37 protein-coding genes (1 of these 37 running past the window's edge) are annotated in these 57,671 nt (G+C 37.8%); 29 read left to right on the forward strand and 8 right to left on the reverse strand.

Annotated elements, in window-relative coordinates:
* Positions 1 to 705 precede the first annotated feature (705 nt).
* A complete protein-coding gene (locus tag FHT21_RS06350) occupies positions 706 to 1,494 on the reverse strand; it encodes an SDR family oxidoreductase (RefSeq protein WP_167293888.1) in 789 nt (262 codons plus the stop codon).
* 161 nt (positions 1,495 to 1,655) lie between these two features.
* On the opposite strand from FHT21_RS06350, the gene FHT21_RS06355 reads away from it, so the two are divergent.
* Positions 1,656 to 4,007, forward strand: a complete 2,352-nt coding sequence (locus tag FHT21_RS06355) for a TonB-dependent receptor (RefSeq protein ID WP_167293889.1) — start codon at positions 1,656 to 1,658, stop codon at positions 4,005 to 4,007.
* Positions 4,008 to 4,010: 3 nt separating this feature from the next.
* A complete protein-coding gene (locus tag FHT21_RS06360; RefSeq protein ID WP_167293890.1) occupies positions 4,011 to 5,099 on the forward strand; it encodes a PepSY-associated TM helix domain-containing protein in 1,089 nt (362 codons plus the stop codon).
* A 6-nt stretch (positions 5,100 to 5,105) separates the two neighbouring features.
* On the opposite strand, the gene FHT21_RS06365 is transcribed toward FHT21_RS06360, so the two are convergent.
* Positions 5,106 to 5,522 (reverse strand): SRPBCC domain-containing protein, encoded by a 417-nt coding sequence (locus FHT21_RS06365; RefSeq protein WP_167293891.1) that lies wholly within the window; start codon positions 5,520 to 5,522, stop codon positions 5,106 to 5,108.
* Positions 5,523 to 5,861: 339 nt separating this feature from the next.
* Here FHT21_RS06365 and FHT21_RS06370 point away from each other — a divergent pair, with 339 nt between their 5' ends.
* The 15 genes from FHT21_RS06370 to FHT21_RS06440 all read left to right on the forward strand — a co-directional run bounded on the left by FHT21_RS06370 (position 5,862) and on the right by FHT21_RS06440 (position 37,631).
* The gene (locus FHT21_RS06370; protein ID WP_167293892.1) at positions 5,862 to 7,391 is read left to right on the forward strand and encodes a GAF domain-containing protein; all 1,530 of its coding nucleotides are present in this window, start codon (positions 5,862 to 5,864) and stop codon (positions 7,389 to 7,391) included.
* A gap of 4 nt (positions 7,392 to 7,395) precedes the next feature.
* Positions 7,396 to 12,234, forward strand: a complete 4,839-nt coding sequence (locus FHT21_RS06375; RefSeq protein WP_167293893.1) for a chemotaxis protein CheB — start codon at positions 7,396 to 7,398, stop codon at positions 12,232 to 12,234.
* Between the two features lie 336 nt (positions 12,235 to 12,570).
* Entirely contained in the window at positions 12,571 to 12,852 is a 282-nt protein-coding gene (locus FHT21_RS06380) for a SelT/SelW/SelH family protein (RefSeq protein ID WP_167293894.1), read from the forward strand.
* Between the two features lie 458 nt (positions 12,853 to 13,310).
* On the forward strand, positions 13,311 to 17,306 hold the full coding sequence (locus FHT21_RS06385) for a hybrid sensor histidine kinase/response regulator (RefSeq protein WP_167293895.1): 3,996 nt from the start codon (positions 13,311 to 13,313) through the stop codon (positions 17,304 to 17,306).
* A gap of 142 nt (positions 17,307 to 17,448) precedes the next feature.
* Positions 17,449 to 18,774 carry a BNR repeat-containing protein gene (locus tag FHT21_RS06390; RefSeq protein ID WP_167293896.1) on the forward strand — a complete coding sequence of 442 codons (1,326 nt, stop codon included), beginning with the start codon at positions 17,449 to 17,451 and terminating at the stop codon, positions 18,772 to 18,774.
* A 15-nt stretch (positions 18,775 to 18,789) separates the two neighbouring features.
* Complete coding sequence (locus FHT21_RS06395) at positions 18,790 to 20,961, forward strand: family 43 glycosylhydrolase (protein WP_167293897.1); 2,172 nt, start codon at positions 18,790 to 18,792, stop codon at positions 20,959 to 20,961.
* Positions 20,961 to 22,094, forward strand: coding sequence for a glycoside hydrolase family 88 protein (locus FHT21_RS06400; protein ID WP_167293898.1), 1,134 nt, complete (start codon positions 20,961 to 20,963; stop codon positions 22,092 to 22,094). Before FHT21_RS06395 ends, FHT21_RS06400 begins: the two co-directional genes overlap by 1 nt.
* Positions 22,095 to 22,107: 13 nt before the next feature.
* A complete protein-coding gene (locus FHT21_RS06405; RefSeq protein ID WP_167293899.1) occupies positions 22,108 to 23,355 on the forward strand; it encodes a DUF2264 domain-containing protein in 1,248 nt (415 codons plus the stop codon).
* Positions 23,356 to 23,431: 76 nt separating this feature from the next.
* Positions 23,432 to 24,553, forward strand: a complete 1,122-nt coding sequence (locus tag FHT21_RS06410) for a glycoside hydrolase family 43 protein (RefSeq protein WP_208398880.1) — start codon at positions 23,432 to 23,434, stop codon at positions 24,551 to 24,553.
* Between the two features lie 111 nt (positions 24,554 to 24,664).
* Entirely contained in the window at positions 24,665 to 26,500 is a 1,836-nt protein-coding gene (locus FHT21_RS06415) for a beta-galactosidase (RefSeq protein WP_167293900.1), read from the forward strand.
* Positions 26,501 to 27,096: 596 nt separating this feature from the next.
* The gene (locus tag FHT21_RS06420; protein ID WP_167293901.1) at positions 27,097 to 29,976 is read left to right on the forward strand and encodes a SusC/RagA family TonB-linked outer membrane protein; all 2,880 of its coding nucleotides are present in this window, start codon (positions 27,097 to 27,099) and stop codon (positions 29,974 to 29,976) included.
* 11 nt (positions 29,977 to 29,987) lie between these two features.
* Positions 29,988 to 31,694: a RagB/SusD family nutrient uptake outer membrane protein gene (locus FHT21_RS06425; RefSeq protein WP_167293902.1), complete on the forward strand. Its 1,707-nt coding sequence runs from the start codon at positions 29,988 to 29,990 to the stop codon at positions 31,692 to 31,694.
* Positions 31,695 to 31,726: 32 nt separating this feature from the next.
* Complete coding sequence (locus FHT21_RS06430; RefSeq protein ID WP_167293903.1) at positions 31,727 to 34,807, forward strand: TonB-dependent receptor; 3,081 nt, start codon at positions 31,727 to 31,729, stop codon at positions 34,805 to 34,807.
* A gap of 9 nt (positions 34,808 to 34,816) precedes the next feature.
* Positions 34,817 to 36,559 carry a RagB/SusD family nutrient uptake outer membrane protein gene (locus tag FHT21_RS06435; protein ID WP_167293904.1) on the forward strand — a complete coding sequence of 581 codons (1,743 nt, stop codon included), beginning with the start codon at positions 34,817 to 34,819 and terminating at the stop codon, positions 36,557 to 36,559.
* 214 nt (positions 36,560 to 36,773) lie between these two features.
* The gene (locus FHT21_RS06440) at positions 36,774 to 37,631 is read left to right on the forward strand and encodes a glycoside hydrolase family 16 protein (RefSeq protein ID WP_167293905.1); all 858 of its coding nucleotides are present in this window, start codon (positions 36,774 to 36,776) and stop codon (positions 37,629 to 37,631) included.
* Positions 37,632 to 37,767: 136 nt separating this feature from the next.
* Here FHT21_RS06440 and FHT21_RS06445 read toward each other — a convergent pair whose 3' ends face one another.
* Positions 37,768 to 38,298, reverse strand: a complete 531-nt coding sequence (locus FHT21_RS06445; protein WP_167293906.1) for an OmpA family protein — start codon at positions 38,296 to 38,298, stop codon at positions 37,768 to 37,770.
* 250 nt (positions 38,299 to 38,548) lie between these two features.
* Positions 38,549 to 39,247 carry an NUDIX domain-containing protein gene (locus FHT21_RS06450; RefSeq protein ID WP_167293907.1) on the reverse strand — a complete coding sequence of 233 codons (699 nt, stop codon included), beginning with the start codon at positions 39,245 to 39,247 and terminating at the stop codon, positions 38,549 to 38,551.
* A 160-nt stretch (positions 39,248 to 39,407) separates the two neighbouring features.
* On the opposite strand from FHT21_RS06450, the gene FHT21_RS06455 reads away from it, so the two are divergent.
* Genes FHT21_RS06455 through FHT21_RS06465 form a run of 3 tightly spaced genes read left to right on the forward strand, consistent with a single transcriptional unit; the run spans position 39,408 to position 43,348 of the window.
* Entirely contained in the window at positions 39,408 to 40,469 is a 1,062-nt protein-coding gene (locus tag FHT21_RS06455) for a UDP-glucose--hexose-1-phosphate uridylyltransferase (protein WP_167293908.1), read from the forward strand.
* Positions 40,470 to 40,481: 12 nt separating this feature from the next.
* Positions 40,482 to 41,633 (forward strand): galactokinase, encoded by a 1,152-nt coding sequence (locus tag FHT21_RS06460; protein ID WP_167293909.1) that lies wholly within the window; start codon positions 40,482 to 40,484, stop codon positions 41,631 to 41,633.
* Positions 41,634 to 41,671: 38 nt separating this feature from the next.
* Positions 41,672 to 43,348 carry a sodium/sugar symporter gene (locus FHT21_RS06465; RefSeq protein ID WP_167293910.1) on the forward strand — a complete coding sequence of 559 codons (1,677 nt, stop codon included), beginning with the start codon at positions 41,672 to 41,674 and terminating at the stop codon, positions 43,346 to 43,348.
* Positions 43,349 to 43,591: 243 nt separating this feature from the next.
* Here FHT21_RS06465 and FHT21_RS06470 read toward each other — a convergent pair whose 3' ends face one another.
* Together FHT21_RS06470 and FHT21_RS06475 are read right to left on the reverse strand one after the other, a co-directional pair.
* Entirely contained in the window at positions 43,592 to 44,845 is a 1,254-nt protein-coding gene (locus FHT21_RS06470) for a Na+/H+ antiporter (protein WP_167293911.1), read from the reverse strand.
* A 188-nt stretch (positions 44,846 to 45,033) separates the two neighbouring features.
* Positions 45,034 to 45,348 (reverse strand): RNA-binding protein, encoded by a 315-nt coding sequence (locus FHT21_RS06475; RefSeq protein ID WP_243853885.1) that lies wholly within the window; start codon positions 45,346 to 45,348, stop codon positions 45,034 to 45,036.
* A 209-nt stretch (positions 45,349 to 45,557) separates the two neighbouring features.
* Here FHT21_RS06475 and FHT21_RS06480 point away from each other — a divergent pair, with 209 nt between their 5' ends.
* The 5 genes from FHT21_RS06480 (at position 45,558) to FHT21_RS24915 (ending at position 52,174) form a co-directional block, all read left to right on the forward strand.
* Positions 45,558 to 47,543, forward strand: coding sequence for a sialate O-acetylesterase (locus tag FHT21_RS06480; protein ID WP_167293913.1), 1,986 nt, complete (start codon positions 45,558 to 45,560; stop codon positions 47,541 to 47,543).
* A gap of 111 nt (positions 47,544 to 47,654) precedes the next feature.
* Positions 47,655 to 48,047, forward strand: coding sequence for a nuclear transport factor 2 family protein (locus FHT21_RS06485; protein ID WP_167293914.1), 393 nt, complete (start codon positions 47,655 to 47,657; stop codon positions 48,045 to 48,047).
* Between the two features lie 357 nt (positions 48,048 to 48,404).
* Positions 48,405 to 50,915 (forward strand): beta-L-arabinofuranosidase domain-containing protein, encoded by a 2,511-nt coding sequence (locus FHT21_RS06490; protein WP_167293915.1) that lies wholly within the window; start codon positions 48,405 to 48,407, stop codon positions 50,913 to 50,915.
* A gap of 74 nt (positions 50,916 to 50,989) precedes the next feature.
* Complete coding sequence (locus FHT21_RS06495) at positions 50,990 to 51,853, forward strand: OmpA family protein (RefSeq protein WP_167293916.1); 864 nt, start codon at positions 50,990 to 50,992, stop codon at positions 51,851 to 51,853.
* A gap of 252 nt (positions 51,854 to 52,105) precedes the next feature.
* Positions 52,106 to 52,174: an HPP family protein gene (locus FHT21_RS24915; protein WP_243854015.1), complete on the forward strand. Its 69-nt coding sequence runs from the start codon at positions 52,106 to 52,108 to the stop codon at positions 52,172 to 52,174.
* A gap of 193 nt (positions 52,175 to 52,367) precedes the next feature.
* Here the strand turns inward: FHT21_RS24915 and FHT21_RS06505 are convergent, their stop codons facing one another.
* Positions 52,368 to 52,568: a DUF3606 domain-containing protein gene (locus FHT21_RS06505; RefSeq protein ID WP_167293917.1), complete on the reverse strand. Its 201-nt coding sequence runs from the start codon at positions 52,566 to 52,568 to the stop codon at positions 52,368 to 52,370.
* A gap of 304 nt (positions 52,569 to 52,872) precedes the next feature.
* Between FHT21_RS06505 and FHT21_RS06510 the strand changes: the two genes are divergently transcribed.
* On the forward strand, positions 52,873 to 53,079 hold the full coding sequence (locus FHT21_RS06510) for a cold-shock protein (RefSeq protein ID WP_167293918.1): 207 nt from the start codon (positions 52,873 to 52,875) through the stop codon (positions 53,077 to 53,079).
* 25 nt (positions 53,080 to 53,104) lie between these two features.
* Here FHT21_RS06510 and FHT21_RS06515 read toward each other — a convergent pair whose 3' ends face one another.
* Positions 53,105 to 54,958: an ATP-binding protein gene (locus FHT21_RS06515; protein ID WP_167293919.1), complete on the reverse strand. Its 1,854-nt coding sequence runs from the start codon at positions 54,956 to 54,958 to the stop codon at positions 53,105 to 53,107.
* 603 nt (positions 54,959 to 55,561) lie between these two features.
* On the opposite strand from FHT21_RS06515, the gene FHT21_RS06520 reads away from it, so the two are divergent.
* The 3 genes from FHT21_RS06520 to mtaB form a co-directional block, all read left to right on the forward strand.
* Positions 55,562 to 56,134 carry a UbiX family flavin prenyltransferase gene (locus FHT21_RS06520; RefSeq protein ID WP_167293920.1) on the forward strand — a complete coding sequence of 191 codons (573 nt, stop codon included), beginning with the start codon at positions 55,562 to 55,564 and terminating at the stop codon, positions 56,132 to 56,134.
* Positions 56,135 to 56,178: 44 nt separating this feature from the next.
* On the forward strand, positions 56,179 to 56,730 hold the full coding sequence (locus tag FHT21_RS06525; RefSeq protein ID WP_167293921.1) for a hypothetical protein: 552 nt from the start codon (positions 56,179 to 56,181) through the stop codon (positions 56,728 to 56,730).
* A gap of 216 nt (positions 56,731 to 56,946) precedes the next feature.
* Positions 56,947 to 57,671, forward strand: partial view of a tRNA (N(6)-L-threonylcarbamoyladenosine(37)-C(2))-methylthiotransferase MtaB gene (gene mtaB, locus FHT21_RS06530; RefSeq protein WP_167293922.1) — the 5' portion only. 598 nt of this gene lie beyond the right edge of the window; 725 of the gene's 1,323 nt are visible here — the first part of the coding sequence; its start codon is at positions 56,947 to 56,949; its stop codon lies beyond the right edge, outside the window.

Consider the following 57,671-nt stretch of genomic DNA (forward strand, 5'->3'; position numbering starts at 1 on the left):
AGGACTGCAGACCGCCAAGAGTAACTGAATGTTCATTTCCTAATACCTATCGTATTTGCTGTTATCACCTGGCAGCTCATACTTAAACTTATTTCAAACCCGAATGTAATGAAAAGCCCGGATCCCGATTTTTTCAATCGGGAGAGGACTTGAAATGAAAAGCAGGACTGCAGACCGCCAAGAGTAACTGAATGTTCATTTCCTAATACCTATCGTATTTGCTGTTATCACCTGGCAGCTCATACTTAAACTTATTTCATTTTTGGGGTTGTATAGTGTACCCACCTTTGTTCCTAAACCCGAATGTAATGAAAAGCCCGTAAACGAAGAATGAGTGCGGACTTGAAATGAAAAGCGGGACTGCACACCGCCAAGAACAACTGAATGTTCATTTCCTAATACCTGTCGCATTTGCTGTTATCGCCTGGCAGCTCCTACTTAAACTTATTTCATTTTTGAAGTTGCGAGGTGCAGAATCTGCTGTTCTTAAACCCGATTGCAATGTAAAGCCCGGATCCCGATTTTTTCAATCGGGAGAGGACTTGAAATGAAAAGCGGGATTGCACACCGCCAAGAACAACTGAATGTTCATTTCCTAGTATCTGTCGTATTTGCTGTTATCACCTGGCACCCGATACATAAAATGAAACTAAGTCATATATGATCATTTGTATAGAAACACCTGACTGCGCCTAAACCGTAAACTTAAGTCTTATAAATGCCTGCGGCCATTTTTTCGATAAATCCTTTTGGTAAAATCCTGTTGGCGCATACACTGATAATATTGGTAAAACCCGGAATAATTTCAGATTTTTTGGCAAACATTCCTTTTATCGCAATTTCGGCCACTTCTTCAGGCCTCATGTTAAACTTTTTAGCCATTTTGTTAAATGCATCTAATCCGGCCCGGTGCGCAAAACCTGTATCAACAGGACCGGGGCTCAGACAGCTCACTGAAACCGGACCATCTTTAAGCTCGAATCTTAGTGCCCTCGTAAAAGATAAAATAAAGGCTTTAGTTGCCGAATAAATAGCCAAAGTTGGTACCGCCTGGTAGGCTGCAGTACTGCAAACGTTGAGTATATAAGCCTTTTTTTCTGTTGAAAGGATCGGAAGCAATAAATGGCACAATGAGGTTACGGTGGTCATATTTAATTGACACATTTCTAACTGAGCACTTAAATCCAGTTCTTCAAATTTCCCCCATAAGCCATAACCTGCATTGTTGATCAGGATATGGATGGCATAATTTTCTTCTGTTATCCAGTTATATACTGCTTTTGGCGCTTGTGCCTGGCTAAGATCAATCGCCAGGATATGCACTTCAACACCATATTCGTTTTTAATTGCTGTTTGTAAAACACTTAATTCATCAGCCGAGCGGGAAATAAGCAACAGGTTGATTTTTCTCTTGGCCAGTGCAATAGCCATCGATTTGCCAATACCTTTGCTGGCTCCCGTTATCATGGCGTAGGTAATCTTTGTTTCTGACATCTTTTTACTCAAAACGATTTACCACAAATATCAAATAAATTAAATCTTATGTCTCATTTATTTTAAAATAACGCATGACTAAACACCAGTTAGCCATCTTTTTTGATTTATTATTTTTAATGAGTCTAAATAATGTTAGCTTTGCCGAAATTTAAAACTGCATGAAGCATCCTTACATAAAATTTTTTGCCATAGCTCTTATTATACTATCTACAACCACTCTCTTTGCACAAACTGGAAAGGGAACAATTTGCGGAAAAGTTGTCGATTCGTTAGGGAACAGCATACCTTTCGCCAACATACAGGTTAAAAAGCAGAATCTTAAAACCACTTCTGATAAAACTGGAACATTTAAATTAACAGCTGTTTCTGTCGGAAACCAACAGGTTAAGGTTTCGATTACAGGTTACGATCAGCTTGAACAGGGTATATCAGTTACCGCAAATGATACAACCTGGGTAACATTAGTTTTAAAAGAACAGCGTTCAGATCTTAACGATGTTATTGTTTCGGCAAGCAGACGGCCAGAATCATTATCACAAACACCATCATCGGTAACTGTACTAACCGCAAAAGAATTAAATACACAATCTGCTATTAGTCCGAATCTAGCCAATATACTTTCTTACAGCGTACCTGGATTGGGCTTTTCTACCAATCAAACGGGTAACTCTGGTCAGACTTTGCGGGGTAGGAATGTTTTGGTATTAATTGATGGTATTCCACAATCTACCCCATTAAGAGCAGGAGGAAGGGATATCCGCAGTATAGATCCTTCCGTTATCGAGCGTGTTGAAGTGATTAAAGGTGCCACCGCCATTTATGGTAATGGTGCAGAAGGTGGTTTAATCAATTATATTACTAAAAAAGCCGATCAGGGAAGATCATTCGGAGGCTACACGCAGGCCGGAATTACAGGAAACCTAAAAGGTGATAGCACCATTGGCTACCGCTTTTCGCAACAGCTTTACGGTAAAGCAGGTAAGTTTGATTACCTGGTAAGTGGTATGTTCGAAAAAACTGGTGTTTTCCGCGATGCTGAGGGTTTGGTTATCTCACCAGAATATGGTTTAGGAGAAACCAAATCTTACAACGGTTTTATAAAGCTGGGTTATAAGTTTACCCCAAAACAACGTTTGCAGCTGATGTATAATTATTTCAGCTCGCGGCAGCATTCTAAGTATGTAACCAAAGATGGCATTTACGGTCAATCGCCGGCCATTGGTATTTACGGAACAAGATTGGGCGAAGAAGAAGGGACAAGGTTTAACCACAATGCCAATTTACAATACACCAATCAGCAGATTTTCGGTAAAACTGATTTAACAGCCAACCTATATTACCAGGATTTTTATACCATTTATTCGAACTCAGCATCATTTTTCGGAGGCGGCCAATCGGCCATTACCTCTACCAAAAAAGGGGCAAGGGTAAACCTGAATACCCCTTTCAACGTTGTACATCAGGTACCAATGCAATTAAATTATGGTTTGGATTTAATGAACGATAAAACTGCTCAAAGTTTAACTGATGGCCGTTTATGGGTGCCTAATATGAATATGGTAAACTTTGCGCCTTATTTACAGGCTTCTGCAATTTTAATTAATGATTTAACCATAAAAGGAGGTTTAAGGGTAGAAAATATTAACATTGATGTAGACGATTTTAATACCCTGGCTACCGGAGCAAACGGTGCGGGTAGCATAGCGGTGCAGGGCGGTAAATTAAATTACAACGCTTTGGTGTTTAATGCTGGTGCACGTTATTCTAAATTCAGGTTTTTTAATCCTTTTATCAGTTATGCACAATCGTTCTCCGTATTTGAGTTAGGCAGGGTGCTAAGGGCAGCAAAAAGTAACACTTTATCGCAATTAGAAACTAAACCTATTATTGTAAACAATTATGAAGCTGGTTTTAGCAGCAGCCTAGGCAAACTGAATTTCAGCGCAGCATATTACTACAGCACTTCTAAACTAGGCGCTAATCTTTTAGAAGTGAATGGTACCTACATCTCGCAACGTATTCCAGAGCGCGTATATGGATTCGAAATCCAGGCTGATTATCAAGTTTTAAAAGAGCTGAGTATCGGCGGTAACTATGCACAAGTAGAAGGAAAAGGAGATGTAGATAATGATGGTAATTTTAACGGAGAGAAAGATGTGTATTTAAATACAACGCGTATACCACCATCAAAAACTACAGTTTATCTTAAATATTCGGGCATTAAAAACTTAAGTTTGGATGTAAACTGGATGCGTGTAGGAAACCGTGATCGTTTTAAAACCAATGCTGCAGGTAAATATTTAATTGGCGAAGGTCCGGTAAAAGCCTTCAATTTATTTAATGTGGCGGCAGTATATCAGGTTACACAGCCTTTAAAACTATCGGTAGGCATAGAAAATTTATTGAATAAAGTTTATTACCCTGCTATTTCGCAGTTTTACGGCAGCAATGTAAATTATGTACGGGGTAATGGACGCAGATTTAACCTATCGTTAGGCTACGCTTTTTAGGTAATGAAGAACAGGGATTTTAAAAATACCATCAGGAACATTCACCTTTGGTTGGGCCTGGCAACCGGTCTGGTAGTCATCATCGTCAGTATTACCGGAGCGCTTTATGTTTTTGAAGAAGAAATCAGGGATTTTACACAAAAAGATTTCCGCTATGTAAATCTCCAACAGCAGCCTTTTGTAGGTTTAGATAAAGTTATTTCGGGATTCGAAAAACTTTCGCCTAAAGATGAATTAAGGCTGATCAGAATTGAAGATGTACGGCCAAATGCAACAGTCGAACTAACCAGTAAAAAGGGAATAGTATATTATTTTAACCCCTATGATGCCACTTTAATAAAAAGAGGAGGAGAAGATTGGCTTCAGGTTGTAGAGCATATCCATACCTCGCTATTGTTAGGTAAAACCGGAAAGTTTATCGTGCAGTGGTCGGTGGTTATTTTTGTATTGATGCTGATAACAGGATTAATACTTTGGTTTCCTGGCCAAATGCGGTTATTAAAACAATCGTTAACCATTAAGAGAAAAGCTTCATTTAAAAGACTAAATTACGATTTACACAACGTGTTGGGCTTTTATGCATCAGTTGTGCTACTGGTTACCGCTTTGAGCGGTTTGTACTTTGCTTTTAAAGAAGTAAAAAATGTAGCTAGCTTTTTTACGGGGAGTAAATTAGGACAAGGCAAAGCTATTGTTTTAGCCAAACCTACGCATATCGAGCCCTTACCTATACGCTATAATAAAATTTATACCGAAGCCAAAATTAAATATCCTGGTGCTATCTCCACTAGTTTTTCGTTGCGTGGTAAAGGCGAACTGCGGTTAAGAATGATTTACCCGTACCGTTGGGCGCGCAGGCAAAATACCTTTTTTTATGAGGAAGCCACTGGCAGAATGATTAGGGCCAAACTGTATAAAGATTTTAATGGCGCCGATTTAATAGAAGCCACCAATTACGATCTGCACACGGGCAGGCTTTTAGGGCTCCCAAATAAAATCCTTTCTTGTTTAGCGGCTTTGGTTGCGGCGAGTTTGCCGGTTACCGGTTTTATCATCTGGTGGAAAAAAAGAAAAAAGCGCAAAAAGAAATAATAAAAGCTATAAAGTTGATTCGGCATACGCTTTAAGCTGGTTCAACCCCGATTGGCAAAACTTCTGCTGCATGGCGAAATCAAGATCTGCAACAGGTTCAAAGATTTCGGTAAGCGTAACAGGGTTATTTCCTGTAAAGGTGATCAGGCTTTTCCGGCCATCGTTTAATGTATAGGCAATTCGCTCATGCTCAATAATTTCGGTGTAAGTTCCGCTAAAGTCAAAACTTTCTGTTCCATCTTTTCTGGCCATAACATATAAAAAACCACCGCCTTCGATTAGGTTATTTTCAATTTTCTCATTAATCCATTCGTCAGATGGAGCATTCCATTTAATGATGTGCTCGGGTTCATTCCAGATTTTCCAGATCAGGCTAATTGGCTGGTTTATTTCAACGCTGGCAGTTAAAGCATTCTTGTTCATATCGGCTAAATTATGTCCTAAATTAACTGTTCCAGGCCTACTTTTAGGTGGCCATTGAAGACAAATTCAGAGGTGGTTTGGGTAATTTGTTGATGTGCAATATTTTTCGATTAAGCCTTAATATAAAATAACATTCCTCTTGGTTGTATGGTCAGTATTATTTTTATTGTTTTTCTTTCAATAAAGTCCTTAATCTATATTTTAGTTGCACGATGTGCTTAATGGTCCAATTTGAGGAAATTGAAAATAAATGAGGATTTAATTGGCCTTATAATTGTTAAGAATGAAATCTTTTGCTTTTCCTAAGCATTAGGTTTTTCCAAAAATAAATATTCAGAAATGTCAGATAAACCAAATTATGATGCAGAATTCTGCGGAAACTTACCAATTCACCACATTAATTCCATTCAAGATTATGGATATTTAATCGTATTGGATAATAAAACCTTGGATATTATACAAATCAGCGAAAACTTAAGTACAATTACCAATGAAGCACCAGCACAGATGATAAATAAACATTTATCATTATGGTTTAGCCAACAAGACATAGATAATATTATTAAACTGATTAAAGGAGATGCGAAAGACAGAATTCCAGTTAATCTGACATTTAAAAATGATGATGAAAAATTGCATTTCAATGGTTTGGTCCACGTTAAGCATGACTATACCTTATTGGAAATAGAAACTGCTTTAACGGATGGCCAGAAAAGTTTTTCAGACGTTTTTCAGGAAGTAAGGCAGTTTATTTCGGCCATGGAGAGTGCCTCAACACTGGAGGAAGTGTGTAATGTTGCCATTAAGCAACTACGTCAGATTTCAGGTTTCGATGGAGTAAGAATGTATCAGTTCGATGCTGCCTGGAACGGGACAGTAATTGCCGAGGAAATTTCAGGGGCATTGGAAAGTTATCTTGGGCAAACTTTTCCGGCTTCTGACGTACCTAAACAAGCAAGGGCACTTTACCTTAAAAATCCTTTCAGGCTTATTTCTAACCGTGCATATAAACCTGTTAGATTGTATCCGGTTATCAATCCTTTAACCAACGCCTTTATCGATCTATCTGATTGTAATTTACGGGGTGTTGCAGCTGTACACCTGGAATACATGCAGAATATGAACGTCAGTGCATCAATGTCTATCAGGGTATTGCATCACGATAAACTCTGGGGGTTAATATCATGCCATCATATCGAACCAAAATATCCAAATGTAGATATGCGCTATATTTTCGAGTGGCTTTCGGTAGAGATTTCCAATCGCATTACCGCTATATTAAGTCAGGAAGACTATCAGCGATCGGCTTTCAGACTTGAAAAACGAACCATTATCACTGATCTTATTTACTCGAAAGATGATATTATCGAAGGCTTGCTTGAAGATGAAAACTTAAATATTCTTTCTTTGTTTAATGCAGGCGGAGTGGTGGTAAAAATAGGTAACAGAATCGAATCGCGCGGAAATGTACCTGATAAAGTTGAAGTATATAACCTGATGTTATGGCTTGAGGGAAAAGAAACTGATAAGGTGTATGCCAGCGATCATTTAAGTGGGGTATATGAGGAAGCGAAAGCATATGAAAAATTTGGAAGCGGGATTTTGGTTATCCCGATTGATGGTAGGAACGGCGATTATATAATCTGTTTCAGGCCTGAAGTAATACAGCAGATCAAATGGGGCGGCGATCCTGAGCAGGTGATCAAATTTGATAAAGATGGTAAAAACTATCACCCACGAAATTCGTTTAAGCTTTGGCTACAAACCGTTTATGGGCAGTCGTTGCCTTGGAGCAATAATGAACTGGAAATAGCCGAATCCTTAAGGAATTTTATATTTGAATTTAGAATAAAGCAACTTTACAATTAGCTTAATGGAAAAAAAGCAGGAATCGGTATTGAATAAGCGTTACGATAAATACATTGTTGCCATTGGTGCATCTGCAGGTGGCCTGGAAGCCATTCATGAGTTCTTTGACCACATGCCGGCAAACTCGAGTTTTTCTTTTGTTGTGATCCAGCATCTTTCTTCCGATTATAAAAGTTTATTGGTAGAGCTTGTAGGAAAGCACACCCATATGAAGGTGTTCGAAGCAGCAAATGATATGGCCATCCAACAAGATTGTGTATATATCATTCCTAATAATAAACTCATGACCTTGGTTAAGGGGAGACTTAAGCTCGCTGATAAATCGCAGATTAAGGCACCTAATACCGCAATCGATCATTTCTTACATACCCTGGCGAAAGATAAAAAAGAGAAAGCAATTGCGATTATCCTTTCAGGAACTGGTACCGACGGTACCAAAGGCATACAAAGCATAAAAGAAAACGGTGGAATGGTTATCGTTCAGGATCCGGGGTCTGCTAAATTTGATGGTATGCCCAATTCGGCCATTGCATCTGGCAATGCCGATCATATAATGGTTCCTTCTAAGATGCAGGAAGAACTTTTTAGCTATGTAAATGAAGAACCTGTTAAAGTGCTCGAAAATGGTAAAGTTAATGAAGAACTGCTCGACGAGGTGTTTAAATTGGTGCACAACATTAGTGGAAATGATTTTAACCTGTATAAAACCCCCACTATTATCAGGCGTATTGGCAGGAGGATGAACGAGAGAGGTATAAAAAAACTCGACCGTTATGTCGATTTTTTGCGTAACAATACAGATGAAGTAAAGATTTTAGCGCAGGATTTCCTGATTGGGGTAACTAAATTTTTTAGAGATGAGCAGGCTTTCGTAGAACTTAATGAGTTTGCCATCAAAGATATCGTTAACCGGAAAGAAAACGGCGATGTGATCAAAATTTGGGTTTGTGCCTGTAGTACCGGGCAAGAGGCATACTCCATTACGGCACTTGCGGATGATTGCGTAGAGCGATCGGGCAAAAAGATCGAGATAAAAATATTCGCTTCTGATATTGATGAAAAAAGTATTGAGATTGCCTCTCGTGGCGAATACCCAGTGTCGGTAAAAAAAGAAATACCCGCTAAACTTTTTAAGAAGTATTTTGTACAGGAGGGAAAGCACATTAAAGTTGTTGCAAGCCTACGTAAACAGGTTGTTTTTGCCAAACATGATGTAATTAAATCGCCTCCTTTTATTAAAAACGACCTGGTTACCTGTAGAAACATGCTTATTTATGTCAATAGCATCCTTCAGGAAAAAATTCTTTCCATATTTCACTTCTCCCTGCTGCCAAATGGATATCTGTTTCTGGGATCGAGCGAAACTGCTTCTTCCATGAAGGCTGGTTTAACTGAAGTTTCGGGTAAATCGAAAATCTATAAAAAAACTGGAAAAATCAATTATTCCTCTTACAATACCTATAATACAGGCGCTAAGGCTGCAATTGGCCAGGAACGTAAAAAAGTCGGTAACACTGAGGTGCTACAAAGTCCGTTAGAAAAACGTTTGGCCGATTTTCTTTCATCAGATCTGGGCTATGTTGCGGTATTTATTGATAAAGCGTACATTATGCAGGATGCCGTTGGCGATTACCGCCAATATTTATCGCTTCCTGAACAAAGTATCGAACTCAATATTTTAAAGATGGTACCGCGGGAGGTATCTATCGTGCTCAATACCGGGTTGCGGAAAGCCTGGAAAGAAAATAAAAAGATTGAATTAAAGAAGATCCGTTTTACACAGATTACTAAAGATACTTTTGTAGACATTTCCATTGTACCGGCATCCCCGCTTCATACCAATGGTTTTACCATGGTAGTTTTTGCAAAACATGTTTCAGAAGTTGTTGCCGATAAGGATGAATTTGTTCTTTCTGGCTTTCATGATGCTAACCAATCTGAATATGTATTTGAACTGGAGGCCGAACTGAACGAAACACGCTCGAACCTGCAGCTGGCCGTAGAAGAAATGGAAACCACCAATGAGGAACTCCAATCAAGCAACGAAGAACTACTTTCAGCCAATGAAGAGCTCCAATCCAGCAATGAGGAGCTTCAATCATTAAACGAAGAGTTGCACACCCTAAATACCGAACACCAGTTAAAAATCAAAGAACTGATCGAATTAAATGATGATTTGGATAATTATTTCAGGAGTACCGATATTGGTCAGATTTTTCTCGACGTGGGAATGTTTATCCGCAAATTTAATCCTGCGGCAGTAAGCATGGTGAATCTTATCGAATCAGATATTGGCAGGTCCATAGAACACATTTCGAACAATATTAAGGCAGAAAATCTAATCAGCGATATTAAGAAGGTGCTGCTGAATGGGCAGGTAATCGAAAAGGAAGTACAACTGAAAAATAATACCCGATGCCTGATGCGTGTAATGCCTTATTTAAGGAAAGATAAGCGGGCAGATGGTGTGGTGATCTCTTTTGTAGATATTTCCAGAATTACAGAATTGAACAATATCATAAGCGGTGTTTTTAATGCAAGCCTTAATGGGATTTTGGCATTTAAAGCAGTGAGAGATGCTAAACATTTTATTGTGGATTTTGAGTGCAGCACCTATAACGATTCGGCACTAAGTATTTTAAAGAAGAACAAATCGGAGCTCACTGGAGCCAGGTTGATGAAAATGATTCCTGAACTTACGGTAAGTAATCTTTTTAATAAATATGTTGGCGTGGTAGAAAACGGAAAGGTGCTCGAAACAGAGCTTCAGTTTTCTAAAGAACAGTGGTTACAGCTAATTGCGGTAAAAATGTCTGACGGTTTTGTAGCTACATTAACCGATATCAGTCAGCAAAAATTGGCTGAACACAAGTTGAAAAAGAATTATAATGAACTTTTAGGCACGCGCGAGAACCTACGTCAACTCAATACCGATCTCGAACTAAAAGTGAAAGAGCGTACCATGAAACTTTCAGAAAGTGAAGAACGTTTCAACCTGGTGTCGCATGCCACAAACGATACCATTTGGGATTGGAACCTGGCCAATAACACCATGTGGCGGAGCGACAATTTTACTTCTATGTTCGGTTATCAGAAAGATGCACACACCGAAAATATTGCATTTTGGTTCGATAAAATCCATCCCGATGATCGTGAGCGGGTTAAAGCGAGTGTTTATGAGGCCATTAATCACAACGAAACCCAATGGACGGCTCAGTATCGTTTAGAAAAAGCAGACGGTAGTTATGCAACACTGCTAGACCGGGGAAGTATCCTTTTGGATAATCTGCACACCCCTTACCGTATGGTTGGTTCTATGGTCGATATATCAAAACTGGTAGATACTGAGGTGAGATTGAACTCTACAGAACGTAAATTCAGAAAGATTTTCGAATCAAATGTAATCGGAATTTTGTTCAGCGATATTGAAACCGGGCGGATAGAAGATGCTAACGATATCTTTTTAAAACTTTTAGGTTATTCGCGATCTGATTTCGAAAATGGAAATATTAATTGGATGCAGATTACACCCGAAGCTTTTTTGCCGATCAGCAAAATATCGCATAAATTATTAAAAGAAAAAGGCTTCTGCCCACCGTTTGAAAAACAGTACCTTACCAAAGCAGGCATTCCGGTAGATGTTTTAGTTGGTTCGGCATTGTTAGACGAAGATGTTCAGAACGGGGCAATTACCTATGTTATCGATATCAGCAAGCAGAAACATACCGAGAAAAAACGTAACGAACTTCAAAAGCTGATTAAGAAACAGCAAGACGAGTTTTATAGCATTTTTAAAAATGCACCAGCTTTAATCACCATCCGTAGAGGTAAAGCCCTCAAATACGAATTTGTTAACGAAGCTTTTAAAACTTTTGATGGCGGAACCGATTATATAGGCCGATCAAGGATTGGAAATGGTTCTAAGTTCGAATCACCTGAATTGCTCGAAATAGAGAAAAATGTGCTGAAAACAGGCGAAACTTATATAGCCAGCGCCTATAAGATCGAGCAGCTAAACCGTGCTACAGGAAATTCGGTTGAAAAGTGGTTCGATATTATCCTAAATCCAGTTTTTTCTGATCAGGGGCTAATTGATGGCATTGCTTTTTTTGGTTTCGAAGTAACCGATTTAATGAAAGCACAACAGGCTACTAAAGAGCTTATGCACCGAAAAGATGAGTTTATGAGTATTGCCAGTCACGAGTTAAAAACGCCGATAACCAGTATTAAAGGATTTTTACAGTTTGCATTGAGGATGGCCGAACAGCGAAAGTTTGAGAAAATTTATGAGTTTGTAGATAAGGCGAACCGTCAGATTGGTAAATTGACTGCACTTGTTGAAGATTTATTGGATGTAACCAAGATACAAGCTGGTAAAATGACTTTCAATTTTTCTGAATTCAATATTGCCGGCGTTATTGAAGATGCTATTGATGGTTTACAGGAAAGCATGAGTGAACACCGGATTGAACAGGATATTACTGATGTTCAGGTGTATGCCGATCGTAACCGGATTGAACAGGTTTTAAGCAACTTTATTTCCAACGCAATCAAATATTCTCCTCATGCAGATAAAATTATAGTACAGTCTAAAGCAGAGGGCGATTACCTGTTGGTTTCTGTACAGGATTTCGGAATTGGAATACCTAACGATAAAGCGCAATTTGTTTTCGACAGGTTTTTCCGTGTAGAAGCTTCTTCATACAGCTTTTCGGGGCTTGGGCTTGGCTTATATATTTCGGCCGAAATTGTTGAACGCCATGGAGGCGAAATCGGTGTAAACAGTAAAGAAGGAGAAGGTTCGGTATTCTGGTTTAAAATTCCGTTAAAAGATAAACCGTAGAATCAGTACGTGTTTTAAGACTGGTATTGTATGATTATCTAGATAAAGCAAACAAAAAATGCTTCACTGGTGTAATTATAGTTCCTCTAACACGGGAGTAATTGGAAAGGGGTAAACATGGATGTGGCTACCCTTTTCTCTTTTAACAACATTTTAAGCAGCGAACTTGTTTAGTTCATTTTGTTCAGTGTGGTTTGGCAGAATTTGAAATTAAAAGAAGTGTTTTTGCAAAGAACAAAAGAGAAGCTCTATGTGCTTAACTTTAGCCCCGTTACTATATAACATTTTCTATTTTTCATCACTTTATAATTTTTTGTACCCTTGTAAAAAAATACAATGGAAAAACCACTGATATGCATAACCTATTGCCCCAAATGTGGCTGGATGTTACGATCGGCTTACATGGCGCAAGAAATTTTAACCACTTTTGTAGATGAGGTAAAGGGGGTAACGTTAATCCCCAGTGAAACATCAGGCGTTTTTACTGTTCACGTTAGCGATAAACTAATTTTCGATAGGAGGCAGATGCAACGTTTCCCTGAAATTAAAGAATTAAAACAGCTTATTCGAGATGAAGTGAATCCAAGCATGAACCTTGGACACTCTGATATAAAATAATCCATTGATGATAATAAGCCAATAGAATTGCGGAGTATAGCTTTATTGAGCAAGAAGCTGATTATTGGCATGACAATCCGTTAGTGGCAGGTTTTGTTAACGAGGCCTGGCATTGGGAATATAGCAGCGCAATAGATTATAGTGGGGGTAAGGGGGCTGATAGATTTAGATGAACTGTAGAGGAGATATAGAAATGCACACGCGGCACGCGTGCGCCAGCGAGGGGGGGAACTGCCCTTCAACCGGTAAATTCTTTGCATAAAAAGCAGATTCATGTTTTGAACAGGCTTAAGCGTATGAGAAGTTATACTGTTTTTGCTATTTAATCCTAAGCAATAGTGCTTAGCTGAGTTTTAGGAAAATATGTATATTCGTTTCGTACCAAGTAATACTACGGTACTGTTTTCTCTATGTTCCTTATTCAAAAAAAAACGGCCTGCTTCATACTTTTTTTATGTATGGGCGCAGGTATTTGTTTTGCCCAGTCTCCAGCTGTTCCCCTTAAATACTTGGGGGTAGAAAGTGGTCTGTCTAACAATGTGGTAAATTCCTTGTATCTAGATCATTTCGGGTTTATGTGGATGGGTACCTATGACGGATTAAACCGTTACGATGGCTATCACTTTAAGGTTTTCAGGAATGGATGGGGAGATGAACATTCATTGGTAAATAACCATATTACCGTACTGAATGGAGATGCGAATAACAGGGTTTGGGTAGGCACACAAAAGGGGATCTCATATTATGATTATGCTGATTCCAAGTTTCATCAATTGATTTATCTGGATAAAGGCAGAAAAAATGAGGTAAGCTATGCTATTAATTCCATTGCAATAAGTCAAGCTTTAGTTGTTTATGTGGCTACTGAAGAAAAAGGCCTGTTCATGCTCAAAAAGAATAGCGGTGCAGCAGAACGGATACCATATGGGAAAAATTTCGATTTTACTGTAAAAGCTTTATATATAGATGAAGATCAAAACCTTTGGCTTTTTATAAAAGATGTAGGGCTTTGTAGGTATGACAGTGATAAAAATACACTCCGTTTAGTAACCACTGCGGTACGTTCGGTAACTAGCATTACAAAAGGCACTAACCAAATGCTTTGGGTTGGAACAGAGCGCGGACTTTTTAAGTTTGATAAAGCAAAAAGTATTCTTACCAAATTTGACCAGCATTTAAGTAATGAGAATATTATGAGTTTGCTGTTTGATCGGAAACAAAAGCTCTGGATTTCGACTGATGGGGGAGGGATTACCGTTTATGACACAAAAAATCAAAAAACAGATTACCTGTCTGCAGGAAAAGAAAAAGGTTTATTGAGCAGTAATTCTATTGCACAGGTTTACGAAGACCGCGAATCCAGAAAGTGGATTGCGACCTTACGAGGTGGGGTTAATATCATTGATCCTGAAAACGAGCAGTTTACCACCATTAAACATGATCCATTAAAAAGTAATTCCTTAATTAACAACTTTGTACTCTCCTTTAGTGAAGATGAGAATAAAAACATTTGGATTGGGACTGATGGGGGTGGTTTAAGTGTTTGGAACCGAAAGCAGAACACTTTTGCTAATTACGCTAAAACAAGCGATCCAAACTCTTTAACCAGTAATTTTGTGACCAGTATTTTAAACGATGCAGATCACAACGTTTGGGTGGCCAGTTTTAGCGGAGGGATAGATCGTTTTAATAAAACAACCGGAAAATTTGTTCACTATAACTGTTATAATACTTTTAAAGGTATCGATGACATTAATATTTGGAAGCTTTATCAAGATAAACAACAAAATATTTGGGTAGGCACCACAAAAGGCGGTGCATTGTATCGTTATAATAAAAGCGCTGATAAATTTGAACTTTTCGACCATAAATTAAAGGATATTCATAGCTTGTTCCAGGATTCGAAAGGCAGACTTTGGGCAGGTAATTATACTGAACTGATTGAAATAGATCCAATAAACAAGAGACATCGTTATACGAAGATCAACTTTGCCATTAGGGCCATTCAGGAAGATTTTAATCATCAAATATGGATCGGCACAGAGGGTGGAGGTTTATTGCTTTTTGACCCCGAAACCAAAAAAATAAAGCGATATATCCAGAGTGATGGATTACCCAGTAATTCGGTACTTAATATCCTTCAGGATACAAAAGGTAATTTGTGGTGCAGTACCTACAATGGCTTATCGAAATTTGATGTTACGCACCATAATTTTAAAAACTATTTTGCTACTGATGGTTTACAGAGCAATCAATTCAATTATAATGCAGCATTAAAGCTTACCAATGGTGATTTTTTATTTGGTGGAATTGGTGGTTTTAACTTGTTTTCGCCCGATAGCATCAAGAAAAATAAAAGGATACCTAAAATGGTGCTGACTGATTTTAGGATCAATAATATTCCGCTCGATCAGGATTCGAGTTATAACGATATTTCTATTGTTAATTTATCACGTATCGAAATCCCATTTAATGCTGCAGTGATTTCTATTGATTATGCAGCTATAGAATTCTCTTTTCAGGATCAGATTTCTTACGCCTATTACCTGGAAGGTTGGGACAGAGACTGGAATTATGTAAACAAATTAAGTACAGCCTATTACTCAAGGTTAAATGAGGGCGAGTATAAACTGCACATTAAAAGTACCGATACCGAAGGTGCCTGGAGCAACAATGAAAAAATAGTAATCATTAAGATTTTACCGCCTTGGTACCGTACCTGGTGGGCTTATACCATTTACCTTATTCTAGGATCGTCATTGTTTTATCTTTTTCAAACTTATCGTAACCGCCAGAGAAGGTTAAAACACGAGGTGGAGATTACCAACCTTAAAATGGAGCGTGAAAAAGACCTGAATGAGAAAAAATTAAGTTTCTTTACCAATATTTCGCACGAGCTGAGAACGCCGTTAACCTTAATCGTTAACCCGATTAAAGATATTATCCATAAAAAAGACCCAGGACCTGAAAAAAACGATTTAAATATAGTTTATCGCAATTCGAGGCGTTTATTAAGCCTGGTAGATCAGTTATTGCTATTTAGAAAGACTGAAAGTGAGAATGATACCTTAAAAATTGTAAGGATCAACCTGTACAGATTTACCAACGAGATTTTTCTCTGCTTTAATTATTTGGCAAAGCAGAACCACATCGAGTATACTTTTGAGTGCGAAGAAGAAGACCTGGATATTTATGCCGATAAAGATAAACTCGAAATTGTTTTTTTTAACCTGCTCTCTAATGCACTTAAGTTTACTCCAAAAGGTGGTTTTGTGAAATTTAGTGTTAAAACCATCGGTATGCGGGTGCATATTGAGGTGAGTGATAGTGGTCCGGGCATACCTGTAGATGTGGGGGAAAAATTGTTCGATAAGTTTTATAAGGTGATGTCAAACGAATCGTTAAAGATGGGGTTTGGCATTGGGCTTTATCTGGCCAAAAACTTTGTAGAATTGCACAAGGGTAAAATTTCGTTCCGCTCCAATCAGGGGATGGGCACCATATTTTTGATCGACATTCCGGTTGGGGAACCAAACTTGCAACAAAGCGGTGTTTTCCAGAATGAGTTAACCTACGTAAACGAGCTCATTGCACAAGAGGAAGAAGCAGAAAATAACGATGCCGAGAATGTGGGCAACCTCGAATTGCTCATCTCAGATTTACACTCGATTTTGGTTATTGATGATAACCCCGAAATTATCGATTACATCAAGCACATTTTTCAGGATAATTTCAAAATTTACAAGGCCGAAAATGGTACAGATGGACTAAAACTCTGTAAAGAATGTTTGCCTGATATCGTTATATCTGATGTAAATATGGATGGCCTCAACGGTATCGAACTCTGTAAAGCGATTAAAGACGATTCTGCCCTAAGCCATATTCCGGTAATTCTGTTAACTGGCGACCCTAGTCCGGAGATAAAACTTAAAGGAATTGAAGTTGGTGCCTACGATTTTATAGGTAAACCATTCGATAAAGAACTCTTTACAGCCAAAATTAATAGCATTATTAAAAACAGGACCAATCTTCAGTCTTATTTCTACAATGAAATAACCTTAAAAAGTGATGCCCATAAAGTATCACAAGAGGATAAGGGCTTTCTTCAAAAATGCATCATGATTATTGAAGAAAATCTGATGGAAGACAGCTTTAATGTAAAAACACTGGCATCTGACCTTGGAATGAGTCATTCTAATCTCTACAAAAGGATCAAAGCCACTTCAGGCCAATCGATAAATGGTTTTATCCGTTTCATCAGGTTAAGAAAGGCTGCCGAGTTGTTAATTAATACCAATTTAAATATTAACGAAGCTGCTTTTAGAGTGGGAATAAATGATAGTAAATATTTTAGGGAGCAGTTTCAAAAGCTGTTTAAACTAACACCTTCTGAGTTTATTAAGAAACACAGGAAAAGTTTTCATAAATACTATAATATTAATGCTACAACATAAAAGTTACCCTAATTTAGGCTTTTAAAGGCATTTATCTTAAAACGCCCCCTGCAAAGTGTGATTTAGCCCCCTGTATAAAGTTTAAAAATTTCGGTACTTCGGCTTTACCAAGTGTAAGCGACTGAGCAGCCTAAACCATATAATGTATCAATCACTAAATAAAAGTATATTTCTAATCTGCACATTCATCGGCATCACCCTGATGAGTGTTGCGCAAGAAACGCAACTGAGTACCATTGCCAGTAATGGCTGGGCTAATAACTCTGTAAATACTGTTATTTTCCGTAAAAATTCTTTAATCAGTTTTAAAGGTAGCCAGTACGCCGCTTATTATGATGATGAACAAAATGTGGTATTAGCCAAACGTAAAATTGGGTCAAGCCGCTGGACATTAGTTACTACGGCCTATAAAGGTGATGCAACCGACGCCCATAAATCGATTAGCATCATGATAGATGGCGATGGTTTCCTCCATATTGTTTGGGGCCAGCATAACAACAATTTAAATTATGCTAAATCGGTTTCAGCAGGTTCGTTAACCTTAGGAGATAAGGCCGTTATGCTTTCTGCAAAGGAAAATAAAGTCAGTTACCCTGAATTTTATAAGTTGACAAATGGCGATTTATTGTTTTTTTACCGCGATGGTGGCTCTGGAAATGGAAACCTGATGATAAACCGTTATAGCCTGAAGACCAAAAAGTGGACACGTGTGCAGGATGGAATGATTAATGGCGAAGGTGAACGAAATGCATATTGGCAGGTTGCAGTAGATCAGGCTGGAACCATCCATTTATCGTGGGTGTGGCGCGAAAGCCCTGATGTAGCCAGTAACCATGATTTATGTTATGCTAAATCTACTGATGGAGGTTTAACCTGGTTAAAATCTACCAATGAAAAATATAGCCTTCCTATTACTGCCGATAATGCAGAATATGCACTTAAAATTCAGCAAAAAAGTGAGCTGATCAACCAAACATCAATGTTTGCTGACGCCAAGGGTAATGTATTTATTGCTGGTTATTGGCGAGATATGAACGAAACCATACCGCAATATCACTTGGTTTTTAAAACAGATAACCATTGGGAAGTAAGCAACCTTAATTTTAGAAAAACAGCTTTTAGTTTAAGTGGAGGAGGTACCAAACAGATTCCGATTTCGCGGCCACAGATTATCGTTTGGCCAAATGGGAAACATTATGCCGCAGGATTGTTGTTTAGAGATGCTGAACGAGGTAACAAAGTTTCAATTGCGTTGAACGATCAGCTTGGAGCAGGAAATTGGAAGATTAAAGACCTTACTCAAAAAAGCGTTGGCGATTGGGAGCCTAGTTACGATACTGAGCTTTGGAAAAGCAAAGGAATTTTAAGCCTTTTTCTACAGCATGTTACTCAGGTAGACGGAGAAGGAAAGGCTAACCAGGCACCAACAATTGTGCAAGCCTTAGACTGGAAACCAAAAAATAAATAGCGAATTAACCTTAAAATGAAACATCCCATTATAAAATATAGCCTTTCTTTACTTGCTGTTTTGTTCCTGTTATCAATAAATATGGTAAAAGCGCAAAGCAAAAAAACAGCTAAGATCGCTCAAGAAAATACAGCTTATTTATTTGCTTATTTTACCGGAAACAGTAAAGCAGAAGAGGCGATACGTTTTGCGGTGAGCACCGATGGCTACCATTACAAAGCATTAAACAATAATAATCCAATTATTTCTTCAGAAAAGATCAGCAGTACTGGTGGTATACGCGATCCACATATTTTGCGTGGCGAAGATGGCAAAACTTTTTACATGGTAGCAACAGATATGGTTTCGGCCAATGGCTGGAACTCGAACAGGGCAATGGTATTGCTTAAATCAAATGATCTGATCCATTGGACATCAGCAGTTGTTAATATTCAAAAACGTTTTCCAAATAACGAAAATCTGTTACGCGTTTGGGCGCCGCAGACCATTTACGATAAAACGGTCAAAAAATATATGGTTTATTGGTCGATGAAGCATGGCGATGACCCTGATAAAATCTATTATGCTTATGCAAACGCTGATTTTACCGACTTAGAGACTACCCCGAAGCAACTCTTTTTTAGTCCTACCAATGGCTCTTGTATTGATGGCGACATTATTTACGATAAAGGGAAATACAATCTGTTCTTTAAAACAGAAGGTAATGGCAATGGTATTAAAAAAGCAATTTCTAATCAACTAACAGAAGGTTATGTACTACAGAATAAATACCTGCAGCAGACCAAAGAAGCGGTAGAAGGTGCGGGCGTTTTTAAGTTGAATCATAGTGATGAGTATATTCTGATGTATGATGTATATATGAAAGGCCGTTACCAGTTTACCAAAAGCAAAGACCTGGCAAATTTCAGTGTAGTAGATCAAGATGTTACAATGGATTTTCATCCTAGGCATGGAACTATTTTGCCGATTAATCAGCAAGAGTTAAGCCGGCTGCTTAAACAGTGGTATACAGTCGAGTCTGTTCTACACACCGCAAAAAATAAGGCAATCAACCAAAATAACGTTGTTCTGGATAGTGTGAAACAGAAACTTTATCTACCTGTAAATTATGGTACAGATCTAAAGGCTTTTGATCCGCAGTTTAATACCTTTAATCAAATCAGTATCGCACCAAAAGGAAAATTGGATTTTACTAAAGGCCCTGTAAAAATTAAGGTGAACATTCCCGGTAAGCAAGTTAAAACCTACGAGGTTAGCGTTGAAGTAGCCAATAACCCAGTGCTAAAAGGCTATTATGCCGACCCTGAAATTTTATATTCCAATAAAACTTCAAAGTATTATATCTATCCAACCAGTGATGGTTTTAATAACTGGAGCGGTACATATTTTAAGAGTTTTTCTTCAACCGACCTGGTTAGCTGGAAAGATGAAGGGAAAATATTAGACCTTGAAAAAGATGTTTCATGGGGAAAAAGGAATGCCTGGGCACCTACCATTATCGAAAAGAAAGTAAATGGAGTATATCAGTATTACTATTATTTTACCGCTGCACAGAAAATTGGCGTTGCTATTGCCGATAATCCGGCCGGACCGTTTGAGGATAGTGGAAGGGCTTTAATTGCGAGCAAACCAAAAGGAATAAAAGATGGTCAGGAGATTGATCCAGATGTATTTAACGATCCTAAAACCAACAAAAGTTATTTGTACTGGGGTAATGGCTACATGGTTGTTGCACCACTAAATGATGATATGATTTCGATTGATACCAATGCGATTAAGATGATAACTCCAGATAAAAGTTTTAGAGAAGGCACCGAAGTTTTTTACCGTAATGGAAAGTATTATTTCTTATGGTCGGAAGATGATACCCGAAGCGAGAATTACAGAGTAAGATATGGTTTTTCTGACTCACCTACAGGAAAAATAACTATTCCAGAAAATAATCTGATTCTGGCAAAAGATGTAGCGCAAGGTATTTATGGAACTGGACACAACAGCGTAATTAAAGTTAACGGAAAAGATGAATGGTATATGGTTTACCATCGTTTTACCCGACCAAAAGGAATCTCAATGGGAAGTGCTGCAGGCTACAACCGTGAAGTTTGCATCGATAAGATGGAATTTAATACTGATGGAACCATTAAACCTGTAATACCAACTGTAAAAGGCATTAAACCGATACACTAATGAATTTAAAATTATATCAAGCGCTTTTCTTATTGTTGTTTTTTAGCTGCACAGCTGTAAATGCACAAACTTCAACTTCAAAAGAGGAAGTGCTCGAAATGATCGACCGTACAAATACCTACTGGCAAAGCAACAATAAACCCGAAGTACGTGCTTTTTGGGATCATGCTGCTTACCATACCGGAAATATGGAAGTTTACAGCATTACCAAAAACGAAGCTTACCGTAAATATTCAGAAGATTGGGCCGTTCATAACCAATGGATGGGTGCAAAATCAACTGATAAATCCAACTGGAAATATAAATATGGCGAAACGGATGAACATGTGCTATTTGGCGATTGGCAGATCTGCTTTCAGACTTATATCGATTTATACCACTTAAAACCTGAAGAATATAAAATTGCAAGGGCAAAAGAGGTAATGCAATACGAAATGAGTACACCCAATAATGATTATTGGTGGTGGGCCGATGGTTTGTACATGGTAATGCCTGTTATGACCAAACTTTATAAAGTAAGTGGCGATCAAAAATACCTGGATAAACTATACGAATATTTTATGTATGCCAACAGCATTATGTACGATAAAAAGGAAAAACTTTATTACCGAGATGCTAAATACGTTTATCCTAAACACAAGAGTGTAAATGGCAAAAAAGATTTTTGGGCAAGGGGAGATGGTTGGGTGTTTGCAGGTTTGGCGAAAGTGCTAAAAGATTTGCCACTTTCAGACCCACACCGTAACGAATACCTAACAAAATATCGGAATATGGCCAAAGCAATTGTTAAAAGCCAGCAGGCAGAAGGATATTGGACGAGAAGTATCCTCGATCCGCAACACGCGCCAGGACCTGAAACAAGCGGGACAGCCTTTTTTACTTATGGTTTGTTATGGGGGATAAACAATGGTTATTTAAAAGAAAAAAGCTATTTATCAGCAGCACAAAACGCATGGGCATATTTAACTAAAACAGCATTACAACCTAATGGTAAACTGGGGTATGTACAGCCGATAGGTGAGAAAGCTATCCCTGGCCAGGTGGTTGATGCAAATTCTACCGCGAATTTTGGTGTAGGCGCATTTTTATTGGCTGGATGTGAGATGTATCGCCATTTATCAAACGAAAATTAAATTTTAACACTAAATGAAATTAAGAAATATCTACATTACAACTTTACTCATTACATTGATTGGAGGAACTGCTTTTGCTCAAAAAAAGAGCAAAGCCCCAAAAAATGTAGTGTTAAACGATCGGCAGTTTTGGTTGCAGCAGATGGACAAGATGGTAAAACCAGTTTTGTATAATCTGGCTAAAGACAGCCTACGTATTGCAATGCCAAAAGTCACTTCTATCCATATTGATAATAAAGAACATCGCATTAAAGTACAGTATGTTGAGGTTTTGGGTAGAGTTTTAAGCGGTATTGCACCGTGGTTACAGCTAGAGGGAGGTTCGGCAGAAGAAGTGGCTTTAAGGAAACAATACCGCGAGTGGGCTATTAAAGGATTAAAAAATGCATTGGATTCTAATGCCAAAGATTTTATGACTTTCGATATCGGTGGGCAGCAACTGGTAGATGCTTCTTATATCGCGTTGGCTTTGGTACGCGCACCGTGGCTTTGGGAAAACCTGGATAAGAAAAACCAGGAACTGATGATGCAATCTATTGTGACAACCAGGAGATTCAAACCTGTTTTTTCTAACTGGTTATTATTTTCAGCCATGAACGAAGCCTTTCTGGCCAGGTTTGGATATAATTGGGATCCTATGCGTGTTGATTACGCCCTGCAACAAATGGAACAATGGTACACAGGTGATGGAATGTATACTGATGGAACATCTTTCGCCTTCGATTATTACAATAGTTATGTTATCCATCCTTACCTGGCTACCTTGGCCAATATTATTGGTACTAAAACGAACAGTTATAAAGAAATGTTCGAAAAGGTTAAAAAGCGTAATGAACGATATGCCATTATTCAGGAAAGATTAATCAATGCTGATGGTACTTATCCTGCAACTGGTCGTTCGATTATTTACCGTGGTGCTGCATTTCATCATTTAGCCGATATGGCCTGGAGAAAAGCATTACCAAAACAGTTAAGTCCGGCTCAGGTACGTTGCGCATTAACCGCTGTAATCAAAAAAACTTTAGAGAGTCCAAGCACTTATAAAAACGGTTGGTTAACCATTGGTTTGTATGGTGATCAGCCAAATCTTGGCGATTTCTATAACAACCAGGGTAGTCCATACATTGCATCGAATATCTTTTTGCCTTTAGGTTTGCCAGAAGGTGATCCTTTTTGGGCCAATCCTGCTGAAAAATGGAGTGCGCAAAAGATCTGGAGCGGTGAGAATTTTGAAAACGATCATAGTGCCAGTTTAAAATAAATAGCAGCTAGCTATACAATTAAAAAAGATGTAAGTAAATTATCTTCTTTATAACGTTAAAAAATTATTTGATTAAATGATGAATAAGAGAATCAGTTTTGTTTTAGGATTTATCGCCTTTAGTTTGAGCTTAACCAGTTATGTTTCTGCACAGCAAACTTATACTTCTTTTACCCCGGGTAAAATCTGGAAGGACGATAAAGGTGTTCACATCAATGCTCATGGTGGCGGAATCGTTGAATATAAAGGAGTTTATTATTGGTTTGGTGAGCATAAAATTGAAGGTGAAAAAGGAAACACGGCGCAGGTAGGCGTGCATTGCTATTCATCGAAAGATTTATACAATTGGAAAGATGAAGGCATTGCGCTTCCGGTTTCCGAAGATCTGAAAAGTGATATTGCCAAAGGTGCTATTCTAGAGCGTCCGAAAGTGGCGTACAACAAGAAAACCAAAAAGTTTGTAATGTGGTTTCACTTAGAGCTTTTAGGCAAGGGTTATGCGGCAGCAAGATCGGGTGTTGCAGTGGCCGACCGTCCAACCGGACCATATACTTTTATCAGAAGTTATCGTCCAAATCCAGAGAAAATGCCTTTCTATCCGGCCGGAACAGCAGAAAAGGATATGGTAAACTGCCAGCAACCAGCCAATAAAAGTGATGGCTTTTTCTGTAGGGATTTACCTGGTGGGCAAATGGCAAGAGATATGACCGTTTTTGTAGATGATGATGGAAAAGCCTATCATGTATTCTCTTCAGAAGAGAATTTTACGCTGCATTTGGCTGAGTTAACCCCCGATTATTTAGGGCATACCGGAAAATTTATCAGAATTTATGTGGGGCAACAAACAGAAGCACCAGCTTTGTTTAAGAAAAACGGAATTTACTACATGATTGGTTCGGGCTGTACAGGCTGGGCGCCAAATCCGGCAAGATGGTTCAAAGCAAACTCCATTTGGGGGCCTTGGACTTACATGGGGAATCCCTGCCAGGGTGAAGGAGCTAAGCTAACCTATGGCGGGCAGAGTACACATGTATTACCTGTACCAGGTAAAAAAGGAGAGTTTATTTTTATGGCAGATAAATGGGAACCAAAAAACGCCATTGATGGCCGTTATTTATGGCTGCCAATCAAATTTGAGAACGATAAAATTTCGATAAACTGGGCAGACGAATGGGATCTGAGCGTGTTTAAAAAGTAGGAAAAAAAAGCAAAATTTTTATATAAACCTGGATGATGGATTGCGTAAAAATACGCAAAATGGGGATTTTTTGCCCAAAATTTCAATCGTCTTCAAAACAACTTTTAAAAGATGAAAGTAAAATTACTATGGTTAGTGGCGATATGTTTCTCCTTATCGGCTTTTGGCCAGCAAGCTAAACATACGTTTAAATTGGGAGAAACAAACTTTTTATTAGATGACAAACCTTTTCAGATTATCTCTGGTGAGCTGCATTATCCACGTGTGCCCAAAGAGGCCTGGAGGGCGCGTATGAAGATGGCTAAAGCAATGGGCCTAAACACCATCGGTACCTACGTATTCTGGAACCTGCACGAACCACAAAAAGGAAAATTCGATTTTTCGGGGAACAACAACATTGCCGAATTTGTTAAAATTGCCCAGCAAGAAGGCCTTTGGGTTATCTTAAGACCAAGCCCTTACGTTTGTGCGGAGTGGGAGTTCGGTGGTTATCCATATTGGCTTCAGAATGAAAAAGGTCTTGTGGTAAGAAGTACCGAAAAACAATATTTGGAAGAGTATAAAAAGTATATTGTTGAAGTAGGGAAACAGTTGGCCCCATTGCAGATTAATCATGGTGGTAACATCATTATGGTACAGGTAGAGAACGAATATGGTTCTTACGCTGCTGATAAAAACTATTTAGATATCAATCGAAAAATGTTTATTGAGGCTGGATTTGATGGATTGCTTTATACCTGCGATCCTGCAGCAGATGTAAAGGACGGACATTTAGATGGATTACTACCAGCACTAAACGGGATTGATAATCCGGCAAAAATTAGGCAGTTGGTAAATGAGAATCATAAGGGCAAAGGACCGTATTTTATAGCAGAATGGTACCCTGCATGGTTCGATTGGTGGGGAACGGCACACCACACTGTTCCGGCAGAACAATATACAAACAGGTTAGATTCGGTTCTGGCAGCAGGTATTTCGATTAATATGTACATGTTTCATGGAGGTACCACCCGCGGTTTTATGAATGGAGCTAACTACAAGGATATTTCACCTTACGAGCCACAAACCAGTAGCTATGATTATGATGCACCTTTAAACGAAGCGGGTAATGCTACCGATAAATTTATGCAGTTTAGGGCGGTAATCGAAAAACACCTTCCAGAAGGGCAAAACTTACCAGTAGTAGCAGCTGCCAAACCTAGCATAGCAATTGCACCTTTTAAACTCGGGAGTAAAGTAGCTTTGTTTAATGCACTGCCAAAAGCTGTGAAAAATATTACGCCCTTAACTTTCGAAGATCTTAAACAAGATTATGGTTACGTATTGTACCGCACTATCATTAAGGGGGGGAAAAAAGGCGAACTGCAGATTAAACAATTGCGCGATTATGCCCTCATTTTTATCAATCAAAAAAGGGTAGGGATTTTAGACCGCAGGCTAAACCAAAATACATTAACATTAGATCTTCCGGCAGGAGAGGTACAGCTTGATATTTTTGTTGAGAATATGGGGCGGGTAAATTTTGGAAAGTATTTGTTAGAAAATAAAAAAGGAATTACCGAGCAAGTAACTTTTGATGGTACCGAGGTTAAAAACTGGTCAATGTATGGTTTCCCTTTTAACAACGATAGTATTACCATTACTAATCCTTCAAAAGCAAATGGAAACGGACCGTCATTACAGAAAGGATCCTTTCAGATTTCAACCGTTGCTGATACTTATTTAGACATGACTGATTGGGGAAAAGGAGTAGTATGGGTTAACGGACATAACTTAGGGAAGTACTGGGCAATTGGTCCACAGCAAACACTTTATATCCCTCAAGAGTGGTTAAAAAAAGGTAAAAATGATATTGCCGTTTTAGAACTGATTAAACCTGATCAAAATATTTTGAAAGCAATTGATCAACCAATTTTAAATACGCTTAAAAAATTAAACGTAGATTAAACGTTTAAAAAATCAAAAAATAGGGGTTAAAGGCAGAAATTTAACAAAAAGTAACAATTTAACCCCTATTTATTACTGTATTACCCCTCACTCTAGCAGCATAATAAAAGGTTACTTTGTTACAACCAAACTTTATCGCATGAGTAATTTTTATAGCAGATCAGATTAATGGCTTTGAGCACATTTTTTAAAATCTATCCTAAAAATATCCATCCCTATTCAATATTCAACTAACTATTAACAATATGAAAAAATATTTACTACTAATCTAGTTCAATTGTATCCTTATTGAGCCTCCAAGCCTAAAATAATTTAGGATAATACGATACATACTTTAGCGAAAATGTGATAGCCAAGGCTTTGTCGTACCCTTAATTTATAAATCAACATCATATTGCCCAATAGCCACTTGCTAAAAAACAGTACGTGTGTTGTGCAATGCAATTAACTAATATAAAATCATGAGTGGAGAAAAAACACTTAAAAATCTAGGGTTCATGTTTATATCATGGGCCTTTCTGAGTTTAGGTACTCAGAGTTATGCAAACCCAGGAAATTTAATAATCCGGCAAGATACCACCCAACTTAAGAGCGTGATGTTTACAATTCTAGATGGGAACGATTTTCCATTACTAGGTGCAGACGTTTCAAACATAAGCTTTAAGAACAATACTAAAACAGACAGTACCGGAACAGCAAAACTAAATTCGAAAAAGAATGACATTATACGCGTTGAGTACAACGGTAAATTACTGAAAGAGTATGTTGCCAATGGAAATCTAAATCAGATTATCCGTATTGATGGTAATAATATCATGGTAATGCAGCAAAAAAAAGTGGTACTAACCAATGATATTAAAATATCGACAAGCTTAACAACATCATCTACGCAGGCAGTATACAATAACGATCTTGTTAAATCAACCGTAACAAGTGTTAAGAATGCCTTAACCGGTAGGTTAGCAGGTTTATATACCAATCAAACCAGTGGCCGTCCGGGGCTCGAAGAGGTATCGGTATCTTTAAGGGGCCAAAATCCGATTGTTTTGGTTGATGGAATACCAAGAGACCTTACCATGATCGATCTTGAAGAAATAGAATCGGTTACTGTACTTAAAGATGCGGTTTCTACGGCCATGCTGGGGCTGAGATCATCAGGTGGTGCAATTGCAATAACTACAAAAAGAGGTTTTATTGGTGCACAACAAATTTCATTAACCGCTCAAACTGGTTTTCAGAGCCCGTTAAAAATGCCAAAAACCTTAAATGCCTTTGATTATGCAACCTTGTACAATGAGGCCAGGGTAAATAGTGGCGATTTGCCTGTTTACTCGCAATCCGATCTTGATGCATTTAGAACAGGATCAGATCCTATTGGTCATCCGGATGTGAACTGGCAGGACCAGGTATTGAAAAACAGGTCAGCATTTAGCCGTTATGATCTTAATTTCCGCGGAGGAGGAAATACAGCAAGATATTATGTTGGTTTAGAATATCAGAATCAAAAAGGTCAGTTTAAAGAGAGCGATCTGAATGAGTATTCTACCAACACCAGCTTTAGCAATTATACGGTACGTTCTAATGTAGACATTAACCTTACCTCAAAAATGACTTTGGGTCTGCATCTTTTTGGTAGGATTGGGAATTACACCCAACCTGGAAGTTCTGCTGCCAATATTTTTAGCTCTATACTCAATACGCCAAACAATGCTTATCCGGTATTCAATAGCGATGGCAGTTATGGAGGCAATACACAGTTCCAGAATAATATTTATGCCCAAACTGTTAGCTCTGGTTACCGCTTAAATTACAGAAGGGATATTATTACGGATTTAACTTTAAGAAGAAGTTTGGATGATGTGATACCTGGCTTATGGGCACAGGCATTGGTTTCATTTTATTCGGGTATATCAGAAAATACAGACAGAAGTAAATCTTTTGCGGTTTCGAAGCAAACTGGTACAGGTTCAACAGCAACTTATCAGGTTTTCGGTACAAATGGCACACAGAATAATAGTACTTCAATAGATTATCAAAACAGGCAATCATATCTGGAAGCGGCAATCGGTTACAAAAGAAATTTTGGTTTGCACCAAATTGATGCTCAGATTAGAGCAACCAGCGATAATGTAAACAGTGGTCCAGACCTTGGCTTGAATTATTATGGAGGTTCAGGTAGGGCAGCCTACAGTTTCGATGAGCGTTATACAGCAGAAGTAGCATTTGGTCTTAACCGTACCAATAGGTATCCGAAAGGATCGCCGATGGGATTTTTTCCGGCAGCAGGTTTAAGCTGGACAATTACCAAAGAAAAGTTCATGCCTAAGTTATCTTGGTTAAACGACCTTAAGTTATTTACCAGCTACGGTCGTACAGGTAACGATGCTGCTGGTTATTTTGTTTTCCAACAATTTTACGTAGGTAGCCCAAGTTCGTATTACTTTGGTACCAGCGCTTCGAGTAGTTCTGCACTACGCCAGGATGTATTGGCAAATCCAAATGTAACCTGGGAAAAAGGAGATAAGTTAAATTTAGGGCTAAAAAGTACTTTATTTAACAACCATTTGTTTTTACAGGCCGAATACTTCAACAACAAATATTCAGATCTGCTTACTTCACCGAATTTATCAACCATTGTTGGTACAGCTGTTAGAAACTTAAATATTGGTATAAACCGATATAGCGGTTTTGAACTTCAGTTAAACTGGCAGCAATCTTTAGGCAAATTCAGTTATTTCGTTTCTGGTAATGCCAGTACTTTAAAATCAAAAGTAATTTATCAGAACGAAGTATTTAGGGAATACAGTTATCAAAGCCGTACCGGTCAGCCTGTTGGACAGCCGTTTGGTTATATTGCTGATGGGCTTTTTCAATCACAGGCAGAAATTAACGCTTCAGCCAAAATTGCGGGTTATGCCCCGGTTCCGGGAGATATTAAATATAAAGATTTAAATAACGATGGAGTAATCGATCAGTTCGATCAAGCAAAGATAGGTACCGATAAACCATTAATTTATTATGGAGCGAATATAGGTTTCTCTTACTCAGGTTTCGATTTTAGTGTATTGCTACAGGGGGTTGCCAATAGAAACTTATTGTTAACAGGCAATAGTGAATGGGAATTTCAGAATGGTGGCTTTGGACAAGCATATGAACATAATTTAGATCGCTGGACTCCGGCCACTGCAGCAACTGCAACCTATCCGCGGGTTACAGTTGGTAACAACTTTAACAACAACATCGTGTCTTCTTTCTGGATGCATAGTGGTAATTACCTGCGATTAAAAAATATTGAACTGGGTTATACCATTTCATCCCGATTTACTAATAAAGTAAAAGTTTCGGGTATCAGATTTTTTGTGAATGGTACAAACCTCTTTACAAGTGCTTCATTTGATCGGGTAGACCCAGAAACTAATGGAGGCGTATACCCCATTCAAAGGGTTATCAATGGTGGTTTAAGTGTTAAATTTTAATCTTTAAATAGATGAATACTAGAATAATGGCTTTGGTAGTGATCCTGATAGGGATGGCATCATGCAAAAAATATGAACAAACACCTTTACAGGGAATTAATAAAAATAACGTTTACGATCCGCTTGATAAAAATGGCGATTTTGCCAGACAAGTGCTTTCAGATTTATATACTTCGCTACCTGACGGTTTTAATAGGGTAAGGGCAGATGGAGACAATACTGTAGGTGATTTTCTTGATGCCGGAAGTGATGATGCCATTCCATCGACACAAAATAAGGCAGTAGAATATTACAAAAATGGAAGATTAAATTCGACTAATAATCCAGATGATAACTGGGCAAATGCATACCGTGCAATTCGTGCCGTTAATGATTTCCTGGCCAATGTAGATGTGGTTCCTGTAGATGCCAACGCACCAAAAACAATTCAGTACTGGAAAGCTGAAGCACGTTTTATCAGGGCGATGAATTATTTTGAGATGATCAAAAGATATGGAGGCGTACCATTAATAGGCGATAAAGTATTAACGCCCGATGATAATTTACAAATTCCACGAAATACTTTCGAGCAATGTATCAACTATCTGGTAAGCGAATGTGATGCCATTAAAGGTTTATTGCGTGTTGAACCTGTTGTCGATTCAGACCTGGGCAGAATTACAAGAGGTGCCGCTTACGCACTAAAAGCAAGAGTGCTGCTTTATGCTGCTAGTCCACTTTTTAATGGCGGCGGGACAGCTGGCGATCCGGTAAAGAAAGCCTTGGCAGGTTACCCTACTTTTGATGCCGGACGATGGACATTGGCATTGAATGCGGTACAAGATCTCATCAATTTAAATGCGTACCAGCTTACCACCACGTTTAATGCTGCTTTTATCGGTAGAAAAAATACAGAGGTAATATTGGCGAAACAAAGGGCAAAAACTTTCGATTTAGAAACAAACAATGCTCCGATGGGTTTTACTACACCATTAAGCAATGGTTTAACCAGCCCTACGCAAGAACTTGTAGATGCATTCCCGATGTTGAATGGATTAAGTATCACAGATCCTGCTTCTGGTTATGTGGCAAGCAACCCTTATGTGGGCAGAGATAAAAGATTAGACAATACCGTTTTCTATAATGGCATAAAATGGCTGAGCCGTAATGTAGAAACATTTGAAGGTGGCAAAGATAAACCAGGTGGTGTAGCGGTACAAACCAGAACGGGCTACTACTTAAAAAAATACATGGCCGATTTTTCTAATGCAACAGCCTATGGCACTCAAGATCACAACTATATTATTTTTCGCTATGGCGGGGTATTGCTTGATTACGCAGAATGTTTAAACGAAGTGGGTAGAACTGCCGATGCTTATGCTCCTTTAAGGGCCCTTCGCTTAAGGGCAGGTATTACTGCCGGTACCGGTGCAAATGCCTATGGCGTTAAAGATGGGATGTCTCAGGGTGATATGCGCACTTTCATTCAAAATGAAAGAAGGATTGAAATGGCTTTTGAAGAACAACGTTTCTGGGATATCAGGCGCTGGAAAATAGCAGGCCAGGTTTTAAACGGCTCACTCCATGGTACTATAATTACCAAATCGGCAACAGGTGCCTTAACCTATGCAACATCAACAGTAAGCAATACAACATTTAATCAGCGGTTTTACCTTATGCCTATTCCTTATTCAGAAGTGATCAGGAATAGAAGCCTGATACAGAATGAAGGTTGGTAACGATTAAAAATAAGTTAGAAATGAAAGTATTTATGAGAAAATATATATTCCTTTTAGCCTTCACCATTTTGTCTAAATTACTCTTTGCACAAAATGTTAATGTACAGGGCCAGGTTAATGACAAAGATGGGGGCATTCCGGGGGCAACTATTATTGAGAAAGATGTTCCAGGTAATGGGGCATCTACCGGTATTGATGGTAAATTTCGGATTACCTTGAGAGGTAAAAGTCACGTTTTGGTGATTAATGCTATTGGTTACTTATCCAAAGAAGTTACGGTTGGCCAATCGACCACCATTAACGTAAGTTTAGAAGCTGATGTTAAAGGCTTGGAAGAAGTAGTGGTTGTAGGTTACGGTACCACTAAAAAAGCTACCTTAACTGGTGCCTTAAGCTCGGTATCAGGTCAGGAAATCAGAAGAAACCCTTCAGCAAGTTTACAGAACACTTTGGCCGGTCGGTTGCCGGGTTTCAGCTCGCAGCAAACCAGTGGCCAGCCTGGATCTGATGGAGCAACATTTTTTATCCGCGGAACAGGTTCTTACACAGGGTCTAACCAACCCCTTATTATCGTAGATGATATTGAGTTTACCTATGCGCAATTTGCCCGTTTAGATGCGAATGAGATTGAAAGCTTAAGTATCCTGAAAGATGCATCAACAACCGCCGTGTATGGTATAAAAGGAGCTAATGGTGTGGTTTTGGTTACCACCAGACGAGGTGTTGTAGGTCCTCCAAGTATTACTTTCCGTAGCGAATATGCCCTCTCGCAACCGACAAGATTACCCAAATTTCTTGATGCTTACGAATCGGCGAAGCTCGTAAACCAGGCTAGAATAAATGATGGGCTACCTATTCTATATACCGATGCTGATCTGGAACATTGGAGAACTGGTGATGACCCTTACGGACACCCCAATGTAAACTGGAAAGATGTTTTATTCCGTAAGTTTAGCTACCAATGGCGTAACAACTTTGACATTAGTGGTGGTAACGATATCGTGAAATATTTCGCTTCAGTGGGGATGATTAACCAGAATGGTCTTTTGAATGATTTTAGTTCGGGTGAAGATGTAAACAATAACTTTTACTACAAAAGATACAACTACCGTTCTAATATTGATATTAAAGCCACTAAGACATTAAATGTTAAACTTGATTTATTTGGAAACATTGGAGAGAGAAATAGTCCGGTAATTCCAAACATTAACGGTATCCAGAATATATTTTATTTTTATAACAGTTACCTAACACTGGCACCTTTTGCTTACCCTATTTATAACCCTAATGGAAGTTATGGTTACAGTTATGCGCAACCTGGCCGTTACTCTTCACCAAACATTGTGCAGGCATTAACGCTTGGCGGGTACAGCAGAGATTTCGAAAACAATATGAATATTAATGCGGCTGCCACTCAAAAGCTCGATTTTATTACTCAGGGACTTTCTTTGAGAGGAGCAATTGCTTATGGTAGTACTTACTCTTACACTCGAGGGCTGTCAAGAGGAACTTATCCTGCTTTTATTTACAATCCAGCCGATGGAAGTTATACCCCTAAAGATCCAAATGTATTTAGGGTAGGTTTTTATTCATTAAACTATAGCCCAGGTTCTACTACGCGTACTATTAATCCGCAGGCTTCATTAAACTACGATCGTACTTTTGGTTCACATCACCTATCTGGTTTGGTGTTATATAACAACAGAAGTTATTTTGGATATTATGATGCTAACAATACCAACCGGGTATTAAATTTTATACCGGTTCCAACCAGTGGTTTTTCTGGTCGGGTAGGGTACGATTATAAAGGAAAATACCTGGCCGAATTTAATGTGGGTTACAATAAAACAGAAGTTTTTGCCTCAGGTAAAAAATATGGCTTTTTCCCTGCCGGATCAATTGGATATAACATTTCGGAAGAAAAATTCTTTAAAGAAAACATTAAGTTTATTGATCGTTTAAAATTCAGGGCATCTTATGGCCTTGTTGGGACAGATGATATTGGTAACTACGCTTACGCTTATTTACAAACTTATAACAATAGTGGTACCGTATCATTCGGAACTTCTCATAACGGCTATAATGCCATATTTGAAGGCCGCCTGGCCAATGCCGATGTAACCTGGGAAAAGGTTAAGAAACTCAATGTCGGTATGGATTTAAGTATGTTTAAGGGGCATATTACATCCACACTAGATGTATTTAATGATGATCGATACGATATCTTAACCAACAGGGGAACTGTCTCTTATGTATTCGGTCAGGCATTGCCACCTGTTAACCTTGGGAAAACAAATAATAGGGGCTTTGAGCTGGAGCTTGCCTATAACGATAAAATCGGTAAAGATTTTAATTATCGTGTTGGCGGTAACGTATCGGTGGCTAAAAATAAAATTGTTTTCCAGGATGAAGCTTTGCCACTTTTCTCTTACCAACGGTATACTGGTAATCCGATTAATACGCCAAAACAGTTTAAATTTTTAGGTTTTTACCAGGATGCTACCGATGTGGCAAATAGTGCCAAACCGCTTACGGGTGCAAAACCCGGCGACCTTAAATATGCCGATTTAAATGGCGATGGTGTTATTACTGATGCAGATCAATCTTATTTCGGTTACTCCAATACACCTAATACCATTGTGGGTTTTAATTTAAGTGCAAATTATAAAACGTTAAGTTTAAATGTATTGTTCCAAGGCGCATTGAATTTTAATGTGGCAGGCGTTAGGGAGTCTATTCAGGCTTTTGGATCAAACTTTCAGGCTATCCACCAACAAAGCTGGACTCCGGAGCTTGGTCAGAATGCTAAATATCCTATATTATCAACCTCGCCAAATTCGATTTCCATTCCTACCGCACCTTCCGATTTTTGGAATGTTAGGGGAGATTATTTGCGTTTAAAATCGATTGAACTAAGTTATGGTCTTCCACAGAGCTGGGTAAATAAAGTGCATTTAAAAGGAGCAAGAATATATGTAAATGGTACCAACTTAGTTACTTGGACCAAACTTGGCTCGTTGTATGAATACGATCCGGAAATATCAAGCTACAATACAAACACCAACTATCCACCGCAAAGGCTTTACAATATGGGTTTATCGGTAACATTTTAAGTTTAAGTTATGAAAAGATATATTTTAATTGTTTTAATGTTAGCAGGGTTAATGTCCTGCAAAAAAGCAACCAGTTACCTCGATCAGCAAAATGTCGGACAGGATGCAACTGTGGTATTTAGCGATAGTGTAAGAACATTGGGCTTTTTAAACGGGATTTATCAGGGGCGTGGTTTTTCATTTAACAAAGGCCGTTGGGATAGTCATGGAAACCTTGAAGAAGCTACTGATGATGCAGAGTATCGCTATAGCGGATCAGGGCAGTATGCCGTAATTCTATATTCGGGTAACGTAAACCCATTAAATGTGGTAAAAGGTACTACAACCGATTTTTATGTTCAGCCCTATTTACAGATCCGGGCCGTAAACCTGTTTTTGTCGAAATTGCCAACAACACCATTGGCGCCTGTAACACAAAAGCGCGTTGCTGCTGAAGCCAGATTTTTACGCGCCTGGTATTATCATTATCTAGTAAAGTCCTTTGGGGGGATAGCACTCTTGGGCGATAAGTTGTTTGATAAAGATGATATCATTGATATCCCAAGAAATACTTATGAAGATTGTATAAATTACATTGTAAGTGAATGTGATGCTGCTGCAGCAAACCTTCCACTAGATCAGTTGGATCAGGATTATGGAAGAATTACCAAAGGGATGTGCCTTGCATTAAAATCGAGGGTATTGCTTAGTGCTGCAAGTCCGCTGTTTAATGGAGGTGGTATTGTTAAAACGGGTGCAATTGCGAGTATAATTGCTTATCCTACTTATGATGCAGCACGTTGGGCAAAAGCTGCACAAGCTGCTAAAGATGTAATTGATATGAACAAATACGACCTCGTGCTAGACAATACTACTGCCCCTGGTTATGGCTTTTATAAAGCCTTCATTAGCAGGGCAAACAGCGAGTTGATATTTACTTATACACAAGCACCAAACAGGGATTTTGAAGGTCATTTTCTTCCACCTTCGCGGAGTGGTGGGTATTATTCAACGCCAACCCAAAACCTGGTCGATCAGTTCGATATGCGTAACGGCAAGCAGATTACAGACCCAACTTCAGGGTATAATGCTGCCAATCCATACGTTAACCGCGATCCAAGGTTTGGTTACACTGTAATCTACAATGGTTCATCGTATGCAAATAATAGTGGGGCTCAGGCACCTGTTTTTACCTACGTAAATGCACCTAGTGATGGTACTGGCATTGGAACAACTTCTGGTTATTATGGTCGTAAAATGTGCGATGTAAACGTATCATGGGGTGGAAGTGCAACTGCTGATAGGGGATATCCTTTAATGAGGTATGCCGAGATATTATTAAATTACGCTGAAGCACTTAACGAATTAGGGCAGGTTAATGATGCGCTTACCTATATTTTCAAGATCAGGGAACGTGCAGGTATTTTGCCTGGTGCCGATGCCAGGTTTGGTATAAAAGCAGGCATTAGTCAGGCTGAACTCAGAGATGTAATTATTAAAGAACGCCGTACTGAAATGGCTTTTGAAGATATGCGTTTTTATGACGAAAGAAGATGGAAAATTGCTGAGGTAACTGAAAATGCTTTCAATAAAGTGATGATGATTACACCAAAAACTGGTACAACATCTACTTCCACTGATGGTACCTCATACAATTATCAAATTACTAATTCCATTAGAAGACATAATTTTCGCCCTGCAAATTACCTATTACCAATTCCACAGAGTGAAATTTTAAAACTCCCTTCGTTTTTGCAAAACCCGGGGTATTAGTTATTTTGGTTAGCATGGTTAATCCTAGTCCTCTCCAGGTCTTAAAAGGTCTGGAGAGTGCATTAACCAGATCTTTACAGATTTATTTGAAACATTTGCATAAAAAAAAACATTTTTTAGCCTCAAATAGACTGTTTTAGCTCGTTTTTATTGCTATAAGATTACTCATTTAACCCAAGTTTATATCATTAATTAGCTAACCCATAAATTACCCATGCAAAATAGAATCCTGTTTAGTTTTGTTTTATTGCTAGCTATTTTTATTCAATCCTGTGCATTAAAAAAAGAACAGAATTTTTCCAACAGCTACTCATCCGAAGGTTATAAACTGGTTTGGAGTGATGAATTTAACAAAAATGGTGCTCCCGATCCAGCCAATTGGGATTATGAGAAAGGTTTTGTCCGTAACGAAGAGCTGCAATGGTATCAACCAGAAAATGCTTTCTGCAAAGATGGTAAATTGATTATTGAAGCTAGAAAAGAAGTAAAACCTAATCCGCTATATGTAGAAGGGAGTAGAGATTGGAGTAAAAAAACTCAAAATATCGAATATACCTCGGCATGTATCATCACTAAAGGTTTACAGAGCTGGCAATATGGGCGATTTGAGATGAGAGGAAAGATTGATATCTCGGATGGACTCTGGCCTGCATTTTGGACACTGGGTGTAAATGGCCGCTGGCCTGCTAATGGCGAAATCGATATTATGGAATACTACCAGGGAAAATTATTGGCTAACATTGCAAGTTTAGGACCCGATAAAAAGGCAAAATGGTTTAGTAATACAAAACCTGTAGCCGGATTGGGCGGTAAAAAATGGGCAGCTGAATTTCATGTATGGCGCATGGATTGGGATGAGAAAGCTATTAGTCTGTTTGTTGATGGAATGCTCTTGAATAAAACCAATTTAAGCGACCTTAAAAATGATGATGGATCAGATTTTCATCCTTTTAAACAAAAACATTATATTTTGTTCGATCTGGCTATGGGTGGTATGAACGGTGGACCATTAAATAATACTAAATTCCCTAATAGGATGGAGATAGATTACGTTAGAGTATACCAGAAATAGATTTTGGATTTCACAGGTTTTTAAACAGCAGCCCACAATGAGGCCCATTAAAAACAATATTGACACCTGTGAGGTCTTGAAAATAGGAAGAGCCATGGTTTAATTTCCATGGCTCTTCCTATTGTATTTTTAAGCATTAATTCTGAACTTTTATTTCAGTTCTTCTGTTCAGTATTCTACCTTCTTCGCTGGCATTGCTGCTAATAGGTTCTTTCTCGCCATGGCCAACAACTGTGAAATTATTTCCGTTTAAGCCAGCATTTATAAAGTACGATTTTACCGCGTTTGCACGATCAACAGAAAGTTGCATGTTGTGCTCTGGTGTACCTTCGGCAGATGAGTGGCCATTAAGAATAAATTTTGTGTTTGGCGATTTTTTCATTTCTGTAACGGCCTTATCCAGAATAGAGAATGATGATGTTTTAAGTACAAATGAATTAAACTCGAATTGAATATTATCTAAGTTAAAATTGGGCTTTTCTGCTGGAGCAGGAGCTTCTTCTTTCTCTGGCGCTGGCGCTGGTTTTTTCTCTTCTACCGGTGGCGCTGGTTTTTCAACAGGTGCTGGAGTAGGTTTTGCTACCAGTTTTTTTGTTTTACAAGAGTACATTGTAAGGGTAAACAAAGCTAGGAACGTAGTAAATAAAAGGTTTTTGATAATGTTCATGTTTAAGATTAATTTAAGTTTATCGTGTGTTTGTTGCCCAAACATACTAATAAATGATTCACAGCTATAACGATGTTTTTTTTAAGAACTTATGTTTATCCTCTTAATCCCCAAAATTTAATAAACATTTTCTGATGCGGTTTTACCTTATGGTAATGATGAACAGTATTCTTTTCCATAAGTCTGGACATAGAAATTTAATCAGTTTACGATACAAACTGATTAAATAAATTGATCCGGAAAAAAATGATTAGGCCTTTAAATTTGGCATTAAGTTTAAGAATGCCTGCGAATTAGCATTGTATTTCTTTTTATCTAATTTAAAATAGAATGCTCCCTTTTTAGAGCCTGTTCTATCTTTTTCGGCCAGTTTAATTAATAATCCCGTTGAAGTAATTTTGCGACTGAAATTTCTGGTATCGATTTTAGTATCGTTTACCTCCTCAAAAAGAATATGCAACTGTGGAATTGTAAATTTTTTAGGCAGCATCTCGAACAAAATAGGGTGAAGGGCAGCTTTATATCTTAGTTTTTTTCGTGCATCAGCAACCATTTGGTTATGGTCGAAAATAAGTTTTGGCCTGTCATTGATCAAAAACCATTCGGCCTTATAGTCGTCGTTTAACTGTGCCTCGTATTTGTGTATGTCAATGAGGGCAAAATATCCAACAGAAAGTGTTCTTTCAATTGGGTCGCGGCCAGGTTCTCCATAAATTTGCATCTGCTCCAGGTAAACGCCCTCTAAACCTGTCATTTTTTTGAGCACCCTATTTGCCGCATCATCAGGGCTTTCATCGGCGCCTACAAAGCCTCCCATTAAACTCCATTTGTTTATTTCGGGTTCTAAACCCCGCTTAACCAATAGAATTTTAAGGTGTTCACCATCAAATCCAAACACTATACAATCAACAGCAACAAGATAATGCGGTTGCCTGGAATATTCAATCATTTTTTATCAAGATTTTAAAGGGCTTAATATGTTCAAATTTTCACGAAAATAAAAATTATTATTAATTGTCGTTTTGACAATTAATAATAATTTTATAATTTGGCGCATTGGATAGGTTAAGCCATGTGGCTTCCTTTTTCTAACCAATTGAAAACATAAAATGAACCAAACATTCGAATTAGACAGTAACCCACATACCAGGCTTAACATATTAACCGGCGAGTGGGTTTTGGTATCACCACACCGCACTAAAAGGCCATGGCAAGGTAAGGTTGAAGACATCACACCAGATAACCGCCCCGAATATGATCCTAAATGTTATTTATGCCCTGGAAATGGTAGGGCAGATGGCGACAGTAACCCGGAATATACCGATAGCTTTGTTTTTAACAACGATTTTGCTGCTTTGTTGCAAGATACACCAGCTGGTGAAATGAATGAAGGTGATTTATTGGTAGCCAACAACCAGCGTGGTCTTTGTAGAGTAATCAGCTTTAGTCCTAAACATAATCTAACTCTTCCCGAAATGAGTGTAGAGGCCATAACAGCTGTGGTTAACGTTTGGCAGAATGAATTTAATAGCCTGGCGGAAAACGACTGGATCAAATACATTCAGATTTTCGAGAATAAGGGCGAAATAATGGGCTGTAGCAACCCGCATCCGCATGGACAAATCTGGTCGCAGGGCGATATTCCTTTAGAAATTGCCAAAGAAACTGAACGCCAGAAAACTTACTATGCCATTCATAGAAGAAGTTTACTTGCCGATTATTTAAAGCTGGAGCAAAAGAAAAATGAGCGCATTATATTTGAAAACGATCATTTTGCAGTGCTTGTGCCTTTTTGGGCAGTTTGGCCATACGAAACCATGATTATCAGCAAACGCCATGTAAATAGCATTAAATTGTTTACAGCGGCGGAAAAGAAATCGCTGGCAGAAGCCATTAAAATACTCACCACAAAATACGATAACCTGTTCGAAACCTCATTCCCATACTCTGCAGGTATGCATCAGGCACCGGTAAACAATGGTTATTACCCTGAATGGCATTGGCATATGCATTTTTATCCACCATTACTGCGCTCGGCATCAGTTAAAAAATTTATGGTGGGTTACGAGATGCTGGCCAACCCTCAGCGTGATATCACTCCCGAGTTTGCCGCAAACCGCCTGAAAGAAATGTCTACTATACACTATAAAACCAGCAAGGCTGAAGACTAAAATTATTAAACAATGAATGCACAACATTTTAAAAGTACGTTTAAAAGACTTTTTAATGCCGAACCTATTTTGGTCCGTTCGCCAGGAAGGATTAATATTATTGGCGAACATACCGATTACAATGGTGGTTTTGTAATGCCTGCCGCCATTGATAAGGCCATTTACGTGGCCATATCAAAAAGAGAAGATGATGAAATTCATTTGTTTTCAGAGAGTTATCAGCAGTTTGATATCTCATCGATAAAAAGCTTAAGCAAATCAGAAAATAGTTGGGCAAACTACATTTTAGGTGTGGCCGATCAGTTAAAAGAAAGAGGCTATCAATTGGGAGGCTTTAACTTTTATATCGATGGCGACGTACCTTTAGGTGCAGGTTTATCGTCATCAGCAGCTGTAGAGTGTGCAACGGGTTTTGCACTCGATCAGCTTTTTTCGCTTGAAGTTCCCAAAATGGATCTTGCTTTAATTGCCCAAAAGGCTGAACAGACTTTTGCTGGTGTTAACTGTGGTATCATGGATCAGTTTGCCTCTGTATTTGGCAAGAAAGATCAGGCCATCATGCTTGATTGCCGATCGATGAAACACATTTATATCCCTTTAAAATTAGATGGTTACAAACTGTTGCTTTTAAATACGAATGTAAAGCACGCCCTTGCAGATTCGGCTTATAATAAAAGAAGAGCCCAATGCGAGCAAGGTGTAGCCTGGGTAAAAGAACATTACCCTAACGTAAATACATTACGCGATATAGATCTAAGTATGTTAGAAGTTTATGTTAAGCCAAAAGATGAAGATGTATTCGCAAAATGCAGTTTTGTAGTGAAAGAAATCGGGCGTTTACTTACAGCGGCAGAACAACTTGAAAACGGCAATCTGCAAGGTTTAGGAAATTTGATGTTCGAAACACACGAAGGTTTAAGTAAAGATTATGAAGTTAGTTGCAAAGAATTGGATTTCTTGGTTGAAGCGGTTAAACCACTAGACTACGTACTGGGTGCCAGAATGATGGGCGGTGGTTTTGGTGGTTGTACCATCAATATTGTTAAAGAAGAAAAAATTGCAGACTTAATTGAAGCGTTATCTTCAAAATATTTATTGCAGTTCGGCCTCAAGCTTGATTCTTACACTGTTCAAACCGATAACGGAACCAGTTTATTCAATTAAAATTTAAACAATCCAAGGTATACTAACCAAATAAATCAATGAAAAACAATTTATTAGACGCGAAGGATTACATTGTATTTGCAATTTACTTCGTTATTGTGGCCGCTTATGGGCTTTACATTTACAACAAGAAAAAATCAGAATCTACCGGTTCTAAAGATTATTTTCTTGCCGAAGGCTCTTTAACCTGGTGGGCCATCGGTGCATCTTTAATTGCATCAAACATTTCTGCTGAGCAGTTTATCGGTATGAGTGGATCAGGCTTTAAAATGGGATTGGCCATTGCAACCTACGAATGGATGGGTGCACTTACACTGGTAGTGGTCGCTGTATTTTTCATTCCCGTTTACTTGAAAAACAAAATTGCTACAATGCCGCAATTTTTGCATCAACGTTATAACGGAACAGTTGCTATGATTATGGCTGTTTTCTGGTTATTGTTATATGTTGTGGTTAACCTAACTTCTATTCTTTATTTAGGTGCTTTAGCGGTGAGTAGCATTTCTGGTTTCGATCTGCAGTTCTGTATGTATGCCATTGCAATTTTTGCTATTATCATTACCCTAGGCGGGATGAAGGTAATTGGGTATACGGATGTAATCCAGGTATTTTTCTTGATTTTAGGTGGTTTGGCTACAACTTACCTGGCTTTAAATCTGGTTTCTACACATTATGGTACAAGTGGTGTATTTGAGGGTTATAGTTTAATGACCTCTAAGGCATCAGAGCATTTCCACATGATTTTCAAGCCAGATAACGAAAATTACATCAATTTGCCAGGTTTAAGTGTATTAATTGGCGGTATGTGGATCGTAAACCTAAACTATTGGGGCTGTAACCAGTACATCACACAACGTGCTCTGGGGGCCAATTTAGAAACTGCCCGTGGCGGTATTCTTTTTGCGGCTTTCTTAAAACTGCTAATGCCAATCATTGTGGTATTGCCTGGTATTGCCGCTTATGTGTTATATAAAGATGGTGCATTCCAATCTGAAATGATTCAAGGTGGTTCTGTTAATCCTGATCGTGCTTACCCTGTATTGTTAAACTTGCTTCCTGCGGGATTAAAAGGTCTTTCATTCGCGGCATTAACCGCTGCGGTTGTGGCATCTTTAGCCGGTAAAGCAAATAGTATTGCTACCATTTTTACTTTGGATATTTACAAAAAAGTATTAAATGTTGAGGCATCAGAAAAAAACCTGGTAATGACTGGTAAAATTTCTATTGTTGTTGCCATGTTCATGGGTGTAGTAATTGCACCATTATTGGGGATCGATAAAAAAGGTGGTTTTGAATATATTCAAGAATATACCGGTTTTGTATCTCCTGGTATTTTTGCCATGTTTATTTTAGGTTTTTTCTGGAAAAGAACCACTTCAAGTGCCGCACTATTTGCTACTATAGGTGGTTTCGGTTTGTCGATTTTACTTAAATTCTTACCTATAATAGCCGATCTTTCCTGGTTGTCGGGAATGGGTTTCTCTGTTAAAAACAAAGATGGGGTGTACGAAATTCCATTTTTAGATCGGATGGGCTTTGTATTTATATTCTGTATCCTTGGTATGGTGATCATCAGCTTAGCGAGCGATAAAGTTAAAGCAGAAGCTAAAGGATTGGCTATCGATGCTAAAATGTTTAAAACTACTACCAGTTTCGCAGTAGGCGCTTTAATTATTATCGGCTTATTGGTTGCACTTTACAGTGTATACTGGTAAAGAATAAGTTATAGTAATGAAAAGGGGGATAAAATCTGACGATTTCATCCCCCTTTTCATTTAAATGCGATTGCTTTTAAATTTAGACTCTGAATCTTCATGTCCTTAATTCCTTAATGCTAAAACTGTTATGTTGATCTGTAGCGAAGCGAAAAGCTACGAAGTAAACCGAGCCTTAAGCGAGCTCACCGAAGGTAATTTATTTCAGTATCTTTCTTATAAATTATTAGAATTGATTGCCTGCTACTCATCCTCCTCTGTTGCCAGCTTTTTCACCAACCAAGGTAAAGTCAGCCCTTGTCCAATTAAGGTAAACAACACCACTACAACTGATATAAATATAACCGCATTTCGCTGTGGAAACGCACTTCCATCAGATAAGGTGGCCGGTAACCCAATTGCAATGGCCAGCGAAACAATACCTCTCATGCCCGACCAGCTGATAATCAAACTGTTCTTGAAATCCAGCAATGCGCCCTCTGTAATACGGTGCTTCCCTTTCTGAAAAGCTTTTTGAAGATTAAATTTTTGTAGGAAAACACGTGCCATCCGCAGTAGTAAAGCTACAACGGTAATCACCAGTGAATAACCGATATAAGGTAGAATATCGGTACCACTAATGTTTTTGTATACATAAGGAAACTGTAAGCCAATTAATATGAAAATTAGTCCATTCAATAAAAAGATAATAATATCCCAGATGTTTTTAGACTGGTTTTTAAGCTGCTCCGGAAATACCTTGTTGCTAAACCTGGATATTCCCAGCCCTAAGATAACAACTGCAATAACCCCCGAAACATGTACTTGTTCTGCAATTAAATAGGTAACAAAAGGCATTAACAACATAAAGCTAATGGTTGCCAGGCGGTTGTTATGAATCCGCTTAATAATAAATGCTAAAATTTTCGACATCATAATGCCGATTAAGAATCCGCCAGCCATTAAAAGAACAAATTCGAGAGATGCCTTCCAAAATACGAAGGCTGTTCCAGTTACTGCGGCAACCGCAAAACGATAAGCTACCAGCGCAGAAGCATCGTTAACTAAACTTTCACCCTCCAAAATGGTGTTGGTTTTGTGAGATAAACCCAGTCCCTTAGTAATACTCATAGCAGCAACCGCGTCAGTAGCAGAAAGAATTGCGCCTAACACAAAAGATACCGGCCAACTCATCCCTGGAATTATATAGTGAGCAACTACAGCAATGCCAATAGCGGTGATAAAAACCAATGTAATGGCTAGGGTTAATATGGTGTTAATATTGGTTTTAAATTCTTTAAACGAGATATTAAAGGCAGCATCGTAAAGCAATGGCGGTAGGAATATCAAAAATATAATTTCAGGATTAATATCAATTGGCGGCAAAGAAGGTATAAAACCTACTGCAATTCCAGCTATAATCAAAAGGATAGGATAGGGGGTTTTAATTCGGTCTGCAATAGCAGAAAGGCCAATCATCACCGCTAAAATAAATATTACAATGGCATAATTTTCCATATCTGTAAATGCGTTTTTAATAAATGCGGAAACACTTATTTGCAAAATATATGTTTAGAACCGAATTAAAAAGCTCCTAATTGAAATAAACTAGTTAACGAAATAAAAGGATAAATAATCCTCCTAGAATAAAGAAGAAACTTTAATTAATGCTGAAATGAAATGTGGAAATATCGTTGATGTGAAAACTAGCGTTGTAACCTAGGTCTTTTACTTTTAAAAGCTGGGTTGGCTTTTGGCTTTGTTGCTTTAGCACCACTTTCCTCTTCCGATATCTTAACAGTAATTATATTACCTTTAAATGTTTCGCCATTTAAGGTTGATACGATGTTTTTGGCATCAGGAAGACTATAAATTTCCAGAAAAGCATAGCCTTTACATTTGCCAGTAGCCCTGTCGCGAACAATTTTAATTGTTTCTACCCTGCCATGCAGGCTAACCAATATTGCCAAATCCATCTCTTGGATATTGTCAGGAAGGCCACCTATGAAAATCTTAACCATTAATTCTTTAATTTGAGGAAACATTTGGATTAAATCCAGAACTGTTCTTTTAGACCTGCAAAATAAGCAAAATGATATTGTTACCCAAACTAATTAGCTGAATTTTGCTTCATTTTTTATCATAAATTTGTGAAGAGCAGATATATATATTGATGTTGACAGTCAGAAAATGTACATTCGCTTTCTAATCATCCAAAAATAGTTAAAATATGAGCATTCACAGGTTAAGATCTATACTTCTCATCGTATTATTACTTTTCACATCTCAGTTTATTCAGGCTAAAATTTTATTGCCCTCGGTTTTTGGCAATAACATGGTTTTACAGCAAAAAACCAATGCAGCCATTTGGGGCCAAGCAGACGCTGGTAAAGCAGTTAAAGTAACGGTTTCATGGAATAAAATTAACTATGGTGCTATTGCAGATGCCAATGGTAATTGGAAAATTAAAGTAGCGACACCAGGTTACGGAGGACCATATACCATCACCATATCTGATGGAGAGTTATTGGTACTTAACAATATATTAATTGGCGATGTATGGATATGTTCTGGGCAGTCGAACATGGAAATGCCGCTGGCAGGCTGGGGCAAAATCCTAAACTACGAAAAAGAAATTGCCGAAGCTAAATTTCCAGATATCCGTTTATTGCAGGTAGATCATGTTACCAGCAATTCACCTATTAATGATGCCAAGGTAGCAAATGATGGCTGGCAGGAATGCAGCCCGAAATATATAGCCGGGTTTTCTTCCACCGCATATTTCTTCGCACGCGAAGTGTACGAGAAAACCAAAATTCCTATTGGCCTGATTCATACTTCATGGGGCGGAACAATTGCTGAAGCCTGGACCAGCGCCGAATCATTAAAAAAAATGGCAGATTTCTCTGCTGCAGTTGATAAGTTTCAGAAATCAGCTAAAAATCCCTCAACAGTTTCTTACGAAGAACGTTTGCAGAACTGGACTAAAATGACCATGGATAAAGATTCTGGCAATCTGGATGGACAAATGAAATGGGCGCTAACAGAAAGTGCTAATTGGAAAAATATGACTTTGCCAACCCTTTGGGAGGACGCAGCACTTAAAAACCTCGATGGTGTGGTTTGGTTTACAAAAAAGATCACGATTCCAGAAAACTGGAAAATAAATGAAGCAAAGCTTAATTTGGGCACTATTGATGATAACGACATTACTTTTATAAACGGGGTAAAAGTTGGCGAAACGGTAGGATATAATATTGGAAGAACATATACAATACCCGCTAATTTGCTCAAAGTGGGAGAAAATGTGATCACTGTCAGGGTTTTTGATAGTGGAGGTGGGGGTGGCTTATATGGCGACACTAAAGAGTTAAATTTAACAAATGGTTCTAGCGAGAAAATTTCATTGGCTGGTGAATGGAAATATAAAATAGGCTTGGATTTTAAAAATATTGAGCCAAAGCCCTTTGAGGAAAATGGTCCCAACCGCCCAACAGTTTTATACAATGCCATGATTCACCCTTACCAACAATTCTCGATTAAAGGGGCTATTTGGTATCAAGGAGAAGCTAATGCCGATAGGGCCTACCAATACCGCGAGTTGTTCCCAACAATGATCAAAGATTGGCGTCAGAAATGGGCACAGGGCGATTTTCCTTTCTATTATGTTCAATTGGCTAATTTTATGCAGGTTGATAATGTGCCTGTAGAATCTGCATGGGCAGAGCTTAGGGAGGCACAGCAAAAAACACTTGCTTTGCCAAATACAGGCATGGCAACCATTATTGATATTGGCGATGCAAAAGATATCCACCCCAAAAATAAACAAGAGGTAGGCAGAAGATTGGCATTAATAGCCCTGGCTAAAACATATGGCCAAAAAATAAACTACTCTGGCCCTGTTTATCAATCAAATAAAATTGAAGGAAAACAGATTCTTTTAACGTTTGTCAATAGCCAAAATGGATTAAAAGCTGCAGATGGTGCAGCGTTAACAGGTTTTGCCATCGCCGGAGCAGATAAGAAATTTTATTGGGCCAAAGCAAGTATTCGGGGGAATCAGATTATCGTAAGTAGCGATCAGGTGGCAAACCCCGTGGCTGTTCGTTATGCATGGGGAAATAATCCTGTTTGTAATCTGGTTAGTAACGATGGCTTGCCAGCTTCACCATTTAGAACAGATACCTGGCCGGGCCTTACCTTTGGAAAGAAATAATCAATAAAAATTGTGCAATGTGTGTGCTTAAATCCGTGCAATGCAGGCAATATTTAAAGTAACGTTATTTTTTGTGGCTTACTTTATATTTTTACTGGTTAACCGGAAATTATGCCAAATATCTTATCAGACCAGGAAACCATTCTCCTGATTGCCAACCTGGAAGAAAAATTATTAGATGGGTTTAAAAAAACAGACCTGAACACGCTCGATTTGTTGTTTGCCGATGGGATGCTTTTTCACGATCAGTACGGGAATGTGTTGGATAAAGAAATGGACATGGATGCCTACCGGACTGGTATGATAAAAATCACTAAAATCAATGTATCCAAACGGGAAATACGTGTTTTTGAATCTATTGTTATCGTTTCTGCAAGTCTTTTTATTAAAGGGAAATACGCCGATATTTTGCTAAATGGCAAATATCGATGGTTGAGGGTTTGGGGCAAAGTGAAAGAAGATTGGAAGGTAATTTCTGCCAGTTGTACCAGCATTTCAGTTTGAAATTTTTGTCTAAAAATAAGAACGGGGAATAACCAATGGCTATCCCCCGATTCTAAATTAACGCTCTCTGGATCTAATATAGAACTATTCTCAGTTTCCATCAAGAGCTGGTGGGCAAACAAAGGTTGATGCTTGCCTTGGCCCGTTAAAAATTGGAACATATTACAACATTGGTGTAAACATGCTGCTTTTCAAACTGTATAATTTTTTTACCCTTCGTTTGTTATGTCCATAGTTTTGGTTTGCACTAGCAATTTACAGTGTTTTTTTAGTGTTTAAATCTGGATTACTAAATCGTTTTAATATTCATTCATATTTATTATTTTTATAAAATATTATCTAACCAATTGTCCTTTTATGAAAAGAATACCTGCCTTAAGCTATTTTCTGGTTTCCTGTCTATTCATGCATACTTTGTATGCCCAAAATTTAACTGAGTTTAATAAAACACCTTTAAAACAACATGTTTACGTGCAATTGCCAGTTGGTAGTATTAAAGCTAAAGGGTGGCTGCTAAAACAATTAGAGCAACAAAGAGATGGTGCAACAGGAATGGCTGAAGAGTTGTATCCGGAAAAAGATAATTTGGGTAAAAATTCCGATTGGTTGGGCGGTGACGGAAATGGGTGGGAACGGGTACCCTATTATATTAAAGGTTTAGTCGCATTAGCCTATACCTTAGACGATCCTATGCTAAAAGCGAAAGCGCAAAAATATATCGATTGGACTTTAAACAATCAGCAAGCGAATGGATTGTTTGGTCCGCCAAAAATGAAAGATTGGTGGCCACGCATGCCCATGATGTATGCCCTGCAGAGTTATTATGAAGCTACAAATGATAAAAGGGTTATTCCGTTTCTATCAAAATATTTTAAATACGAGCTTAATAATCTCGATGCTGATCCATTAAAAGATTGGGCTAAAGCAAGAGCAGCCGATAATATGGAAATTGCCATTTGGCTTTACAATAAAACCGGCGACCAGGATTTATTAAAACTCGTAGAAAAGTTAAAACAACAGGCATACCCTTGGATTGATATTTATAGCAATAATGGATTTTACTTTTTTGGTGATGATTTTCAGCCTAAACATATGGTTAATGTGGCTCAGGCATTAAAATTCCCTGGAGTTTATGCGCAACTTGAAGATCACCCCTCTAATTTGGAAGCACTTTCTAAGGGCATAGCACATATTATGCACGATCATGGTCAGCCCCAGGGTTTAGGCTCTGGAACTGAGTTCCTGGCGGGTACAAGCAGTATTGAAGGGGTAGAAACCTGTACTGTAGTAGAATGGATGCAAAGTTTAGAAACTGCGGCAAAGGTTATTCATGATGTAAAAATTGGCGATCAATTGGAAAAAGTGGCTTTTAATGCTTTGCCTGCACAGTTTAGTCGAGATTTTAAAAACCATTCATATTATACACTACCCAATCAGGTTCAAAGTATTCATGGCGAGCAAGGCTTTAATCAAGATTATGCCACAGGTATCATTTCCAGTCCATATTCGGGTTTTGGCTGCTGCCGCTATAACATGCACATGGGTTGGCCTTATTTTGTAAAAAGTAGTGTAGTGGCTACTCCAGAGAAAGGTTTGGCTATAATTACCTATGGACCTATGGAAATAAAAACTGTTGTGGCCGAAAACAAAAAGATAAAAATCACTGAAGAAACTAATTATCCCTTCGAAGAACAGATCAGATTAAAAGTAGAACTTGCTGCTGCAACCTCCTTTCCGTTAATTTTAAGAATCCCAGCCTGGAGTATAAAGCCAAGCATTAAATTAAATGGAATTATATTAAAAGGAGTAAAAGCTGGAGAAATGTTTACCATCGCCCGCGAATGGAAAAATCAGGATCAATTAGAACTGAATTTTCCAATGGAAATTACCACCCATGCCCAGGTAAACAATTCTATAAGTGTAGAACGTGGACCTATTGTTTATGCACTAGAAATTAAGGCGGTAAATAAGGTAACCAAAACGCATCCTGTTGCTGGTTTTACAGATTACGAAATCCACCCAGAATCGGCATGGAATTATGGTTTAATGATCAGTAAAAGTGGTTTAGAAAATGCTAGCGTGCTAAAATCGAAAATGCCAGAAAACCCTTTCATTGCAGCAAGCGCACCGGTTAAAGTAAAGGTTCAGGCAAAAAAGATTCCATCATGGGGCTTAGGTTACAATAAACTGGCTGCTTTTGATGTGCCCTTTAGTCCAATTTTATCAGCTGAGAAACAGGAGGAAGTTATTTTGGTGCCATACGGATCTGAAAATATTCGCCTAAGCTGTTTCCCTGTAATCGGTGAGCCAAAAAAAATAAATAAAACTTTAGTTGAAAACTTTGATCGCGGAATGGCCCGCAATTGGGTTTTTTATGGAGGCGGTTGGTTTTGGAAAGATGGGCAGGTTAACGCGGCATCAAATTCAGGTTCTGGTGGTTATGGTATAAATGGATCTAAATATGTGGCTAATGGAACAGATTTTAAAGATTTTATTTATCAGGCAGATGTTAAAATCAATACTGCAGGCGATGCTGGTTTAATGTTCAGGGTTTCTAATCCTGCCATTGGCCCCGATGCTTACCAAGGCTATTATGTGGGGTTAGATCAATTAAATGGGAACATATTATTAGGAAAAGCTAGCGGGCAAAAATGGACCGTCATAAGTTCAGGAAAATATCCTGTTGAAATGAACAAAATGTATACCTTAAAGATAGTGGCAAAGGGAGATAAATTTAACATTTTTATCAACGGATCAGCTCAGCCTGTTCTTTCAGCAACAGATAATCAATACGCCTCTGGTAGTATAGGATTAAGAGCGTATAAAGCATTGGCAAGCTTCGATTCGGTAAAAATTAACGCCTTTTAACATCTGCTCAGGGCGATTTTAAACTTTACGGCAAGGAATTTGTTAACTATAGCAGTAATAAATAAAGTAAAATTATGAAATTATACAAATCAATTCCCATAATGCTCTTTACCCTTGCACTTGCTGCGGGTTGTGTAAGTAATAAGAAGTATGCCGAACTTCAGGATACTTATACTAAGTTAAGAGAAAGAAATCAGGAGCTAAGTAATAAATACCAGGATAGTCAGCGTGAACTTAGTGGAAGTACCAGTAGGGTTAAAAGTTTAGAAGAGCAGATTGCGTCAGAAAAGGCCAACGTAACGGCATTGCAAGAAGCTTTAAACAAATGTTTAAATTCTAGTAGTCAGGGAAATGTTAATATTTCGAAACTGGTTGATGAGATTAATAGTTCAAATAAATACATCAAACAACTGGTTAATGCCAAAAACAAAAGCGATTCGCTTAATATGGTGTTAACTAATAACTTAACACGATCGTTGAGCAGGGAAGAATTGGGTGACGTTGATGTACAAGTACTTAAGGGGGTAGTATACATCTCTTTAGCTGATAACATGTTATATAAATCGGGCAGCTATGAAGTTTCTGATAAAGCTGGTGAGACTTTAAGCAAAATTGCCAAAATTATTAAAGATTACGATACCTATGATGTGTTAATCGAAGGTAATACTGATAATGTGCCTATTGCTCAAACAAATATCCGTAACAACTGGGATTTAAGTGCCTTGCGTGCCTCGTCAGTAGTCCAGGTATTGCAAAACAAGTATGCTGTCGACCCTAAACGTTTAACAGCCGGTGGGCGTGGAGAATTTAATCCAATTGCTGATAATACTACAGCAGGAGGAAAGGCGAAAAACAGACGTACACAAATTATTATTACGCCTAAATTAGATCAGTTTATGGATCTGATCGGAAAAGCACCTGAGCAATCTCAAAAATAAAAGCATAAAATAATTAAACATATAAAGGGCTGGAATTAATTTTTCGAGCCCTTTTTTGTATAGAAAGCTTTCCTCTTGCTTTCTAATATTTGTTTATTCTGCCCGCGCTCCATTATGGGTTATGAGAAAACGGATAAGAAGACACCTTCGAACAGCAAAATATATTGCTTATAAAGAAACTTTAGTTAGTTTTAAAGAACATATTTGGACATTTTATCTTCTGCCTTGTCGGTTTTCTTATCTATTGTATTAATGCAGATTAAAAAAACACTACATCCTCCAGGTGGGGCTACCTCACTTAGTGTCAATATAAGAGGCTAAAATCCAATCGCTAGGCTACCTTTATGTACTATGCCCCGTGTTATCTGGTGTCTTTATTTTGCTTCTGATGGCTATTATAATAAATAATAGCACAGCAATCGCACTTACCCTAACAATAAAAATGGTATAGGATTTGGCACCGTTACCGCAGATAAAAGAGCCGACCGTACTTAAATTTCAGCTCCATAAAAGGCTAAGAAATACTGATTTTTTTCTTTTGCTGGTTTAAATAAGCTGTGATCTGATTTAACATGATACTTCTTGTTGCCCTTACAGCAGATTTCAAGACTTCAGAACTTACGCCTAAACGTTTAGCCCAATAATTTCGGTCTGTTTCTTCAGATAATAAAATGATTTCTTCTTTGATATTCAGGGTTTGGGTGAGATTTTTCATAATTGTGATCATTAATTCAATTATTAGCACGCAGAAGCTCGATTTAGTTCTATAAAAATAGTTTTTTTTATTTGTAATAACAAGTTGTAAAACAGTTGATTAAAAAAAAAATATTGTTTGTATTTCATTCACAAAGTATAACATCGAAAGCGTTTATTCTCTTAAATTAAATCGTTTTAGTAATAAAAAATGCAGATTCAGTAATTTATAATTATTCAAAAAAATGATTTTATGTATTTTTAATTATACGTAAATTGACTATAATTGCTTGTTATTTATAAAAAAGTATTTTGTAATGGGCGATATGAGAAAGGGAGAAGTTACTCAGATTGACTTTGAATATGGACTAGGTATCATTATTGATGAAAATGGTCAAGATATTCACTTTCAATTAGATAATGTATCTGATCAAATTAATATAAATTCGAAAGTAATTTTTGAAATAGAATTAAACAAGAGCGGCTTAGTAGCAGTTAACGTTAAATTAGAAATGGAAGAAATAAAGGTCTAATTTCGCATACTTTAAGCAAGTGGTATTATTGATTATTTGAAGTAGGTAAGCTGAAATAAAAGGTAGAACCTTCCCCGAATTTACTTTTTGCCCAAATTTTTCCTTGATGCCTTTCAATTATTTCGGCACAAATGTACAGGCCAACTCCAAATCCTGCAATTGTTTTAGTATCAGGGCTCTCTACACGGTAAAAGCGATCGAAAAGTCTGGGCATATCATTTTCTCTAATGCCTATCCCTTCATCTTCTACACTCACAATGGCATAACCTTTTTGCATTTCGCATTTTATTGCAATTAATGAGTCTTTTTTTGAGTATTTGGCTGCATTACCAATCAGGTTATTGATCACGTTACCAATTTTCTCTATATCGGCATTTACAATCATTTCTTCCGAACCAATTACCTGGATAAAATGGCTAGGTAAAACCATTCCATTTTCATCAGCTATAGTTTTAATTAAATCAACAAGATTAAAATTTGTTTTGTTCAGTAAAATTTTACCCGATTCTAACAAGGATACATTTAAAAAGCCATCAATCATTAACGACATTCTTTTTAATTGAACATTTATCTTATCGAGTATCTGGATGGGAAAATCATTATCAGTTTCTTTAAATTTATACTGTAAAAGTTGCACATAAGCGCTTAAGGATGTTAGTGGAGTTTTAAGTTCATGACTTACCATGCCGATAAAGTCATTTTTTCTAATTTCATCCTGTTTATGTTCCGTAATATCCAAAACAGCCCCTGCGATATAAACGGCTTTTCCATCTTCATTATAATAGGCTTTTCCTGCTGTTCTTAACCACTTGCTTTTAGCACTTATTCCATTCAAGTTAATTTGGTATTCGATGTTAAAAGCACTTCTATGATGTAAGGCACGCCTGATACCACTGGTAAGATGACCAATGTCTTCCGGGCTTATCAATGATTTGGCTTCCTCAATACCCAGCCTGTTATTTTCCAGTTCGTAAATTTGTTGTGCCCTTTCTGATAAAAGTACCTGTTTACTTTCCAGATCGATATTCCATGAGCCCATTTCCGATGCATCCATGGCTATTTTTAAAATATCTTTAGCTTTAAGTAGTTCTTTTTTAAAGTTTACCTGCTCTGTAATATCTTTAATAATCACTAAAATTCTGGTTACTTCGTTTTTATCATTTTTTAAGGGCTCATAAAAAGCAATGAAATAACCATCTGAAACCGGTGTCGAAAGTTTTAATTCATTGATCGTTAAGGGCTGTTCATTTTTAAAAATATCTTTTACACGTTTTACAAGTGCTTGCTGTTTTTCGAGTTCAGGCCGTGCCTCTTCCTGGGAAATCCCGATAACCTCTTTTCTGCTTTTACCCCAAAGTTTTAATATGTTATCGTTTGCATACTCCGTAATAAGTTCCGGACCTTTTAATACACACATGCCTAAAGGTGCCTGCTCAAAAAATCCCCTAAAACGTGCTTCACTTTCTGAAAGTTCAAATAAAATATGTTCAAGGTCATTTTCATCTATTGGAATTTCCCTTAATGAACAGATGAGGTATTCAACCGGACGATCATTTTGTAATACTGGCGAAAATTCTAATTCCCATTTTACGTTGGGTGAGTTGGAATAGATGGGATGAATAACCAGCGTCTGCTTTGCCTTAAGCTCGCTTACTTTCTGAACTGTTTTAATCAGAATATTTTTTTCAGCATCAGATAATAGGTTTGGGATAATGTCGATATCATAGAATTTTAATTTTCCACCCACGCGCGCTATTAAAGCCTGATAAGCATCATTATGTTCTACCACCACTAATATTGGCTTTACTTTAAAAATGACTATTGGACTCTTAGAATGTTTTAACAGTGCTTTTAAGAATGGAGAGGCTAAATCTATCATAAATTTAAGTTGACACTTCCCAAATATAATTCTTAAACATTTAATCGCCAACCGATTTGTAAGGATATTATAATATTTATCATACAAAATAGTATAAATTATAATGGGATTGTTTTTTTGCTTGTGCATCGTTGTATTCCAGCATTGTTTTAGAGTCTTTAATTGCTATCGTTAAAACATTTCAGGTAAAGTTTGATGAATTTGATTTTGTTTTATGTTATATCAAGATCAAAAAATTGTAAAGTCAAAAGCGTAAAATGCATAGTGAAAGTGTAAAGTGAGACCTTACTTGGCAATTACGACTAATTTGTAAGACAATTTGAGACTGTTTTTAGTTAAAAAATTTGTCTTTTTAAGCTAAAAAAAAGTTTTTATGTATTTTTATTAAAAATTATTTATTTGATAATCAATGTGTTGTGTTTGTTTTTTGAATTAAATATTTGATTTGAGCGATTTAACATTTCACACTTACATTTTTTTAAAAATTTATATATATTTGTTCTTACCCTTTCGAGGGTATGTTTTTCATAGGTAGATGTAGGGTCAGAACATTGTTCTGGCCCTTTTTTGTTTTAATGGATTTAGAAAAACTATTTTTGTGTTATGATGAAAAAGAAAGTGATTGTTGCGGTTACTGGTGCCAGCGGTTCTATTTATGCAAAGGTTTTATTCGATCAGTTATTAAAATTAAAAGATCAGATTGAAACCGTTGGTATAGTAATGAGCGATAACGCAAAAGCAGTGTGGCAATTCGAACTGGGAAACCAGGATTATAATCATTTTAAAGATTTTACCTTTTACAGTAAAAACGATTTTAATGCCCCATTTGCATCGGGGTCGGCAAAATATGATACGATGATTATCATCCCATGTTCTATGGGGACTTTGGGTAGGGTAGCACATGGAATATCTAACGATTTGATTTCGAGGGCGGCAGATGTGGTGTTAAAGGAGCGTAGAAAATTAATAGCTGTAGTTAGGGATACCCCATTTAACCTGATTCACATTAACAATATGAAAACCGTAACTGAAGCGGGAGGAATCATCTGCCCAGCTAATCCGTCTTTTTACAGTTTGCCCCAGACGATTGAAGAAGTTGCCGGAACAGTAATTAGCAGGGTATTGGATTTAGCGGGCTTCGAACAGGAAAGTTACCGGTGGCAAGAAAGTAATTGATATTTGCTGAATTTTGAATATTTTTGGCCGATTAAACCAATATCATGAAACTATTTTTACGCTCTATCTTATGCTGTGCAGTACTATGCGCATTTTTTTCCAATGCAAAAGCTCAACAGGGTTTTCTGGTTAATTCCAAAAACGATACTTTAAAAGGTGAATTTAAAAAACAATTTATCGGTTTTTACAAGTTTAAGCCCGAGGGATCAAACAAATTCAGTAAAATCAATATCGATAGTACCAAAGAGCTTTTTGTTGCAGAAAAAAGTATCAATTATTTAGCCAAATACAGACCGGAATTAAATGAACCAGAGTTTTTGCTTAGGCTCGAAAAGGGAAAAATCAATCTTGTTCAGTACTATTATGCTTATGGTAATAACAATTATACTTTAATTTGGTATGCCTATAAAGGCGAAGGACCACTTCTTGAAATTAAAAGTAACCAGATTTTCGGAACGAGAAAAGAACGTAAAGAGCATTTTTTCGATCTTATAGGCGATAATGTTTTACTTACCGATCAGTTTAAAATGAATGATAGCTATTCATTTGATACCATCAGGGCTTACATAAAATCGTATAATTCCAGCAATAAATAATGATGAAAAGATATACCTTAATATGCATTTTTACTTTGTTATCAGTGTTTTGTTTCTCTGGTTGTGAGAAAAGAAGTTGCCCTGACGGAATGAAGGAGCAAATATTAAAAGACGGTACAAGGATTTGTATTCCTAAAAATTTATAGTCGTTAATTTGTCAGTTCTGTAAAGGGCAAACATTTAACTCCGAACAAATTTCCTATCTTTGCAGCCTCAATGAAAAAGGTAGCATTTTATACATTAGGTTGTAAACTCAATTTCTCCGAAACATCAACAATCGGTCGTTTATTTACCGATGCTGGCTATGCCGTAGTAGAATTTCAGGATCAGGCTGATGTTTATGTGATCAATACCTGCTCTGTTACTGAGCATGCTGATAAAAAATGCCGTAAAGTTGTTAAAGAAGCTTTAAAGTATTCTCCAAACGCCTTTGTAACCATTGTAGGTTGTTATGCCCAATTAAAACCACAGGAAATTGCAGAAATAGAAGGCGTTGATGTGGTTTTAGGCGCTGCAGAAAAATTCAGAATTGTTGAATACATCACTGACCTAACAAAACAGCCAAAAGCACTCGTTCATCAGCAAAATATAGAAAAAGTTAATCATAATTTTATTGCTTCTTATTCAATTGGCGATAGAACACGTACTTTTTTGAAAGTACAGGATGGTTGCGATTATCCTTGTACTTATTGTACCATTCCATTGGCGCGAGGTGCAAGCCGTAGCGATACCATTGAAAATGTGGTAAACCGTGCAAAAATGATTGCAGAAAGCGGTGTTAAAGAAATTGTATTAACCGGTGTAAATCTTGGCGATTTCGGAATCAGAAATGGCCAACGCGAAGACAAATTTTTTGACTTGGTTAAAGCTTTGGATGAAGTAGAAGGAATTGAAAGAATCCGCATTTCATCTATTGAGCCAAATCTGTTAAGCAATGAAAT

The sequence above is a fragment of the Pedobacter sp. SG908 genome, from assembly GCF_011759615.1.
Lineage (GTDB): Bacteria > Bacteroidota > Bacteroidia > Sphingobacteriales > Sphingobacteriaceae > Pedobacter > Pedobacter riviphilus.

Bases quoted from the DNA above. Each gene is read 5' to 3' on its own strand.
- FHT21_RS06350 (WP_167293888.1), bottom strand. From the start codon at position 1,494: ATGTCAGAAACAAAGATTACCTACGCCATGATAACGGGAGCCAGCAAA.
- FHT21_RS06355 (WP_167293889.1), top strand. From the start codon at position 1,656: ATGAAGCATCCTTACATAAAATTTTTTGCCATAGCTCTTATTATACTA.
- FHT21_RS06360 (WP_167293890.1), top strand. From the start codon at position 4,011: ATGAAGAACAGGGATTTTAAAAATACCATCAGGAACATTCACCTTTGG.
- FHT21_RS06365 (WP_167293891.1), bottom strand. From the start codon at position 5,522: ATGAACAAGAATGCTTTAACTGCCAGCGTTGAAATAAACCAGCCAATT.
- FHT21_RS06370 (WP_167293892.1), top strand. From the start codon at position 5,862: ATGTCAGATAAACCAAATTATGATGCAGAATTCTGCGGAAACTTACCA.
- FHT21_RS06375 (WP_167293893.1), top strand. From the start codon at position 7,396: ATGGAAAAAAAGCAGGAATCGGTATTGAATAAGCGTTACGATAAATAC.
- FHT21_RS06380 (WP_167293894.1), top strand. From the start codon at position 12,571: ATGGAAAAACCACTGATATGCATAACCTATTGCCCCAAATGTGGCTGG.
- FHT21_RS06385 (WP_167293895.1), top strand. From the start codon at position 13,311: ATGGGCGCAGGTATTTGTTTTGCCCAGTCTCCAGCTGTTCCCCTTAAA.
- FHT21_RS06390 (WP_167293896.1), top strand. From the start codon at position 17,449: ATGTATCAATCACTAAATAAAAGTATATTTCTAATCTGCACATTCATC.
- FHT21_RS06395 (WP_167293897.1), top strand. From the start codon at position 18,790: ATGAAACATCCCATTATAAAATATAGCCTTTCTTTACTTGCTGTTTTG.
- FHT21_RS06400 (WP_167293898.1), top strand. From the start codon at position 20,961: ATGAATTTAAAATTATATCAAGCGCTTTTCTTATTGTTGTTTTTTAGC.
- FHT21_RS06405 (WP_167293899.1), top strand. From the start codon at position 22,108: ATGAAATTAAGAAATATCTACATTACAACTTTACTCATTACATTGATT.
- FHT21_RS06410 (WP_208398880.1), top strand. From the start codon at position 23,432: ATGATGAATAAGAGAATCAGTTTTGTTTTAGGATTTATCGCCTTTAGT.
- FHT21_RS06415 (WP_167293900.1), top strand. From the start codon at position 24,665: ATGAAAGTAAAATTACTATGGTTAGTGGCGATATGTTTCTCCTTATCG.
- FHT21_RS06420 (WP_167293901.1), top strand. From the start codon at position 27,097: ATGTTTACAATTCTAGATGGGAACGATTTTCCATTACTAGGTGCAGAC.
- FHT21_RS06425 (WP_167293902.1), top strand. From the start codon at position 29,988: ATGAATACTAGAATAATGGCTTTGGTAGTGATCCTGATAGGGATGGCA.
- FHT21_RS06430 (WP_167293903.1), top strand. From the start codon at position 31,727: ATGAGAAAATATATATTCCTTTTAGCCTTCACCATTTTGTCTAAATTA.
- FHT21_RS06435 (WP_167293904.1), top strand. From the start codon at position 34,817: ATGAAAAGATATATTTTAATTGTTTTAATGTTAGCAGGGTTAATGTCC.
- FHT21_RS06440 (WP_167293905.1), top strand. From the start codon at position 36,774: ATGCAAAATAGAATCCTGTTTAGTTTTGTTTTATTGCTAGCTATTTTT.
- FHT21_RS06445 (WP_167293906.1), bottom strand. From the start codon at position 38,298: ATGAACATTATCAAAAACCTTTTATTTACTACGTTCCTAGCTTTGTTT.
- FHT21_RS06450 (WP_167293907.1), bottom strand. From the start codon at position 39,247: ATGATTGAATATTCCAGGCAACCGCATTATCTTGTTGCTGTTGATTGT.
- FHT21_RS06455 (WP_167293908.1), top strand. From the start codon at position 39,408: ATGAACCAAACATTCGAATTAGACAGTAACCCACATACCAGGCTTAAC.
- FHT21_RS06460 (WP_167293909.1), top strand. From the start codon at position 40,482: ATGAATGCACAACATTTTAAAAGTACGTTTAAAAGACTTTTTAATGCC.
- FHT21_RS06465 (WP_167293910.1), top strand. From the start codon at position 41,672: ATGAAAAACAATTTATTAGACGCGAAGGATTACATTGTATTTGCAATT.
- FHT21_RS06470 (WP_167293911.1), bottom strand. From the start codon at position 44,845: ATGGAAAATTATGCCATTGTAATATTTATTTTAGCGGTGATGATTGGC.
- FHT21_RS06475 (WP_243853885.1), bottom strand. From the start codon at position 45,348: ATGGTTAAGATTTTCATAGGTGGCCTTCCTGACAATATCCAAGAGATG.
- FHT21_RS06480 (WP_167293913.1), top strand. From the start codon at position 45,558: ATGAGCATTCACAGGTTAAGATCTATACTTCTCATCGTATTATTACTT.
- FHT21_RS06485 (WP_167293914.1), top strand. From the start codon at position 47,655: ATGCCAAATATCTTATCAGACCAGGAAACCATTCTCCTGATTGCCAAC.
- FHT21_RS06490 (WP_167293915.1), top strand. From the start codon at position 48,405: ATGAAAAGAATACCTGCCTTAAGCTATTTTCTGGTTTCCTGTCTATTC.
- FHT21_RS06495 (WP_167293916.1), top strand. From the start codon at position 50,990: ATGAAATTATACAAATCAATTCCCATAATGCTCTTTACCCTTGCACTT.
- FHT21_RS06505 (WP_167293917.1), bottom strand. From the start codon at position 52,568: ATGAAAAATCTCACCCAAACCCTGAATATCAAAGAAGAAATCATTTTA.
- FHT21_RS06510 (WP_167293918.1), top strand. From the start codon at position 52,873: ATGAGAAAGGGAGAAGTTACTCAGATTGACTTTGAATATGGACTAGGT.
- FHT21_RS06515 (WP_167293919.1), bottom strand. From the start codon at position 54,958: ATGATAGATTTAGCCTCTCCATTCTTAAAAGCACTGTTAAAACATTCT.
- FHT21_RS06520 (WP_167293920.1), top strand. From the start codon at position 55,562: ATGATGAAAAAGAAAGTGATTGTTGCGGTTACTGGTGCCAGCGGTTCT.
- FHT21_RS06525 (WP_167293921.1), top strand. From the start codon at position 56,179: ATGAAACTATTTTTACGCTCTATCTTATGCTGTGCAGTACTATGCGCA.